51 protein-coding genes and 4 pseudogenes (2 of these 55 running past the window's edge) are annotated in these 57,164 nt (G+C 61.3%); 20 read left to right on the forward strand and 35 right to left on the reverse strand.

Annotation, left to right across the window (positions count from 1 at the left end):
* From OOT33_RS10875 to OOT33_RS10895, 5 genes are all read right to left on the reverse strand, one after another.
* On the reverse strand, positions 1–1,273 hold the 5' portion of the coding sequence (locus OOT33_RS10875) for a right-handed parallel beta-helix repeat-containing protein (protein ID WP_307750046.1). Its footprint begins 59 nt before the window's first position; only the first 1,273 of its 1,332 coding nucleotides appear in the window; it begins with the start codon at positions 1,271–1,273; its stop codon lies off the left edge, out of view.
* Between the two features lie 90 nt (positions 1,274–1,363).
* Positions 1,364–2,587, reverse strand: a complete 1,224-nt coding sequence (locus tag OOT33_RS10880) for a Coenzyme F420 hydrogenase/dehydrogenase, beta subunit C-terminal domain (protein ID WP_307750047.1) — start codon at positions 2,585–2,587, stop codon at positions 1,364–1,366.
* Positions 2,584–3,789 (reverse strand): polysaccharide pyruvyl transferase family protein, encoded by a 1,206-nt coding sequence (locus tag OOT33_RS10885; RefSeq protein WP_307750048.1) that lies wholly within the window; start codon positions 3,787–3,789, stop codon positions 2,584–2,586. Before OOT33_RS10885 ends, OOT33_RS10880 begins: the two co-directional genes overlap by 4 nt.
* Positions 3,790–3,864: 75 nt before the next feature.
* Positions 3,865–5,217: an amidohydrolase family protein gene (locus OOT33_RS10890; protein ID WP_307750049.1), complete on the reverse strand. Its 1,353-nt coding sequence runs from the start codon at positions 5,215–5,217 to the stop codon at positions 3,865–3,867.
* On the reverse strand, positions 5,214–6,083 hold the full coding sequence (locus OOT33_RS10895) for an NAD(P)-binding domain-containing protein (RefSeq protein ID WP_307750050.1): 870 nt from the start codon (positions 6,081–6,083) through the stop codon (positions 5,214–5,216). The genes OOT33_RS10890 and OOT33_RS10895 overlap by 4 nt, the downstream gene beginning before the upstream one ends.
* 82 nt (positions 6,084–6,165) lie before the next feature.
* Here OOT33_RS10895 and OOT33_RS10900 point away from each other — a divergent pair, with 82 nt between their 5' ends.
* The 5 genes and pseudogenes from OOT33_RS10900 (at position 6,166) to OOT33_RS10920 (ending at position 10,533) form a co-directional block, all read left to right on the forward strand.
* The gene (locus OOT33_RS10900) at positions 6,166–7,476 is read left to right on the forward strand and encodes a threonine ammonia-lyase (protein WP_307750051.1); all 1,311 of its coding nucleotides are present in this window, start codon (positions 6,166–6,168) and stop codon (positions 7,474–7,476) included.
* A gap of 400 nt (positions 7,477–7,876) precedes the next feature.
* Positions 7,877–8,122 (forward strand): helix-turn-helix domain-containing protein, encoded by a 246-nt coding sequence (locus tag OOT33_RS10905; protein ID WP_307750052.1) that lies wholly within the window; start codon positions 7,877–7,879, stop codon positions 8,120–8,122.
* Between the two features lie 108 nt (positions 8,123–8,230).
* Entirely contained in the window at positions 8,231–9,064 is an 834-nt protein-coding gene (locus tag OOT33_RS10910; RefSeq protein WP_307750053.1) for an arginyltransferase, read from the forward strand.
* Between the two features lie 257 nt (positions 9,065–9,321).
* A pseudogene (locus tag OOT33_RS10915) lies at positions 9,322–9,786 on the forward strand (FxDxF family PEP-CTERM protein); the annotation flags it as partial.
* A gap of 177 nt (positions 9,787–9,963) precedes the next feature.
* Positions 9,964–10,533: a hypothetical protein gene (locus OOT33_RS10920; RefSeq protein WP_307750055.1), complete on the forward strand. Its 570-nt coding sequence runs from the start codon at positions 9,964–9,966 to the stop codon at positions 10,531–10,533.
* A gap of 468 nt (positions 10,534–11,001) precedes the next feature.
* Here the strand turns inward: OOT33_RS10920 and OOT33_RS10925 are convergent, their stop codons facing one another.
* The 3 genes from OOT33_RS10925 to OOT33_RS10935 all read right to left on the reverse strand — a co-directional run bounded on the left by OOT33_RS10925 (position 11,002) and on the right by OOT33_RS10935 (position 13,536).
* Positions 11,002–11,187, reverse strand: coding sequence for a hypothetical protein (locus OOT33_RS10925; RefSeq protein ID WP_307750056.1), 186 nt, complete (start codon positions 11,185–11,187; stop codon positions 11,002–11,004).
* Positions 11,188–11,218: 31 nt separating this feature from the next.
* Complete coding sequence (locus OOT33_RS10930; protein ID WP_307750057.1) at positions 11,219–11,971, reverse strand: PEPxxWA-CTERM sorting domain-containing protein; 753 nt, start codon at positions 11,969–11,971, stop codon at positions 11,219–11,221.
* A 233-nt stretch (positions 11,972–12,204) separates the two neighbouring features.
* Positions 12,205–13,536, reverse strand: coding sequence for a C4-dicarboxylate transporter DctA (locus OOT33_RS10935; RefSeq protein ID WP_307750058.1), 1,332 nt, complete (start codon positions 13,534–13,536; stop codon positions 12,205–12,207).
* A gap of 882 nt (positions 13,537–14,418) precedes the next feature.
* Between OOT33_RS10935 and OOT33_RS10940 the strand changes: the two genes are divergently transcribed.
* The gene (locus OOT33_RS10940; protein WP_307750060.1) at positions 14,419–14,739 is read left to right on the forward strand and encodes a UrcA family protein; all 321 of its coding nucleotides are present in this window, start codon (positions 14,419–14,421) and stop codon (positions 14,737–14,739) included.
* A gap of 276 nt (positions 14,740–15,015) precedes the next feature.
* On the opposite strand, the gene OOT33_RS10945 is transcribed toward OOT33_RS10940, so the two are convergent.
* From OOT33_RS10945 to OOT33_RS10980, 8 genes are all read right to left on the reverse strand, one after another.
* A complete protein-coding gene (locus OOT33_RS10945; protein WP_307750061.1) occupies positions 15,016–18,150 on the reverse strand; it encodes an efflux RND transporter permease subunit in 3,135 nt (1,044 codons plus the stop codon).
* Positions 18,147–19,190, reverse strand: coding sequence for an efflux RND transporter periplasmic adaptor subunit (locus OOT33_RS10950; protein ID WP_307750062.1), 1,044 nt, complete (start codon positions 19,188–19,190; stop codon positions 18,147–18,149). Before OOT33_RS10950 ends, OOT33_RS10945 begins: the two co-directional genes overlap by 4 nt.
* Positions 19,191–19,219: 29 nt before the next feature.
* Entirely contained in the window at positions 19,220–19,597 is a 378-nt protein-coding gene (locus tag OOT33_RS10955; RefSeq protein ID WP_307750063.1) for a c-type cytochrome, read from the reverse strand.
* A gap of 40 nt (positions 19,598–19,637) precedes the next feature.
* Positions 19,638–21,227, reverse strand: a complete 1,590-nt coding sequence (locus tag OOT33_RS10960) for an FAD-dependent oxidoreductase (RefSeq protein WP_307750064.1) — start codon at positions 21,225–21,227, stop codon at positions 19,638–19,640.
* Positions 21,228–21,269: 42 nt separating this feature from the next.
* Complete coding sequence (locus tag OOT33_RS10965) at positions 21,270–21,710, reverse strand: c-type cytochrome (RefSeq protein ID WP_307750065.1); 441 nt, start codon at positions 21,708–21,710, stop codon at positions 21,270–21,272.
* Positions 21,707–23,296, reverse strand: a complete 1,590-nt coding sequence (locus OOT33_RS10970) for an FAD-dependent oxidoreductase (protein WP_307750066.1) — start codon at positions 23,294–23,296, stop codon at positions 21,707–21,709. The genes OOT33_RS10965 and OOT33_RS10970 overlap by 4 nt, the downstream gene beginning before the upstream one ends.
* 41 nt (positions 23,297–23,337) lie before the next feature.
* A complete protein-coding gene (locus tag OOT33_RS10975) occupies positions 23,338–23,832 on the reverse strand; it encodes a Rid family hydrolase (protein WP_307750067.1) in 495 nt (164 codons plus the stop codon).
* 79 nt (positions 23,833–23,911) lie between these two features.
* A complete protein-coding gene (locus OOT33_RS10980; protein WP_307750068.1) occupies positions 23,912–26,524 on the reverse strand; it encodes a TonB-dependent receptor domain-containing protein in 2,613 nt (870 codons plus the stop codon).
* A gap of 395 nt (positions 26,525–26,919) precedes the next feature.
* On the opposite strand from OOT33_RS10980, the gene OOT33_RS10985 reads away from it, so the two are divergent.
* Positions 26,920–27,438: a Rid family hydrolase gene (locus OOT33_RS10985; protein ID WP_307750069.1), complete on the forward strand. Its 519-nt coding sequence runs from the start codon at positions 26,920–26,922 to the stop codon at positions 27,436–27,438.
* A 39-nt stretch (positions 27,439–27,477) separates the two neighbouring features.
* Here the strand turns inward: OOT33_RS10985 and OOT33_RS10990 are convergent, their stop codons facing one another.
* The 3 genes from OOT33_RS10990 to OOT33_RS11000 all read right to left on the reverse strand — a co-directional run bounded on the left by OOT33_RS10990 (position 27,478) and on the right by OOT33_RS11000 (position 30,542).
* Positions 27,478–28,395: a DNA-binding response regulator gene (locus OOT33_RS10990; RefSeq protein WP_373690571.1), complete on the reverse strand. Its 918-nt coding sequence runs from the start codon at positions 28,393–28,395 to the stop codon at positions 27,478–27,480.
* Positions 28,379–30,115: an ATP-binding protein gene (locus tag OOT33_RS10995; protein WP_307750071.1), complete on the reverse strand. Its 1,737-nt coding sequence runs from the start codon at positions 30,113–30,115 to the stop codon at positions 28,379–28,381. Before OOT33_RS10995 ends, OOT33_RS10990 begins: the two co-directional genes overlap by 17 nt.
* A 223-nt stretch (positions 30,116–30,338) precedes the next feature.
* Entirely contained in the window at positions 30,339–30,542 is a 204-nt protein-coding gene (locus OOT33_RS11000; RefSeq protein ID WP_307750072.1) for a hypothetical protein, read from the reverse strand.
* A 168-nt stretch (positions 30,543–30,710) separates the two neighbouring features.
* On the opposite strand from OOT33_RS11000, the gene OOT33_RS11005 reads away from it, so the two are divergent.
* The 3 genes from OOT33_RS11005 to OOT33_RS11015 all read left to right on the forward strand — a co-directional run bounded on the left by OOT33_RS11005 (position 30,711) and on the right by OOT33_RS11015 (position 33,352).
* Complete coding sequence (locus tag OOT33_RS11005; protein ID WP_307750073.1) at positions 30,711–31,490, forward strand: TSUP family transporter; 780 nt, start codon at positions 30,711–30,713, stop codon at positions 31,488–31,490.
* A gap of 95 nt (positions 31,491–31,585) precedes the next feature.
* Positions 31,586–32,839 carry an FAD-dependent oxidoreductase gene (locus OOT33_RS11010; RefSeq protein WP_307750074.1) on the forward strand — a complete coding sequence of 418 codons (1,254 nt, stop codon included), beginning with the start codon at positions 31,586–31,588 and terminating at the stop codon, positions 32,837–32,839.
* 45 nt (positions 32,840–32,884) lie between these two features.
* A complete protein-coding gene (locus OOT33_RS11015; protein WP_307750075.1) occupies positions 32,885–33,352 on the forward strand; it encodes a c-type cytochrome in 468 nt (155 codons plus the stop codon).
* Positions 33,353–33,484: 132 nt separating this feature from the next.
* Here the strand turns inward: OOT33_RS11015 and OOT33_RS11020 are convergent, their stop codons facing one another.
* Both OOT33_RS11020 and OOT33_RS11025 read right to left on the reverse strand, forming a co-directional pair.
* A complete protein-coding gene (locus tag OOT33_RS11020) occupies positions 33,485–35,134 on the reverse strand; it encodes a GMC oxidoreductase (RefSeq protein WP_307750076.1) in 1,650 nt (549 codons plus the stop codon).
* Positions 35,135–35,145: 11 nt separating this feature from the next.
* Positions 35,146–35,772, reverse strand: coding sequence for a gluconate 2-dehydrogenase subunit 3 family protein (locus OOT33_RS11025; protein ID WP_307750077.1), 627 nt, complete (start codon positions 35,770–35,772; stop codon positions 35,146–35,148).
* Between the two features lie 419 nt (positions 35,773–36,191).
* Between OOT33_RS11025 and OOT33_RS11030 the strand changes: the two genes are divergently transcribed.
* From OOT33_RS11030 to OOT33_RS11045, 4 genes are all read left to right on the forward strand, one after another.
* Positions 36,192–36,941 (forward strand): autoinducer binding domain-containing protein, encoded by a 750-nt coding sequence (locus OOT33_RS11030; protein WP_307750078.1) that lies wholly within the window; start codon positions 36,192–36,194, stop codon positions 36,939–36,941.
* A 112-nt stretch (positions 36,942–37,053) separates the two neighbouring features.
* The gene (locus tag OOT33_RS11035; RefSeq protein WP_307750079.1) at positions 37,054–37,650 is read left to right on the forward strand and encodes an acyl-homoserine-lactone synthase; all 597 of its coding nucleotides are present in this window, start codon (positions 37,054–37,056) and stop codon (positions 37,648–37,650) included.
* 25 nt (positions 37,651–37,675) lie between these two features.
* Positions 37,676–38,581: a phytanoyl-CoA dioxygenase family protein gene (locus tag OOT33_RS11040; protein WP_373690549.1), complete on the forward strand. Its 906-nt coding sequence runs from the start codon at positions 37,676–37,678 to the stop codon at positions 38,579–38,581.
* Between the two features lie 67 nt (positions 38,582–38,648).
* Entirely contained in the window at positions 38,649–39,149 is a 501-nt protein-coding gene (locus tag OOT33_RS11045; RefSeq protein WP_307750080.1) for a hypothetical protein, read from the forward strand.
* Between the two features lie 283 nt (positions 39,150–39,432).
* Here OOT33_RS11045 and OOT33_RS11050 read toward each other — a convergent pair.
* Together OOT33_RS11050 and OOT33_RS11055 are read right to left on the reverse strand one after the other, a co-directional pair.
* Positions 39,433–39,770: pseudogene (locus OOT33_RS11050) on the reverse strand (IS5 family transposase); the annotation flags it as partial.
* A 346-nt stretch (positions 39,771–40,116) separates the two neighbouring features.
* Positions 40,117–41,331, reverse strand: coding sequence for an IS701 family transposase (locus OOT33_RS11055; RefSeq protein WP_307750082.1), 1,215 nt, complete (start codon positions 41,329–41,331; stop codon positions 40,117–40,119).
* Between the two features lie 9 nt (positions 41,332–41,340).
* Here OOT33_RS11055 and OOT33_RS11060 point away from each other — a divergent pair, with 9 nt between their 5' ends.
* The gene (locus OOT33_RS11060) at positions 41,341–41,835 is read left to right on the forward strand and encodes a hypothetical protein (protein ID WP_307750083.1); all 495 of its coding nucleotides are present in this window, start codon (positions 41,341–41,343) and stop codon (positions 41,833–41,835) included.
* Between the two features lie 18 nt (positions 41,836–41,853).
* Here the strand turns inward: OOT33_RS11060 and OOT33_RS17890 are convergent, their stop codons facing one another.
* The 6 genes from OOT33_RS17890 to OOT33_RS17895 form a co-directional block, all read right to left on the reverse strand.
* Complete coding sequence (locus OOT33_RS17890; protein WP_373690572.1) at positions 41,854–42,084, reverse strand: DUF6119 family protein; 231 nt, start codon at positions 42,082–42,084, stop codon at positions 41,854–41,856.
* 7 nt (positions 42,085–42,091) lie between these two features.
* Positions 42,092–42,403 (reverse strand): type II toxin-antitoxin system RelE/ParE family toxin, encoded by a 312-nt coding sequence (locus tag OOT33_RS11065; RefSeq protein ID WP_307750084.1) that lies wholly within the window; start codon positions 42,401–42,403, stop codon positions 42,092–42,094.
* Positions 42,400–42,654, reverse strand: coding sequence for an antitoxin (locus OOT33_RS11070; protein ID WP_307750085.1), 255 nt, complete (start codon positions 42,652–42,654; stop codon positions 42,400–42,402). The genes OOT33_RS11065 and OOT33_RS11070 overlap by 4 nt, the downstream gene beginning before the upstream one ends.
* Positions 42,655–42,705: 51 nt before the next feature.
* Positions 42,706–43,866: a tyrosine-type recombinase/integrase gene (locus tag OOT33_RS11075; protein WP_307750086.1), complete on the reverse strand. Its 1,161-nt coding sequence runs from the start codon at positions 43,864–43,866 to the stop codon at positions 42,706–42,708.
* 167 nt (positions 43,867–44,033) lie between these two features.
* Positions 44,034–44,432: a lysozyme inhibitor LprI family protein gene (locus OOT33_RS11080; protein ID WP_307750087.1), complete on the reverse strand. Its 399-nt coding sequence runs from the start codon at positions 44,430–44,432 to the stop codon at positions 44,034–44,036.
* A 66-nt stretch (positions 44,433–44,498) separates the two neighbouring features.
* Positions 44,499–45,668: a LysM peptidoglycan-binding domain-containing protein gene (locus OOT33_RS17895; RefSeq protein ID WP_373690550.1), complete on the reverse strand. Its 1,170-nt coding sequence runs from the start codon at positions 45,666–45,668 to the stop codon at positions 44,499–44,501.
* Between the two features lie 203 nt (positions 45,669–45,871).
* Here OOT33_RS17895 and OOT33_RS11085 point away from each other — a divergent pair.
* The 3 genes and pseudogenes from OOT33_RS11085 (at position 45,872) to OOT33_RS11095 (ending at position 47,879) form a co-directional block, all read left to right on the forward strand.
* Positions 45,872–47,068: pseudogene (locus tag OOT33_RS11085) on the forward strand (IS256 family transposase).
* Between the two features lie 297 nt (positions 47,069–47,365).
* On the forward strand, positions 47,366–47,635 hold the full coding sequence (locus tag OOT33_RS11090) for a type II toxin-antitoxin system ParD family antitoxin (RefSeq protein ID WP_307750088.1): 270 nt from the start codon (positions 47,366–47,368) through the stop codon (positions 47,633–47,635).
* A 4-nt stretch (positions 47,636–47,639) separates the two neighbouring features.
* The gene (locus tag OOT33_RS11095; protein WP_307750089.1) at positions 47,640–47,879 is read left to right on the forward strand and encodes a type II toxin-antitoxin system RelE/ParE family toxin; all 240 of its coding nucleotides are present in this window, start codon (positions 47,640–47,642) and stop codon (positions 47,877–47,879) included.
* Here OOT33_RS11095 and OOT33_RS11100 read toward each other — a convergent pair.
* The 5 genes and pseudogenes from OOT33_RS11100 to OOT33_RS11120 all read right to left on the reverse strand — a co-directional run.
* A pseudogene (locus OOT33_RS11100) lies at positions 47,836–48,549 on the reverse strand (IS256 family transposase); the annotation flags it as partial. The gene OOT33_RS11095 and the pseudogene OOT33_RS11100 sit on opposite strands and share 44 nt — an antisense overlap.
* A gap of 708 nt (positions 48,550–49,257) precedes the next feature.
* Positions 49,258–50,262, reverse strand: coding sequence for a zinc-binding dehydrogenase (locus OOT33_RS11105; protein WP_307750090.1), 1,005 nt, complete (start codon positions 50,260–50,262; stop codon positions 49,258–49,260).
* A 9-nt stretch (positions 50,263–50,271) separates the two neighbouring features.
* Positions 50,272–50,592: an NIPSNAP family protein gene (locus OOT33_RS11110; protein ID WP_307750091.1), complete on the reverse strand. Its 321-nt coding sequence runs from the start codon at positions 50,590–50,592 to the stop codon at positions 50,272–50,274.
* Complete coding sequence (locus OOT33_RS11115; RefSeq protein WP_373690573.1) at positions 50,589–52,607, reverse strand: thiamine pyrophosphate-dependent enzyme; 2,019 nt, start codon at positions 52,605–52,607, stop codon at positions 50,589–50,591. The genes OOT33_RS11110 and OOT33_RS11115 overlap by 4 nt, the downstream gene beginning before the upstream one ends.
* 104 nt (positions 52,608–52,711) lie before the next feature.
* Positions 52,712–53,485, reverse strand: coding sequence for an IclR family transcriptional regulator C-terminal domain-containing protein (locus tag OOT33_RS11120; protein ID WP_307750094.1), 774 nt, complete (start codon positions 53,483–53,485; stop codon positions 52,712–52,714).
* A 176-nt stretch (positions 53,486–53,661) separates the two neighbouring features.
* On the opposite strand from OOT33_RS11120, the gene OOT33_RS11125 reads away from it, so the two are divergent.
* Entirely contained in the window at positions 53,662–54,402 is a 741-nt protein-coding gene (locus tag OOT33_RS11125) for an SDR family oxidoreductase (RefSeq protein ID WP_307750095.1), read from the forward strand.
* A gap of 5 nt (positions 54,403–54,407) precedes the next feature.
* Positions 54,408–56,318: an AMP-binding protein gene (locus tag OOT33_RS11130; RefSeq protein WP_307750096.1), complete on the forward strand. Its 1,911-nt coding sequence runs from the start codon at positions 54,408–54,410 to the stop codon at positions 56,316–56,318.
* A 79-nt stretch (positions 56,319–56,397) separates the two neighbouring features.
* Here OOT33_RS11130 and OOT33_RS11135 read toward each other — a convergent pair whose 3' ends face one another.
* Positions 56,398–57,164, reverse strand: the 3' portion of a protein-coding gene (locus OOT33_RS11135) for a hypothetical protein (protein ID WP_307750097.1). 520 nt of this gene lie beyond the right edge of the window; the window shows 767 of its 1,287 coding nt (coding positions 521–1,287); the start codon falls outside the window, past its right edge — the gene reads right to left on this strand; its stop codon occupies positions 56,398–56,400.

The following is a 57,164-nucleotide window of genomic DNA, read 5'->3' on the forward strand; positions in this document are numbered from 1 at the left end:
CAGGCTTGGCATCCAGCCACTGGTTAACACGCTTGGCTTCGTCCCTTGGCGATGCGGCATCCATCTTGTTGTCTGAATCCGTGCCTACGGCGGGGGCGAAGATATAGCGCGATGCCCGGTTACCGCGCATGTCGATATCTCCGCAATTCTGCGCCCGGATCCAGCTATGTTTGCGATCGGGATAGTTGAGGACGACATTGTCGGTGATGCGCCCGCCCTGAACGCCGTTGATGGCGATGCCGTTATATAGGCCGCCCATGACCAGATTGCCCTCAATCACGACATTCTGAAACGGCCGCCCGTTCTTCACATCGCGCAGGAAAACGCCCTGGGTGGGATAGCCGGTGCCGCGCACCACCAGATTGTCGTGGATGTGAATATTGGTCATCATCCCGTTCTTGGGCGTGGACCAGAGCTGGATGGCATCGGGGTGATCTTTGGGTGCCGGATGAAAGTCCGTGAAGACATTGCCCGCGACCTCCAGATTGGAGACCTCGCCGCCACGCACGCCGTCGGTGCGGATGTTATGGAACTCGTTGTTGAGCACCCTCATGCCGTCCAACTCAAGCATCGCAATGCCATGTTGCAGCGCGCTGAAGCGAGAGTTGGAGATCGTGACCTTGCGGCTGGCGCGCACCATGAGCGCGGGGATCCTGTAGGCGGCGTCGAGATTGTCGGCCGGGCCATGAATATTCATGCGGTCAAAGGTGATGCGCTCGCTTTGGAGGATCATGAAAGGGAAGCGGTTGGCCGCACTCTGCCCACCTTTCCGCGCGGCGGGGGCTTCGTCCTCCTCAGGCCCGTCCTGATCGTCCTGCACCGGTTTGCGCGGGGCGCCAACCCGGTCAACGACGGCCGACGCGTCCGCCGCCAGCTCGATGTTGCGGAAGGTCAGCCCCGCACTGTTGCGGACAAGCAGGCGGCCGATAACGGCTGGCCGATCAGGGTCGGCCGATGTCACGGTGACCGTTCCCGCCTTCTTGATGTTGCCGATGCCGATCGAGGGGTAATGCCCGGCAGCAAGGGCAATGGTGCTGCCGTCAGGCGCGGTGTCGAGCGCGCGGCGCAGTTCCTCCGCCGAGGTGACGACGCGCTGCGTGCTCGCGAACGCGTGGCGGATGCCGACTGCGGATGCGAGCTTGGTGCCCACATGCCCGAGCATGCCGTGCGACCCGGCAACCAGCAGCGCACCTGCCATCACCAGGCCGGAGGCAAGCGTGCCCGCGATCAGGGCTTTTCCGGCGCGGGGGCGGGCAGGGGATCGATCGGCCATGGTTACTCCTTGCGCCATGCTAACCCAAAGCGCTTCATGCTCCAAGGACAATGCTGCGCGGCTGGCGGTTAAGCGGGCCTGAACGGCTTGTCAGCGCCGGTTGATGAGAATCCGGCGCAGCGTACCGAGGAAGTTGTGGAGCTGCTCCTTGAGCCGCGCGCGTCGGGCCGCCTTGCCGACATCCAGCCCGTCCATCTTCGGAACCGGCTGGCGCAGGACATGGCACGAGGCAGTGCGCGCCAGCACAAGGCGCTTGCGGCGTGCCTGCGCCGGCTGCATCCGATCGATCTGGTCGGCATCGAGCGGCTCAATCTCCAGGCCGCCTGCAGCAATGGCCTCACCGAGCAGCCGCTCTCCCGCAGCCGTGCGGCTGACGATCAGGCTGCGGCCCTCCTGCTCCTCAAACGAGGGATAACCGTCATCGTCGCCATACCAGGCGTCGGCGCAGGCGATGTCCGCCACGCCGCCGATGGCGTCCGGGCAGATCTTGCAGCGGAACTGCACCTCTTTCGAAAGGTGCCCGCCCCAGCTTGCAGCATAGCTCATCTCGGCGCTGCGCCCGTCGGTCGTTTCGGCGCGGGCCATGCCGGGCCAGCCATTGCCGCGATAGCGAAAGCTGGCGAGCTTCTCAGGCTCCAGACCCATGGCGCGGACGATCCGGTCCGCCCCCGCATGGCTGGGCAGGCCGCCGCAGAAGAAGGAGAGCATGAGCGGGAAGGTGGCGTTGACGCGCGCATCGACGGTGGCGAGCTGGCGCAGGGCGGACACGTCGCAGGGCTTGCCGACAAAGGCTGTGCGCTTGCCTTCATCAAGCAGGCGGCCGATGTCCTGCAGTGGCGAAGAGGCGGCGTAGCGCGACCCTGCATTGCGCACGACCTGCTCCGCCGTGGTCGAAAACGTGACGATGTTGCGCGTGGGCTTTTCAGGATCGGCGGTGACATGCAGCACCTGCTCGACCTGCCCGGTGCCGAGCGCGTGAATGAGCAGCGCTGAGATAGCCCCGCCGGAGGAGCCTGCGAAGCGCACATCCGGGTCGAGCGCAAAGCCGGTATGAATGCCGCGCCACGGGCCCCAATATTCATGGCTGTCGGGCGCGATGCCGGTCCACGGCGCAACCTTCGCGCCGGGGCAGGCGGTGGCGATGGCGCGCTCCGCATCGGCGGAAACCGGCGCGGTCTGGAGCGGGCGGCTATAGCCGGGCGCGACGGTTTCCAGCGTCACGGCATCAGGCGCGACGCCCGCGCACAGGCCGCAGCCGCTGCACAGCTGGCCGGAGAGCACGCGCTTCAGCGTCGGTGACTGGCCCTGTGTCATGCGCGTGATACCGCTTGGGCAAAAAGCTGTTTCAAGGCAGCGCGATAGACGTCCAGCAAGTCCTTGACCTTCCTGTTTGCCGCCATTTCTGCCTGCGCCAGTTCCGTGCGGCGGGCTATGCGGTCGAGCACGAAGTCCACGGCTTTTTCCACGTTGAAAGACTGCATCGGCAGGATATGGTCATAGCCGAGCAGGCCGAAGAGGCCGCTAAACTTGCGGCTGTAGGCGACCGGAACGACCGGAGTTCCGGCAGAAAGTGCGCCAATACAGGCGTGCATGCGCGCCGCAACGAGGAAATCGAGGCTCGAAATGAAGCTTTTTGCGTCAGATGGCGTCGCGAAATTCGGTACGCGGATCGCGGAGGGAAACTCCTGCGCCAGCCTGTCCGCCAGGCGGCTGTCATCGTCGGTCGGGTCGCCGTTGCTGGTCGCGTGGGTGACGAGATGAACCGCCACATCCTCCCGCGCGCACAGGGCACTGAGCAGCGCCCGCGTGAACGCCGCATAGTCGTAGCCGAGGCCAAAGCGGTTCACGCCGGTCTCTGCCTGATGGAAGAGCAGGCCGGAGGCATTGACGCCGACGCGGATCTTCGCGCCGCCGCGCGCCGCCGAGCGATCCTCGAACGGCAGGACGAACGCGACATCGACGGCGAGCTCTGCCCGCGCGCGTGGCGCCATCTCGCGGGTGACGGCGAGGGATTGTTCATCCCGCGCGAAGGTGACTGCGCTACCCCGGATCGCGGCAGCTCCGAGAGCGCGATAAACGGGCTTGGTGAACGGGCCGATCGTTTGGGGCGAGAGCACCAGCGGCACCTTGCGCGCGATGCTGAGCATCTTACTGAGCCAGAGAAAGGCGAACCGCTTTGGGCCATAGATGTCGGCGAAGCTGTCTCCCGCGCCGATATCGAGCACGCAGTCCAGCCGCCCCAGCGTCGTCCAGAAACCGGAGGGAGCAAGCATCGCGCGCGTGTCGATGCGGAAAATCTCGACATCATCGCCCAGATCGAGCGGAGCATCGCCATCGCGCATGCTGAGGATGACGAAATGTGGCTTCAGCCCCATACTCGCCGCCACCTCGCGCGCGAGCGTCATGTTGCCGACCGTGAGCGCGCCCACGCCGAGATTGCCGGAGCTGGCCGAATGCCAGAGCAGTCCGATGCGGATCGGCTGGCCCGACACAGCTGCGGAATCAGTCTTTTCCATCATAATCATCCTGTTGCGCCCTAACCGCACATCCCTTGCCAACGGTTAAAGCGCAATGGCGTTTTTGCCGCAAAGTCACGGCGCCTCGCTTTTCCACACCAATTTGCCGCCGATCCAGTGCTCGACAATGCGCGTGGCGGCGATTTCATCCGGCGTGGCCGTGGCGATGTCGCGGTCGATCAGCAGAAAGTCTGCCCACTGGCCGGGGGAAAGCGCGCCGATAGGCTGCTCGGCAAAGGCGGATTGAGCGGCACGTCTTGTCAGGGTGGCCAGCGCGTTGCCGATGGCACCCTCGCGCCGGGCGTGCTGCGCCAAGAGCGCGAACGAGGGAAGGGCTGCGTCGATTGGTTCCGTGCGCCAGCGCCGGTCGCCCGGATAGCTCTCGGCCAGCTCGCGCATCACCGTGGCCGCCTTCTGCAACGCCGGCTCGCCCTCCGGCGTCAGCGCGATCTGGAAATTGTCCATCGCCGCGCGGCTCGCCTGATTGCCGAGGCGGGTGGCGTCGGCATTGTTTTCCACCGGCAGATGCACGCCGATGAGCCGCAGCCGATCGTCATAGAGCCAGGGCGAGGGGGCAGGCCCCGCGATCGTCGCCATATGCTCGATACCTTCGGCATAGCCGATGATACGCAGGCGCAAAGCCCCCCGGTCGCCCGCGCGGCGATAGGCCTGCCAGTCAAGGATCGTCGTGCCCATGTCCGCCGCCGCCGAGATGCCGCGCTCCAAGAAGAAGCGCTGCGCCTTGTCGAGCGCGATGTCCCGGTCCTTCGGGCTCGGTGCCGGGACGACGCGCTCCATCTGGCGCTTGGCCGCGCCGGAGAGTGCGCCGGTTTCCTTCATGCCTGCCAGACGCAGCGCCGCGCTGTTGGCCCAGCCGGTGCGACCGTCGGCGCTCTCCAGCCATGCCGGGGTGTCGGCCACGGCGGCGTCGAGTTGGGCGGCGGTAGGGGCCGCAGCGCCCCAGCGCGCAGCATCCCAGCCGCTGCCCAGGATCCATTTCTTTGCAGGATTGGCGCGTGCATGGGCGGCGATCATCGCTTGCGCTTCCGCGAGCGAACGCGTGGCCGACAAGTCCAGCGTCATCAGGCGCAGGCCGGTGGCGATGACACGCGCGTGGCCATCGACGAAAGACGGGATCAATGTCCTGCCCTTCGCATCATAGCGCCAGGCAAGAGTGTCCGGTCGCTTGTCGTCGCGGGTGAGGCGGCGCTCGACGCGGCCGTCCTGACCGATCAACAGGCCAGTGAAATGCACCGTGACGCCCTGTTCGCCGACCGCGATGCCGTTGATGTTGTCGACCAGACCGGTGGTGGCCGGTGGCGGGGCGGGGGGCGCCTTTTTGCGCGCCAGGGCGGGGGTGCCGAGCAGCGCCAAGGCAAGGAATGTGGCAAAGGCCGTGCGCAAACGGGCCGTGAGGGAGGAAGTCACTGGGCGGGCAGCCTCCGCACGAGGGCGCTGGTATCCTGCCGCCCGCCGCCCATCGCCTGCACCTCGGCATAGAATTGATCGACGAGCGCCGTGACGGGGAGGGTGGAGCCATTGACCCGCGCTTCCTCAAGCGCGAGGCCAAGGTCTTTGCGCATCCAGTCGATGGCGAAGCCGAAGTCGAACTCGCCCCTGGCCATCGTCGCCCAGCGGTTGTTCATCTGCCAGCTTTGCGCCGCGCCGCCCGAGACGGCTTCGAGCACCTTGTCCATGTCCAGCCCTGCCGCCTGCGCAAAGCGCACTGCTTCGGAAAGGCCTTGCAGCACCCCGGCAATGCAGATCTGGTTGACCATCTTGGTGGTCTGCCCGGCGCCTGCCGGGCCGACATGCACGACGCGCGCGGCATAGCTCTGCATCGCGAGACGCGCGGCCGCCACCGCAGGCTCGGTGCCGCCGCACATGACTGAAAGCGTGCCGTTTTCCGCGCCCGCCTGCCCGCCGGAGACCGGCGCATCGACGCAGTGAAAGCCCCGGCCTTCGCCTTCCTCGAACAGCCGCCGCGCGATCCGGGCCGAAACGGTGGTGTGATCGATGAACAGCGCCCCGCGCTCCATCGTGCGGAACACGCCTTCGGTCCCCATCGTCACTTCGGCAAGATCGTCGTCATTGCCGACACAGCTGATGACGATCTCCGCATCCTGCGACGCCTGCGCGGGCGTAACGCCGAGCGCGCCGCCATAGGTCTCGACCCAGGCAGAGGCCTTGGCCATCGTGCGGTTGAACACTGTGAGCTGATGCCCCGCCTTTGCCAGGTGCCCGGCTATGGGTCCGCCCATGACGCCAAGGCCGATAAACGCTATCTTTGCCATGGGCGACACACATAGACATTCCGGGAGCCTGAGACTAGAGCGGTTGCGGCAAATCGGTTTTTGATACGGAGCATGGAGCCAGATGGCACAGGGTGCGAGCCTTCAGGAAATTGACACGGTGGCAGCGAACAGCCTGCCCGTGTCGATTGACGACGTGCGCGCGGCTCATGCCCGGATCGGCAGCTCGATCGTGCGGACGCCGACGCTGCTGAGCAAGACGCTCTCGAAGATCGTCGGCGCGGACGTGTATCTCAAGTTCGAGAACCTGCAGTTCACCGCCGCCTACAAGGAACGCGGGGCGCTCAATCGCCTGCTGCTGCTCGGCGACGAGGCGCGTGCGCGCGGCGTGATCGCGGCGTCGGCGGGCAATCATGCGCAGGGGCTGGCCTATCATGGCGCGCGGCTCGGGGTGCCCGTCACCATCGTGATGCCCAAATCCACGCCGACGGTGAAGGTGAGCCAGACGCAGGGCCACGGTGCGACCGTGGTGCTCTATGGCGAGAATTTCGACGAGGCCAACGCCTATAGCCGCGAGCTGGAGCAGGAGCGGGGCCTTACTTATGTGCACCCGTTCGATGATCCGGCGGTGATTGCGGGGCAGGGAACGGTCGCGCTTGAAATGCTGGCGGATGTGCCGACAATCGACACCCTGGTGATCCCGGTTGGTGGTGGCGGGCTCATCTCCGGCTGCGCCGTCGCGGCGAAGGCGATCAACCCCGGGATCCGCGTGATCGGCGTGCAGTCAAACCGCTATCCGGCGCTTTATAGCATGAAGACCGGCAAGCAGATTGACGGTGGCGGAGATACGCTCGCGGAAGGCATCGCGGTCAAGTTTCCCGGCCAGCTCAGCTCCCGCTTCGTGATGGGCGTGGTTGACGAGATGCGTATCGTCAACGAATCGATCATCGAGACGGCGATTTCGCTGTTGCTCGATATCGAGAAGACCGTGGTGGAGGGCGCGGGTGCTGCGGCACTGGCGACCTTGCTGCCGACCAAGGATGGCAACCCCAGGCCGGAGTTCGCGGGGCGGACCATCGGCGTGGTGCTGACCGGCGGCAATATCGACCCGCGCTTCCTGGCCAATGTGATCCTGCGCAACCTTGCCCGCTCCGGCAAGATCGGGCGGCTGTCTATCATCCTGCCGGACAAGGCGGGCGCGCTGATGGAAGTGGCGGGTATCTTCACCCGCTTCGATGCCAATATCATCGAGGTGGCGCACCAGCGCGTATTTGGCGTGCCTTCGGCCAAGAGTACGACGACCGAGATCGAATATGAGATCAAGGATCCCGCAGCCGCCATGGCTTTGGAGCAGGCGCTATCCGATGCGGGTTATGCCTTCGACCGCCTGACCATTTCGGGCACGCGCAAGGGACCGCGCGGCGGCCGGGGGTGAAGCAACGGGTACCGCGCAGGATTGTGTTGCGCGGCACCCGCCTCGTTTCAGCCACCGCCCCACAGCTTCAAGAAAAACCAAAGCTGGCCGATCGCCAAATCATGAAACCCGCTGAGGCGAGAGTTAGAGCGCGCTGCGTTAAATCTGACGCAAGACGCGCGCTCTATCTTTTTGTTGCGCATCGCTTTTTTGCCAAAAACCGGTTCCCACCCTTCGACAAGCTCAGGACAGGCTTTTTGGCACGATGCTCTAGGTCAGCCTTGCGTCACGGTTCGCTCTTGTTGTTTATCCTGAAGTCATTTTCGAAGGAGCCGCCTCACGGACTCGAAATTGACCAAAATAGGATAAGAAAGGACACTTACGTCCTGGATTAAATTGACGCAATAGCCATGTGCGCCGCATGGATTGGACGGCCAAAGTTGGTCTGAATATCAGGAGGTTGCGGGCAGAGCGCCTGTTGACCCAAGAGCAACTCGCCGGTGAGGCGGACATAGCGATGCGGCATCTCGGACGCATCGAGCGCGGCGAGGCAAGCCCGACGGTGGATATGGTGGCGAAACTGGCGCGCGCGCTGGGCGTTTCTCCCCGGGATCTGTTTGGCGAGTCCGAGACGCGATCGCCTGAGCCACCAGAAAACGCTCCGTAAATCTTTTTGTGGTAAAACCCCTTTTAATGGCGGCCGATGCCCGGCATTATGTGGGGAAGCGGCGCGTCATGCTGCGGGTCGCATGCTATTGATGAGGGTGACAAGAGGTTGACCGCGCCGTTCCGCTTTCCCCGTTTTTTTGTGACAAGCCCAAGCCCGTGCCCCTATCTGCCGGGGCGGAGCGAGCGTAAGGTCTTTACCGAGCTTTCGGGTGATAACGCCAGCGAACTCAACGACGCGCTGGGCCGTATCGGCTTTCGCCGCAGCCAGAATGTCGCCTATCGCCCCAGCTGTGCGGACTGCGCGGCGTGCGTTTCCGTGCGGGTGGTGACGGACGAGTTTGTGCCCAACGCCAGCCAGCGCAAGCTGATGAAGCGCAACAGCGATCTGGTTGTGAGCGTGTGCAAGCCCTGGTCGACGGAGGAGCAATACGCACTGCTCCAGCGCTATCTTCACACTCGCCACCCCGGCGGCGGCATGACGGAGATGGACGAGCTGGACTATGCCGACATGGTCGAGCACTCGCCGGTCGACAGCTATATCATCGAGTATCGCGAGCCGACGCGCGATGGCACGCCCGGCCGGCTCGTGGGGGCCTGTCTGACGGATCGGCAGGGTGACGGCCTCTCGATGATCTACAGCTTCTTCGAGCCGGATGCGGATGTGCGCCCGGGGATGGGCAACTTCATCATCATGGATCATATCGTGCGCGCCCGGAAATCCGGCCTGCCTTATGTCTATCTCGGCTATTGGGTCGAGGGATCAAAGCGGATGCAGTACAAGGTGCGCTATCAGCCGATGGAGCGGCTGGGCCCGGGGGGCTGGGTTCGATTTGATGGGGAGGCTCCTGCTGGCACCGCGCCGGTCCGTGCCGCTGTCACGGCCGATGGCGGGCCGGTGCCGATCCAACCGCGCGAGCTGGCGAATCTTTTCCGCAAATAGCGCGCCGCGCTGCGCCAGCGAATCAATTTCTTGCGCCGGTCCGCAGGCGTTCCGGTTCCGAAATAGGACGAAACGTTGAACTGACGCTGCATTGCGACGGTTGAAATGTTGCGATGCGCAAAAGTTTAGTCTATGTTAACCATATTCGGTAAGAAACGGTTGGCGGTATCGATGGCGAGCGCCATGGAGCACGTCTTTGAACAGGTGGGAGTAAACTTATGAAGATCAAGCGTAAATATGCCGGCGCTCTGGCTGGCGCTCTGGTTGCTCTGGCCGCTCCCGCCGCCGCGAGCGCCCTGACCCTGGTGATTCCCTTCGGGAACACGCCGGGCGCAGGTTCCGGCAAGTTCACCGATGTCTATACTTTCAACTTCCCGATGGCGGGTAAGGCGACGGTGGTTCTCGGTTCGACCCAGAGCGGCCCGGGAACGAATGTCAACTTCGCCACCAACTCGGTGCGCTTCAATAACGTGATCCTGTCGGTGGTTTCGTCCGGCGCCGTAGAGCTGCAGCAGCTAGTGAACCAGCCGGTCGTTGCGGGTGCGCAGACCCTTTCGGTCAAGGGATTCGCGCAGGCGCTCGGCAGCTACACCGGCACCGTGACCTTCGCCTCGGCGCCTGAGCCGGCCACCTGGGGCATGATGATCCTCGGCCTTGGCGCGGTCGGCTATGCGATGCGCCGTCGCCGGGTCTCGGTCAAGTTTGCGACTGCAGCTGCCTGAATTATCATAGGGCGGCAGCTCCGCTCTGCCCCCATATTTGCGACGAACCGCCAGAGAATGCTCTGGCGGTCGTTTTTATTAGGGTGTAATCCCGGAATATAGGTTAACATAACCTCAATAAGGCACGCATGGTCGCGATAATCATCCTAACTCCCCGTATTTGAAAGGACCACGATCATGGCACTAACTCCCGATGGACTCCAAACCTATGTTTCCAATGGCGGCGCTGGCGGGCTGATTCGCGCGACGGACGACCCGGATGGCAGCAACATGCAGGGCCTGGGCGGAGACGACAGTCTGCGCGGCGGCAAATATGACGACTCGCTGGATGGCGGCGCTGGTAACGACTCTCTGTTTGGCGGCCTTGGAAATGACATTTTCAAGATCGACATCAGCGACATCGTCGACGGCTCGGACACCGACAAGATCCTCGACCTTACCTTCACCGAGGAAGTAGGTGTTGACAACGACATTCTGGCGCTGGACGGTTTTGCCGCAGGCACTTTCGTCGACGCGCTCGGCGCCAATGCGCTTGGCGATGGCGGCCAAGTCCACATTCGTGGCTGGACCGGCCTGCACAATGCGATGATCAGCGCGATCAACGCCGGTGTATCCGTCTCGGCTTCGCAGATGGGCAGCACCAACGCGCTGCTGCTGGTGATCGACGATGGCACGGGCCATGTTCAGAATCTGGTGATCTCGAACGGCTATTCGGCGTTCATGGCGGCAGGCGGCCTGGTCGCCTGACCTGACACGCGCCCACGCCTCGAGGCGGAGCGCGCTGGAATAAAGGATAAGGCCCGTCTTCTCGACGGGCCTTTTTCTGTGGCGCGCTGCGTTAAATCTGACGCAAGACGCGCGCTCTGTCTTTGTGTTGTCGCATCGTTTTTTCCAAAAACCGGCCCCCACCCTTCGACAAGCTCAAGACAGGCCGTTTGCACGATGCCCTATGAGCAACGCTTTTGCCGATGTCAGCTCCCTAGAGCGGTTTTCGATCTGACTTGATCAGATCAACCGCTCTAGGAGCTGTGGGGATTCAGTCCATATAGGCCTGCAAGGCGCTATTTTCTGCGCTTCGGTGCTCACGTACCTTTAAGTACGCTGCGCTCCGATGCTCGAAAATCCCCCTTTTGCCCTGCGGTCGCCTGCGGCCCCGGCTCCATCTGAACTGAATCCCCACAGCCCCTAGAGCGCGCTGCGTTAAATCTGGATCGGTCAGCGCGCTGCAAGTTTTTGTTTTACCGCATCGTTTTGGCGCAAAACCGGTTCCCACTTTTGCGCACGATACTCTCTAAGATTTTGTTTTACCACGATTTCTGAATCGTCAGATGATTCCATCTGACTGGAAATCGCTCTAAACAAAAACCGGCCAGCTCCTGCGAGCTGACCGGTCGATGTCATAGCCGAGCTGTGCTGCAACCGCAGCAAACTCTTAAAAAGCGTAATGAACCCTGGCGGCCTTGGCGCGACGGCTGCGCAGCGCTACGCCAGCGGCGCCGAAACCAAGGATCATGAGCGCCCAGGTCGCCGGCTCGGGAACGGCGCTCGCCGTAACCTGGCCGATCTTGAACCCGTCGATCAGGCTGTCCGCACCGCCAGCTTCAATGATCCACGACGTGCTGCGCAGAGAGCCGGTGTTGAGCGGACGCGGGCTTGAGGAGTTGCTGGTGACATATGACGTGAACATCGTCGGGAACATCGCCAGCACAGACGCCTGCGAGGCGCCGTCACTGAACGGATTTGTCGTCCAGTTCATGCCTCCGGTGCCCACGCGAATGTTGGCATCGGAGTCGCTCTTCTGATTGAAGTTCGGGCTGCTGAACGCGTTGAAAATCGCGCTGGTCAGCGTCACCGGGGTGCTGAACTGGAGGAGGATGAAGTCGGTCGCGCCGAAGCTGTCCACTAAATGCTCGTCGGCAGCATTGTCCTTGTTGCCGAGCCCGGCCGCGTAGTTGCCAAGGTAACTGGCATTGGTTGTGCCTCCGGAGAAATTCCAGGCCGTGGCGCGCACACTCAAAGAGCTCGTGCCGTTCGACGCGGTAGCCGTCCGCGAATTACCGAGCGTGCCAAACGTGTTGCTGTTGTCATTACCCTGGAAGTTGAAGGTATAGACAGACGCATGGGCGCTGCCGAGCATTACGGTTGCCAGGGCGGCGGCGGAAGCTATTTTTAGAAGATGGCGCATAAACAATCCCGATTCCTGAGTGCTGAGGCTAAGCGTTTGATTTCAATAAATTATTGCAGATGCGAAGCGAACAGTTTGCGGTGAATGGAGCACACTTCATCGCATTGTGTCTGACACATTAAATCCCCGTCGCCCGGGAAGTTCCGCGCCAATTTGGTTAACTGCGGTCAGTTGTGATCGCATTGCCCCGCAGGGAGACAGTGCAGTGCCGGTGATCGTTCAGGATGCGGCAGTCAGGCTTCGACCTCACCTGCCGGAAGGCGCTCTACGGGCGGGAGCAGCCCCGCCAGCGCGGCATCGAACTGGGCGCGGTCGAGCCGGCCTTCCCAGCGGGACACGACGACGGCGGCGACTGCATTTCCTATGAAATTGGTGAGGCTGCGGCATTCGGACATGAAGCGGTCCACGCCCAGGATCAGCGCCATGCCTGCGACCGGTACACTCGGCACGATCGATAGCGTGGCGGCGAGGGTAATGAAGCCCGCGCCGGTCACGCCCGCCGCGCCCTTGGACGATATCATCGCCACGCCGAGCAGCATGGCCTGCTGCCCGAGCGTCAACTCAACGTTGCAGGCCTGCGCAATGAACAGCGCGGCCAGCGTCATATAGATATTCGTGCCGTCTAGGTTGAAGCTGTAGCCGGTGGGGATGACGAGGCCGACGACCGTCTTGGGGCACCCCGCGCGTTCGAGCTTTTCGACGAGAGCGGGCAGCGCGCTTTCAGATGACGAGGTGCCGAGCACCAGCAGCAGTTCCGCCTTGAGATAGGCGATCAGGCGGAAAATCGAAAAGCCCGCGATGCGCGCCGCCAACCCCAGCACTACGCACACGAAAAACAGAGACGTGACGTAGAAGGTCGCCACCAGCTGTGCGAGGCTGGCGATGCTCGCAATGCCATATTTGCCGATGGTGAACGCCATTGCCGCGAATGCGCCAACCGGCGCCGCCTTCATCACGATCGAGACAAGGCGGAAGAAAATGAGCGATACCTCTTCGAACAGTCCAAGCACCCGCGCGCCTCGCTCCCCCACAGTTGCAAGGGCGATGCCGAACAGGATCGAGACGAACAGGACCTGCAGGATGTTGCCCCCGCTCAGGGACGAGAGAAAGGTTTCGGGAATGATGGCAGTCAGAAAACCTGTGATCGTCGTTTCGTGCGCCTTGTCGGCAAAGTCGGTGACCTTCGATGCATCGAGGCTCGCGGGGTCGATGTTGAGGCCGTCGCCGGGCCGCACCGTGTTGGCTACGAGAAGACCAACGATCAGCGCCAGCGTGGAGAAAAAGAGAAAATAGGCGAAGGTCTTGGCGGCGATACGCCCGACGGATGAAAGATCGCGCAAGCCCGCAATACCGGTGACGATGGTGAGGAAGATGACCGGAGCGATGACCATCTTCACGAGTTTGATGAACGCGTCGCCCAGCGGCTTCAGCGCTTCCCCCGTTGCGGGAAAGAAATGACCGAGCGCCACGCCGCCGAGTATCGCGAGCAACACCTGAACGTAGAGATGTGCGTACCAGGCGCGCGGTGTTGGCGGTACGGCAGTTGTCAGGGTCTCCGGCAGCATCGGTCAGGGGTTTCCTCAGCTTTTGGGCGCTGTGCGCCATGCGGGTTATCGGCCGTTGTCGGTGGTTCCCCCGTCCAATAGCCGGTTGTTTCAGACATGGCCACCGCCACTCTCGCAGCCCTGGCTGGGCCGGATACGGAGTGATCGGGCTTCTATTCCCGACACAGGGGGCTGATGCCCTCAATGGGCAATAGCAGCCATCTTGTGGCGGTGAAGTGTTGCCATGATGGCTCGGCTAAAAGGCAGACGACTCAGGCTAACGTCCATGCAGTGACCATCAGGACAGCCAAAACACGACCTAAGCAGCAGAAATTCATGAAAAAAATGAGAAAAGATTTTTGCTGTTGCGAGAGCGCAGGCTCGGGACGTCTCACGCAGGGCTGCGCGACGTTCTCCCGAAAGTGCGGGGCAAACGCCGGGCTTCTGCAGGGTTCGCTCGCAATATTAGTGTTATCAGGTTCGTTCGTCAGCAGGCGTTTGCCGGCTCCCGCCTTTCTGAAGACTGGGTTCAAATGGTTGATTTTGAAGAATTCTCAGAAAAGATTGCGGAAATCCGCGTAGCCGCCGCACAGTCCGGCCGCCCTTGCGACCATGCAATTGTGTAATACTGAGGTTCAGCCGCCTCTTCACATTTTTTCGGAAATGGTTGGTAGGTCTATTCTATTCACCCGCCTCCCGATACCCGACGATAAAGCGGGTGCAGCATGAAAAAACCGCGGATTGCTGCGGCGCATCACAGGCAGATTGTTGTCCTGTTCATCATTTGTCATTAAAATGGAACCAGAGCGCGTCAGAATTGCTTTGCAGGACCAGGCACCGGAAGACCGGGCGGGACTGACAGATCACCATACAGAAAATACGATGTTTGCAAGGAGCATTATCATGAAGAAACTGAGCACCGCATTTGCGGTTATCGGTCTGCTGGCTGTCCCCCTGACGGCGTCGGCAGCCGAAGTGTCACGGGAGAAGATCGCCGCCAATGTCTCGACTGCAGGTCTTGACCTCAGCAAGCCGGAAGATGTTGCCAAGCTGCGTGACCGGATGAAGCGCGCCATCGCCAATGCCTGCGCCACGCCGGATGATCAGATCAGCCGGTCGGCCAGCCCGGACTGGCAGTGCCAGCGCGAGATGGCGGCAAATGCCGAGACCACCGTGCTGCAACTCGCCCGGTACAACGCCGCTTCACGCGTTGTCTCTAACTGAGGCCGTGTCTCCGGACGGCGGGTTTACCTGTCGATAAGGGACACTGACGACAAGCAATGCAGGGCTGGAGCGCGCTGCGTCAAATCTGACGCAAGCGCGCTCTAAGTTTCTGTTGCCGCATCGTTTTTGCGCAAAACCGGTTCCCACTTTTGCGCACGATGCTCCATCTTTTTGTTGCCGCATCGTTTTGGCGCAAAACCGGTTCCCACCCTTCGACACGCTCGGAAAGGCCTTTTTGGCAGGACTCTAGGGACGCCCCCTTTGCCCGGCATTCGTTTATTCGGCCGGGGTTGCGCTGGGAGGCATCTGCGCACTCGGTGTCTTGCTACCGGCCAGATATCCACGCAGCCGCCGCGCGACATGTTGCGGCGAGCTGGTATAGGGAGCCAGCGCGCGATAGAGCAGCGGCACGATGTAGAGCGTGACCGCCGTCGCTATCGTGACCCCGAAGACGATGACGACTCCGATCGCCCCGCGTGCGCCCGCGCCTGCGCCGGTGGCAATCGCCAGCGGCACCGCGCCCGTCACGGTAGCGAGCGATGTCATGACTATCGGCCGAAGTCGCCGCACCGAGGCCTCGTTGATCGCCTGGTCGACGCTCTGGCCCTCGTCACGCAGCTGATTGGCGTATTCCACGATCAATATGCCGTTCTTTGCGGCCAGCCCCACCAGCATCACCACCCCGATCTGGCTGAACAGGTTGATCGTGCCGCCCGTGAGGACGAGGCCGATGACCCCGCCCGCCACCGCCAGCGGCACCGCAGAGATGATGACGAGTGGGTGCACGAAACTCTCGAACTGGGCAGCAAGGAGCAGATAGATGACGAGGACCGTGATGCCGAACACCGCCCAGATCGACCCGCCCGTCTGCTTCAGCGCCTGGCTCTCGCCACGGTAGCCCACGGCCAGCACTTCTGGCGAATTGCGAGCCTCCTGCTCCAGAAACTCCAGCGCCTGGCCCAGCGTGTAACCCGGCTCGATCGCGCCCTGAAGCGTGATCGCCCGCAGCTTGTTGAAGCGCCCCAGCTCGCGCGCGGTGGCGGCCTCGCGCACGGTGACGACGTTGGAGAGCGGCACCAGCTCGCCGCTCCGCGCCCGCACATAGACGGAGTCTAGCCGCTCCTCGCTATCCCTCCCGGCGAGATCCGCCTGCACGATGACGCGATATTCCTCGCCACTCCGCACATAGGTCGACACCCTGCGCGAACCCATCAATGTCTGGAGCGCCTGGCTGACATCATCCACCGAAATGCCGAGGTCGCCTGCCCGTTGCCGGTCGACATCGATGAGGAGCTGCGGCTTGCTCTCGACATAATCGGCATCGAGATTGACGATGCCGGGATAGTCCCGCGCCGCCGCCAGGATCCGGTCTCGCGCGCGGGCCAGCTCGGCATAGCTGTTGCCGGTCAGCACGAAGTTGACCGGCTGGCCCCGCCCGCGCCCCAGTGACGAGCGGACGACGGCATTGCCGCGCATCGCGGCCAGCCCAGCCAGCTGTTTGTTGATGAGCGCCGCGACATCCTGAGACGTCGCCGATCTTTCATCCCATGGGCGCAGGAAGATGACCATGCTGGCGCCATCGAAATCCTCCACCGCACCCTGGCCCAGCGGCAGGCGCGCATTGAGGCCGCGTATGCCTTGCTCGCCGATCAGCGGCTTGAGCAGATCTTCGGCCTTGGCGACATAGGTATCGAGCTGCGCGAAGCTGGTGCCCTCCGGGGCGGTCAAGCGGACGTCGATGACTCCGACATCCTCCTGCGGCACCAGTTCATTCTCCAGCGTGGTGAAGAAATACGCGGCCACGCCGATCAGCACCAAGGTTCCCAGCGCCACGCGCCCGCCATGCCGCATCGCCGCTTCGAGCGAACGCCCATATCCGGCCGTGACCCGCTCGATCACCCTGTGCACCTTGTCATGAAATCCGCCGCGCTCGGTCTGCACCAGCAGCTTGGAGCAGAGCATGGGCGTCAGAGACAAAGCGAGGAACCCGGAGATCGCAATGGCCGCAACCATCGCGGCGGCCAGCTCGCGAAACAACAGGCCCGTCTGGCCCGCCAGGAACATCACCGGCACGAACACCGCACACACAACCAAAGTCGTCGCAATGACGGCGAACCCGACCTGGCGCGTCCCCGCGAACGCCGCGAGCAGGGGCGGCTCGCCGGACTGGATGCGATGCTCGACATTCTCCAGCACGACGATGGCGTCATCGACGACGAGGCCGATCGCGAGCACAAGGGCAAGCAGTGTCAGCAGGTTGATCGAATAGCCGAGCAGCCACAACGCGGTGAACGTGCCGAGCAGACAGATCGGCACCGTGATCGCGGGAATGATCGTCGCGCGCCAGCTTCCCAGAAACAGGAATATGACGATGGTAACGAGAATGGCTGCCTCGATCAGTGTCGTCCAGACGCCCTTGATCGCCTGTTCGATAAAGAGCGAGGAGTCGCTTCCCGTCTGGATGCTGACGCCGGGCGGCAGATCCTTGGCCAGCTCCGCCATCGTCGCCTTGGTGTCTCGGGCGACCTCCAGCGTATTGGCGCCTGACTGGCGGACCACGCCCAGGCCTATGCCTTGTTCGCCATCGAACCGAAAGCGCGAATAGGGGTTTTCCGGGCCTTCTTCCACCCGCGCAACATCACCGAGCCGGACAAGATACCCATCCGGCCCACGCCCGATCACCAGCGCGCGGAAATCCGCCGGTGTGGTGAAGGCGCGGTTGATCCTGAGGGTGACATTCTGCTGGCGGGCTTCGATCCTGCCCGCAGGCAGCTCGACATTCTGGCTACGCAGCGCATTCTCCACGTCGCGGGGGGTCAGCCCATAGGCGCTGAGCCGACCGGGATCGAGCCAGATACGCATAGAGGGACGCGCCAGGCCTGTCGCCGTCACCTGCGCAACCCCATCGAGCGCAGACAACCGATCGATGACCACCCGGTCCACATACTCACCCAGCTTTATCGGATCCCAGTTTGGAGCGCTGACGAAAAAGAAGATGATCGGCATGGCGTCTGCGTCGACCTTGCGGACCTCGGGCGGCAAGGCATCGTCGGGCCGGTCCGCAGCGCCTGCGGCAACGCGGTCCCGCACGTCGTTGGCGGCGGAATCGATGTTGCGGCCCGCCTTGAACTCGATCGTGATGTCCGACCGGCCATCCGTGGAGCGAGAGCTGATTGTCTCGATCCCCTCGACGCCCGCCAGCCGGTCTTCCAGCGGCTGGGTGATGCGGCTCTCGATCACGCTCGCGCTCGCCCCGGTATAGACGGTCTGCACGGAGATTACCGGCGGATCGGTGTCAGGACATTCGCGCACCGAGAGTTGATTGTACGCGACGATCCCGACGATCGTCATCAGCAGCGCCATCACCGCCGCAACGACGGGCCTGCGCACGCTGAGATCGGAGAGGATCATGACGCCCCCGGACCGGCCTTGGCGCCCTTGCCTCCCTTGCCGGCCAGCCGCACCGTCATGCCGTCCGATACCTTGACGACGCCGTCGCCGATCACCTTCTGGCCCGCATCCAGCCCGAAAACCTCCGTCAATCCGGTATCCCGCAGGCCCACCCGCACCGGCACGCGCTTTGCCTTGGCGTCCGGCGTAACGACGAACACATAGCGTTTGTCTCCGTCTGCCAGCACTGCGATCTCGGGCACGGCGGTGGAGGTGCGCGAACCCAGCTCCACCCTCACGTTCATCAGCATGCCGGGCTTGATGCGCGCACCAGGGTTGGGCAGCGTGGCGCGCACCAAGACCGCGCGGCTCGACGGATCGATCACCGGGTCGATGCTGCTGATGCGCCCCCGGAACGGCTGGCCGGGGAAGGCGGCGGCCAGCGCCTCGATCGGCTGGCCCACGCGCAATTGGCCGAGGCGCGTTTCGGGTACGGTAAAATCGAGCTTGATCCGCGACACGTCGCTGATCGTCACGAGCGGGACCCCGGCATTGACGATCGTGCCTGCCGAGATGGTGCGCAGCGAGGCATAGCCGGAAAAGGGCGCGCGGATCATCCGGTCGCCAATCTGCGCCCGCGCCTCGGCGGCGTCGGCGCGTGCGCGCGCCACCGCCGCGATCTGCTGATCATAGAGCGTCTGGGTGACGAAGCCGCGTGTGTTGAGCTCCTTGATCCGGTCGAGCTGAGACTGGGCCTGCCGTTCCGTCGCGAGCGCACCGTCGAGCATTGCCCGCTCCTGCCCCTGGCTCAACACCGCCAGCAACTGCCCTCGGCCGACGAACATGCCATCGTCGAACAATATCCGTTCCACCCGCTCCGTGACCGAGGCGGAGATCGTTACCTGCTCGTTGGCGCGCGCCGTGCCCACAGCCTCTATGCGATCCACGAAAACATGTGGCGTGGCCGCCGTGGCGCCGACCAGAGGTGGCGGACGCTTCTTGCCCATGTCCTCGGCGGAGCATCCCGCAAGCAGGGCGGCGGGCAAGAGTCCCGCGTACACCCACAGCGCAATGCTTCGCCCAGGTTTCGTCATTTTGAGGAGGCGACGATATAGGCGATCACGTCCGCCCGGTCCTCTGCTTTGGAGAGGCCGGCGAACGGCATGCGATTGCCGGGGATCGCCTTGGAAGGGGAGGCGAGGTAGGCATCCAGCAGGGCAGGGGTCCATTTGCCCTTCTTCTGCATCATTGCCGGCGAATATTTGAAAGTCTTGACGCTCGCTATCGGCCGATTGACGACCTTGTAGAGATTGGGGCCGAGCATCGACGCGCCGGATGAGTCCAGTTTGTGGCACGCCATGCACTTGGCATAGACCTGCTTGCCTTTAACCGGATTGCCCGGTGCTGCCTCCGCCGCAGGGGTAAGGGACACCAACGCCAGAGAAAATGCGAGAATTGTCTTGTTCATCGAAGTGTCTGCCTGTCTTGAGCTGCAACATTGGGGGGCGTCATGCCGCTTGGGCACGTTGATGCAGCCGGGTGACGGCATCAAGCGAAGACAACAGGGCGCCCTCCATCCAACAGCCGTAATAAGATGCATGTTCACCGGCAAGTATGATGCGGCCGTCCAGCGCGACGAGATTCTGATAGTGCTGCGCCCGGCTATCCTCCGTCCACGTCGCGCAGCACCCCATGATCCACGGCATGCGGCTCCACGCCACCGATGCGCCGTTCAGGAACTCCCGGCGATACTCGTCCGGGTGGAACACCGACCCTTGCGCCAGCGCCATTTCGATGCGCTGCTCGGGCGTCATTCCGGCGAGTTGATAGCCCCCGGGCCCACCCGCGAAGGCGCCCAGCAACACCGCTGGGCCGCCCTTGAAGAAATTATAGTTCGGATAGGAGATCAGGCTGATCGCCTGATCGGTGAAGCTGTGCCCGCCATAAATGGAGTATTTTTCCTCCCAGAAACGGCTGCGCATTTCGAGGCCGATCTTCACCGAATTATTATAGGGAAGAGCCTTGAGCGCCGCCTTCTTCGCGTCGCTTACCTGCAGGTCGATCTGGCTGAGGATTGTCGCGGGTATCGTGCACACGCACCAGTCCGCTTTCGTTTCTCCGCTCGCGCCGGTGGCGGTATCGGTCCAGCTCGCGGTCACGCCCGCCTCGCTCTGCGCGAGCCGGGTCACCTGAGTATTGTAGCGGATGATCTTGCCCAGCTGCCTGGCAAAGCCCTTGCCGATCATGTCCATGCCGCCCTTCGGCTGGAACATCGTCGTCTGCATTACCGTGCTGAAATAAAAGCCCATCTGCGTCCACACCTGCGAAGATAGGACGTCGGACAGGCCGTTGATCTTGGATGGCGTCGGCGCGCCGTCCACCCCGCCGCCGGGCGCCTTGTCGTAGCCGCGCTGGCTGGAGACCTTGAGGGTGGAGCCATAGGACAAGTCCTTGTCCAGCGCGCCCCAATCGCGCAATGCCTCGATCAGCTTCTGCTTGTCCTCTGCGGTCACCTTGGCATCGAGCGATCCGGCGTTGAGCGCCTTGCCCAGCAGTTCGGAGACATGGCCCTTGAAGTCGACGGCCAGTTCCTTGTAACGCTGAGGCTTGCCGCCCAAGGTGTCCGTCCGGTGGATGAAGGCATTGTGGTTCATCTGGATGAACGGCTCCAGCTCCACCCCGAACTGCTTGCAATAATGCAGCAGCGTGCGGTGGTGGTGCGGGATACGCCACGGGCCGGGGTTGAGATAGTTGCCGGGCGCATAGCCGACTGTCTGGCTCGCACCGCCAACCTCGACGATCTTGTCTCCGCCGCGCACCGAATAGTTCCGCCCGCCGGGCCGGTTCTGAAATTCCAGCACCGTGACTTTGTAGCCCGCGTTGCGCAGCTCATAGGCCGCCAGCATGCCCGCGAGCCCGGCCCCCAGCACCAGCACCGACGACCCCGGCCTCGCACCCGAAAGCTTTGGCGGGCCGGTGAACTGGGTCTCCGCCGCATGGCCCAGCGCCGTCATCGCCTGATACATGGCGAGACCTCCACCGACCTTGCCGATCATCGCCAGCAGTTCGCGCCGGGTCTGCGCATTCATGTCCATCATCGTCTTTCCCTTTGTTCGCGACCTTGCCCCTGCCGGGCAGTGTTACTGCGCGCAGTTGCAATCCGGCTTGTGCCCCGCTCCCGCGGCAAAGCGCTTCACATCCGCTTCGGTCACAGGGTCGGGGTAACTGTTGAAATGGCTGCGCACATAGGTGATGACCGCCGCCATCTGGGCGGGGGTGAGCATGTCGGTGAACCAGGGCATGCCGCCGCGCCCCTTCTGCAATATCTCGATCATGAACTCGGGCTTGGCGAGGTTGGGGTTGTTGGCGAGCGCGGGGATAGCGGCTCCCGCCCCACCGCCGCCTTTGGCATCGGCCATGTGGCAGGCCTGGCAGATCTGCTCATAAACGAGCTTGCCCTCGTCCGAGACCTGGACGTTGCTCGGCCCGCCGCCCGGCGCGTCCTGCGCCTTTACCGCCACGGCCATGCCCAGCACCGCCAACGCTGCGGCCGGCGCGGCATATCGCCAGATTCTCCTCATGCCACGTTTGCTCGCTGATGGATGCGGGTGATGGCATCCAGCCCCGACAGGAGCGATCCCTCCATCCAGCCGCCATAATAAGAGGCATGCTCACCCGCGAGCACGAAGCGGCCATCGAGCGCCACCAGATTCTGGTAATGCGCCGACCGGTTTTCCTCGGTCCAGCGCGAGGTGCAACCCAATATCCACGGGATGCGGCTCCACGCCACCGATGCGCCGTTCAGGAACTCCCTGCGATACTCCTCGGGATGAAACACCGACCCTTGCGCCAGCGCCGTTTCAATGCGCTGCTCCGGCGTCATGCCCGCCAGCATCAGCCCGCGCGCGTCTGACGCGAATGCGCCCAAAAGCACGGCCGGGCCGTCCTTGTGCATATTGTTGTTGGGATAGGATATCAGCCCGATCGTCTGGTCGGTGAAGCTATGCCCGCCGTAGATTGAGTAGTTCTCTTCCCAGAAGCGGCTGCGCATTTCGAGGCCGATCTTGCACTGGGTGCTATAGCCGACCGCCTTCATCGCCGCCTTGAGCGCAGGGCTCACCTGCAAGTCCAGCTGGTTCGCGACCGGCAGCGGGATGGTGCACACGCACCAGTCGGCCTTCGTCTCGCTCTTCTGTCCGGTGACGACGTCTTCCCAGCTCGCGGTGACGCCCGTGTCGTCCTGCGCCACCTTCGTGACCTTGGTGTTGAGCCGGATCGCCTTGCCCAGCTGCTTCGCGAAGGCCTTGCCGATCATGTCCATGCCGCCCTTGGGCTGGAACATCGTCGTCTGCATCACATAGTTGAAATAGAAGGACATCTGGTCCCACACGCGTGCGTCGAGAATGTCCGACAGGCTGTTGATCTTGGATGGCGTCGGCGCGCCGTCCACCCCGCCGCCGGGCGCCTTGTCATAGCCGCGCTGGCCGGATACGCGCAGGCTGGACGTGTAGGCCATGTCCTTGTCGAGCACGCCCCAGGAGCGCAACGCCTCCAGCAGCTTTTCCTTGTCTTCCTTGCCGACCCTGGCGTCGAGCGCGCCTGCGTTGAGCGCCTTGCCCAGCAGGTCCGAGACGTGTCCCTTGAAGTCGACGGCCAGCTCCTTGTAACGCTGAGGCTTGCCCCCGAACGCCTTGCTGTTGTGAACGAAGCTGTTGTGGTTCATCTGGATGAACGGCTCCAGCTCCACCCCGAACAGTCTGCAGTAATAGAGCAGCGAGCGATGGTGGTGCGGAATGCGCCATGGGCCGGGGTTGAGATAGTTGCCGGGTGCAAAGCCAACCGTCTGCGTTACGCCGCCCACCTCGACGATCTTGTCTCCGCCCCGCACCGAGTAATTCCGTCCACCGGGCCGGTCCTGATACTCAAGCACCGTGACCTTATAGCCTGCCCTGGAGAGTTCATAAGCGGCCACCATCCCTGCCAGCCCTGCACCCAGCACCAGAACCGAGCCGCCCTTCCGGGCCGGAGAGAGCTTTGGCGGGCCGGTAAACTGCGTTTCCGCCGCATGGCCCAGCGCCGTCATCGCCTGATACATGGCAATGGCGCCCCCCGCCTTGCCGATCAGCGAGAACAGCTCCCGCCGGGTGGGTTCGTTCATTTCCGTCATAGTCTGCTCCCCCGTCCGCGAACGGCCCCCATCCGCTGGCCTCAAGGCGCCTTGGCGGCGATGCCCTCGATCTCGACGAGGACGTAGGGCCGCCCCAGCGCCGCAACCTGCACGGTCGAGCGGGCGGGTTTGTTGGGCTGCTCGGGCGTGCCGAAGAAGGTCTTGAACACCTCGTTCATGGCCGGGCTGTCCATCTTGCCCTCGCGTTCCGGCACGCCGACGAGGAAGACGTTCATCTTGACGATGTCGCCCATGGTCATGCCCATGCCTTCCAGCGTCGCCTTCATCTTGGTGAGAATGGAAAGGGTCTGCGCCTTGGTATCGCCCAGATCCTCTGGCTTGGCGGGATCGAGCGGCGAGGCGGTTGAGCCGGAGAGATAGACGATCCTGCTGCCCGGCGGGACGGTGACGGTGCTGGAAATTACGGCAGTGGGCGAGTTTTGCGTGCGCTCGATCATGGCCTTGGGTTTGGCAGCCACGGGTGTGTTGCCTGCGGCCACCAGTGCGAGGCCGATCAGAATGGCCTTTTTCAACATCTCAATTCTCCCGTTGTGCGGTCTGGAAAAAAGGGACCCGGGGCGGTCGCGAAGGGATGCCGGCCGCCCCGGATGTGGGTCAGAACTTGAAGCTCAGGCGGGCGTAGTAATATCCGCCGTTGGTGCCGTAGGGGCCGTGGTTGAACGGCGCGTTGATCGTCGTCGTGCCGTTGATGTAGGGCGAGGTGCCGTTGGTCGGCAGGGCGGCCGCGCCCAGCGCAGAGGCGGGGATGACCGAAGGTATCTGAGGCACCTTGTCGAACAGGTTGTTCGCGCCGACCGAGAGGTTCAGGAACTGGGTGATGTCATAGCCCAGCTCCAGATCGAAAATCGGCGTCCCCTTGACCACACCTTCGAAGAAGTTGCCGGTAATCGGCGGGTTTGCGACCGTGATCGCGGGGCTGACCAGCACGGTCGCCTTGCTGTAATAGGTGGCGCGCGCATTGGCGCTGAATGGCCCGGATGTCAGCAGCGCGCTGAACACGCTCTTGAATTTGGGGCTGGCCGTCTCGATCACCGCCCGCGCCTGCGCGTTGAACAGGGTTGCCAGGCGGTTCTTCTTTACCTTGGTGTCGTTGTAGTTGATGCCCAGCGACAGATCGAGCTTGCCGAAGGAGAGATCGACCGGATAGCGGCTGGAGAACTCCAGCCCCTTGGTCTCGGTATCGATGCCGTTGGTGAAGGTCTGGATGCTCAGCGTGCCGCTTGCCGCCACCGTCGGGTCGATCTGCTTGCCGGAGGCCGCGATCGCGGCGGTGACAAGATCAACCGGCCGCTGCCCGTTGACCAGCGGCGTCGTCACGGCGACGCCATTGCGCTGGCCGGTGATCGTGCCGGAGGAAACGATGCGGTTCTTGATCTTGATGTAATATCCATCGAGCGTCACGAGCAGCCGTGGAATGGGCCGCAGCACAACGCCGGTGGACAGGTTGACGGACTTTTCCGGTTTCAAGGAGCCAAAGCCCGCGGCCCGAGCGCCAGCGGAGTTGGGCGCCAGCTGGATCGAGGCCGAGGTCGGGCCGACATTGGTGGCGGAGTAGTTGGACTCGGCCATGGTGGGCGCGCGGAAGCCGGTGCTGGCGGTGGCGCGCAGGGCGAATGCCGGGCTGAAATCATAGCGCGTGGTCAGCTTGCCGATCGTCGTGCTGCCAAAGTCGCTGAAGTCCTCGAAACGGCCTGCAACGTCGACCGTCCATTCGGATACCGGCTTGACGATGACGTTGGCATAGACAGCAACCGAGTGCCGCTTGCTCTTGCCCGCGTCGGAAAGCGCATAGCCGGGGAAGGACTGGCCGCCCTCGATATAGCGCGAGCCAATGTCGCCAGCGTAGATGGCGTAGGTTTCCTTGCGATATTCGCCACCGAACGCGAACGTGGTCGGATCGGCAAACCCCAGATCGAACTCTTTGTTGACATCCATCTGGGCGATGAACTGGGTGAATTTGAAGCCGCCGTCGTAGAAATCCTGCGGGGTGAAGCCGGCGTCAGCGGTCGAGGGCGTTAGTGCCGCCGCCTTGGACGTGTCTGACCACAGGGAAGCGTTGGCGGATTGGGTGGTATATACCAGCGCAGTGTCGCTGGCGTAGGTGGTGCTCAGATCCCAGTTCCAGCCGCTCAGCTCGCCCTTGAGGCCGCCGGTGAGCGAATATTCGTCCTGCTTCACCTCGATAAGCGGCACCATGCCTACGCCCTGAGTCGGGCCGAAGCAGGTCGCCGGATCGGTCGGGACAGCGGAACTCCCCGCCACGCACACGCGGTTGGGCGGACGATACCCCTGAAGCGCCTTGCCCGCGCGATAGGAATAGTCACCGAAGGAATAGGCCTCCACCCCGCCAAAGTCATAGCCCATGTTGTAAAAGGCTATGTTGAGCTGGGACTTGGGCTGGCCGCCGTTGAGGTCGGCTGTGCCGTTGCGGGCGTTGAGGCTGTTGTAGATCGGCTGGAACAGCACGTTTGCCCCGGTGAGCGTTACGGTGGAGCCATTGAGGTTGCGGACGCTCGTTTGCCCGTCGCCCAGCGTGGTGTATCCGTTGCGGCGGTGGAACAGCGTCAGGTTGAGATAGCCGTCGTCGCCGAGGCCGAAGCCCAGATTGCCGCTCGCGCTGTACGTGCGCCCCTCGCCATCATAATATTGGCCAACGCTGGCCTTGGCGGAGCCACCGGTGCTCTTGTTCTTGAGGATGATGTTGATGACGCCCGCGATCGCGTCGGTACCATATTGCGCCGCGGCGCCCTCCTGCAGGATTTCGATGCGCTGCACCGCATCCGGCGGGATAAGGTCGATGCTCGCCGCCGCGGAACCGCCGAACGCGCCGTTGATGACCTGGAGTATCGAGTTGCCGTGGCGGCGCTTGCCGTTGACCATCAGCAAGGTGTGATTGGGGTTGAGGCCGCGCAGACGGGCGCTGAGCGAGAAGCTCGCCATATCGGTGCCCTGAGTTTGCGCGGTGAAGGATGGCACCATCTGCGTGAGCGCCTGATTGAGGTTGGGCTGGCCTACCTTCTCGAGCGCGGTTTCGCTCAGCAGCTGGATCGGCGTGGCGCTCTCGGCGGCCTGCGTGCCCAGCGCACGCGTGCCGGTGACGATGATATCGCCGCCGTTTTGCTCCGGCGCCGCGTCGGCAGCTTCCGGCGCATCGGGCGTCGTTTGCGCCGCGACCGGCATGGCAATCAGCGTGCTGGTGGAGATCATCAGTGAAAGACAAGTTATTGAGATTCGCGACATTATGAGTCCCCCAAATGGTGTACGCATCATCTCCGCTGAACCGTTCGAACCGGAGCGGCTCTCTGTGCCGACTCGGGTTCGCGCTATGGTTTTTTCTTGCGGCGCAACATGAAAGGGCATCATTCCGGCGCGGAAGCACATACGCGCTTTTGCGTATGAGTCTTCCTGCCAACGAGCGTAAGATATCGGCGCTTTCCAGAGCAGTTTTCACCCTTGCTCCCGGGTTTTCCCAGCTTGTTCGTGCGGGATGGATACTGACAGGAGGCCCGTTTCCGGGGGTATTGCGGAATTATACTATTGCAGTGCACCATATCATTATCTGGGCTCCAAACCGGAGCAGACTCGATGAAAGGAATTCCCTGATGGCGCGACCCACCAGATTTGCCGGCCGCCTGCTCGCTGCCCTATCCGTTGCCGCTGCCCTGCTGCCGGCGAGTGCTGGCGCGCAGATCACACGGGTCAGTCGTAACCCTGCCTCACTGATCCTGGAGGGCGCGAAGGTCAGTGCAGGGACGGACCTCTATTTCGTTTCCGGCCAGCTACCCTCGCCGATCGACCCGGCCAAGCCGATGAGCGAAGTCAAGAGTCTGGAGGATTTGGGCGACACCAAGACGCAGACCATCAGCGTCCTCAACAAGATCAAGGACGTTCTAGCGGTCCAGGGCTATACCATGGCCGATATCGTCAAGCTGACGCTGTTCGTGGCGGCCGATCCGCGGACGGGCAAGATGGATTTCGCCGGCGTCAACGAGGGGTTCAAGATGTTCTTCAAGACGCCGGAAAACCCCAACACGGTCGCGCGGTCGACATTCCAGGTGGCGGGGCTGGTGGGGCCTTATTTCCTGATCGAGATCGAGGCGATCGCCGCGAAGAAGCCTTGAGAATTTCGCGTTCGAAAACGTGTCTCTGCGCTCAGCAGGCTATAGCGTTATCGCCCGAATGGCGACGGCCGCCGCCGCCGAGCGCGTCTCCACTCCCAGCTTCTCGAAGATGCGCTCCAGATGCTTGTTCACGGTGCGTGGGCTGATGGTGAGGATGTCGCTGATCACCTGGCTTGACTTGCCATAGCTCACCCACAGCAGCACCTCGGCCTCCCGGTTGGTGAGCGCAAGACGATCCCGCAACTTTATGACGTCTCCGTCTGGGTCGAGCTCGTTGCAGCGGATGAGCACTTCATTATCGCGATATTGCGCGATCAACACCAGTTCCAGCGCCGCAGGCGCCTGGCCGAGGCGAATAGACGCTCCGGGGCAGCTATCCGGAGCGAGCAGCTTTTCCAGCGGCGATCTGAACAGCGCGGGCAGGGCAGGCTCGCTCCTGCTCCAACCCGGCGCGATCCTGCCGATCGCCTTCTCCGCCATCGGCGTACACCACAGGAAGCGGCCGCTCGTGTCGGTGGCCATCATCAGCCGCCCGGTGGCATCCAGCCCGGCGAGGCTGGCATGAGCGGCCCGGGCGTTGGCCATGTGCACCCGTACCCGCGCGATCAGTTCCGCGATCTGCACAGGCTTGCGCACATAATCTACGCCGCCCACCTCGAACGCCTCGATCACATGCTCGCTCTCTGTCAGGCCGGTCATGAAGATCACGGGAACATGAGCCAGCGCGGGCTGGCGTTTGATCCGGATCGTGGTCTCGAACCCGTCGATGCCGGGCATGACGGCATCCATCAGGATGAGGTCGGGCACAATATGCGTCAGCAGATCGAGCGCCTGCTGGCCGGAGGTGGCGATCAGCACGCAGATATCGGCCGCTTCCAGGGCGTTGGTGAGAAGGCGCAGCGAATCCTGCGCGTCATCGACGATCAATACGGTGTCGCGCCTATGCGAACTCGTCATCATCGACTTCATCCAGTTGGGCTGCCAATGCGGTCAGGTCAAAGCAGTCGAGGCAGGAGAACAGGCGCTGCACGAGGGCGTCCGCCTCCGGTGCCGCCTTTGCCAGCATCTTGATCTCGGCCTCGATCGCGCGGACATGGCCGATGCGCAACATTTCGCGGATCTGCCTGATGTGCGGGAGCGCCGCGTCGGGGATGGCCGCCCGCGCCGGGGCCGCTGTGCGGCCGGGAGAGGCGACATCGGCGGCATCGCGTATCCAGCGCAGCTCCAGCGCCCGCCCGATCGCGTCCAGCAGCGCGCCGATCTCAACGGGTTTGACGAGGAACAGGTCATGCAGCGGCGCGGTGCCCTGGCCCTGACCTGCGCGCTCCCCGGCATTGGCGGAAAGCATCAGGATCCTGAGGCTGCCACCATAGCGCCCGCGCAGCGCGGAGGCGGTCTCCCAGCCAGACATTCCCGGCATCGTGATGTCCAGCAGCGCAAGATCGGGCGCCTGCTGTTCGCACAGAGCAAGCGCGCTCTCTCCGCCTGTCGCGGCCAGCACATCGAAACCAAGCGTCTCGAGCAGCCTGCGGCTCAATGCCAGCTGCGACACGTCGTCATCCACCACCAGCACCGTACGCCTGCCGCCCTCATAGCCGGTGATGCGCTGCATCGGCGCGGTTTCCTGCATCTGGCCGGCGACGCGGCCCAGCAGCATGGTGACGCGGAACGTGCTGCCCGCGCCGGGTTCGCTTTCCAGCTCCAGATCGCCACCCAGTATCTGAACGATCGCGCGGGTGATCGGCAGGCCCAGGCCAACCCCGACCTGCGAAGGGGCAGAGCCGCTGTCGGGCACGCGCTCAAACGGATGGAAGATCCGCTGCTGATCCTCGGGCGCAATGCCGGGGCCGGTATCGATCACCTCGAACCGCGCCATCTGGCCCGCATAGCCGACGCGAAAGCATACCTCGCCGCGCTGGGTATATTTGATTGCGTTGGAAAGCAGATTGATGAGCACCTGCCGCAGCCGCTTTTCGTCCACGCGCACGAACTCGGGCAGGCGGGCAGGCGGCTCGTAGCGGAAGCACAGCCCCTTGGTCACCGCCGAATGATGAAACATGCTGACGATCTGATCGAGGAAGGCCGGGAAGCGCACGATGTCCGCATTTACCCTCAGCACGCCATGCTCGATCTGGGATATGTCGAGCAACCCCTCAACGAGGTTGGTAAGATGCTCCGCGCTGCGCGCGATGACGCGAGCGGCTTCGGTGGCGGTGACGCCGTCACCCCGCTCCACCAGTTGCGCATAACCATAGATGGAATTGAGCGGCGAGCGGATTTCGTGGCTGATGCTGGCCAGATAGCGGCTCTTGGCCGCGCTGGCGGCAACAGCCGCGTCCTTTTCCTTCACCAGCTGTGCCAATGGCTGCTCAGTGTGATCGCTCATTCCAGCGCGCCCATGCGCCTCGCGCCCCAGCGCCCAGCGGGCCGCCAACGATATCAGCAGGATCACGAACAGCAACGCCGTCGCCTCGGCATGGAGGATCACGTCGCGGTCATTATGTTCTTCGGCGGCAATCACCGCGACAAGCGCCAGCGCGGCACACACTGCAAGCACCCAGGAGCTGGCGCGCAGCAGATCCTGGCTGCGCGGCCCGCCTGTCTTGGAGCGATCATAATGCAGTATCCGGCGGCGGAACCAAGGAGCTGAGGTTTCAGTCAAAGGCCGGAGCTGCATGCCTACCGTCCTCCCCCGAGCGACAGAGGAGTCGGCATGAGCGCTCGCACTATCCTTCGCCGCCCGACGCGGGTGGCGAACCCTTTTTCTGTTGTCATTTTTCTGACCCTGACACGCTGTTATATCTGCGTGCGAATCTCATTGTGCACTGCAACCGGATTCCATGCAAGCCGCTCGTGCGCAATGTGTCTTTCCGGGACAGCTCCCTGCGCTTGATGCGCCTTCAGATCAGCCTGTCGCGTTCCAGGCGCTGGATCAGACGGATCGCGACGGACTGACGAATCGCCTGTCCTTCGCGGATTTTTACCCATGTCTTCACGCCTATGCCGAAGCGATCCTGAATCACTTCCGGCTTTTGGCAGCTAAGGACAGATGACATTTTCTCGACGAGCGAACGGTCTAGCTGGATGAGACTTGGTGTTGCCATGAAGTTTCCTCGTTTTGCTGATGCACAACTTTATCGTGCTGCAGCGCGGCGAGCGACATACGTCAAATTTCCCATCGGAAGGTGTTGGAAAAAGGGTTAGGAGGGTTCGCTTGCTCCGGCTTATGGAGGCCAACTTCCCCAACCTTTTTGCATGGGCCTCGCCGGACGATGGAGCTGACCCCCGAAATACTCGTACTCCTGGCGTTCGTTGCGGCTTCTGCCGGGTTCATCGATTCGATTGCCGGGGGCGGCGGCTTGTTGACCATTCCCGCGCTGATGGCGGTTGGCTTGCCTCCTGTTCAGGCGATCGCGACGAACAAGTTTCAGGGCACCTTTGGTACAGGCGGGGCCTTCCTTGCTTATGCCCGCAAGGGCCATATCGACTTCAGGCGGTTTATGCCGCACGCGATAGCGGCGGCGCTGGGCTCGGCGGGAGGGGCGTGGGCACTCCAGATTATCGATCCACGCTTTCTGGCGGGGCTGGTGCCGGTGCTGCTGATTGCGATGATCCTATATTATCTCGCCGCGCCCAAGGTGGATGACGACGACCGGCATCCTGCGGCGTCCTGGCCTTTGCTGCTCGCGGTAACAGCCGCCATTGGTTTCTACGACGGCTTTTTCGGGCCAGGAACCGGGTCTTTCTTCACGACCATGCTGATATTGCTCGGTGGCCTCGGCCTTCTGCGCGCGATCGCACATACCAAGCTGCTCAACTTCTCCACCAATCTTTCCGCACTGGTGCTGATGATCGCTGGCGGAAAGGTGGTCTGGCCCGCGGCGCTGGTAATGGCGGCGGGGAGCATCTGCGGCAACCAGATCGGCGCGCACACGGCCATGCGCTTCAATGGGCGGGGGGTGAGGCCGATCCTGATCCTCGTTTCCGCAGCGCTGACGTGGAAATTGCTGGCCGATCCGGCCAATCCGCTCCGCCACTGGCTCGGCGTCTGACACTATCCGCGCGCCGCCCGGCGCCCAATACGCATTTTGTGCCATTGCGAGCAAAGCCCCCAGAGCGCACCCTGCCGGTGAAACGGGGGTAAGACATGCGCAACGGCCCGCTCGCCCGGCGAGATATGTTGAAAGGATCTCTGGCGGCAGGAGGCCTGCTGGGCTTGCAAGCCTGCGCATCCGCGCCAGCGGCCCGGTTGGCGAGTGCCGCCGGCAGTAGGTTGTCCAAGCCCCGGCTGGTGCCGATGCGGATAACGCCGGACCAGCTCATCGACGTGAAATGCTGCATCCGCCCCCTGCGTGCGGCGGGGCCAAATCTCGCCACGGAGATGGTGGGCGATACCCTGGTCGTTCACAATTATGGTCATGGCGGGAGCGGCTGGTCGCTCTCCTGGGGATCGGCTGAAATCGCGGTGGGCAAGGCGCTGTCGGTGCTGCCCAGCGAAATCGCGGTGATCGGCTGCGGCATCGTGGGCCTCACCGCCGCCGTGGTGGCGCAGCGGGCGGGCCTCAAGGTGACGATTTACGCGCGCGACATGCTGCCCCGCACGCGCTCCTTCCGCGCCAGTGGCTCGTTCACGCCGGACGCGCGGGTCGCGCTACTCGAACCTGCGGGGCCAAACTTCCCCGCCTTGTGGGAGCAGATGACCCGCCTTTCCTGGAAGACCTTTCGCACCTATCTGGGCGTTACCGGAAATCCGGTGGAGTTCAGCGATTCCTATCAGGTTTCCGACAAGCCGATCGAACGCCGCACCTACCCGCGCGACCCCGCGATAACGGACAGCTACGCCACCAAAGGCCTGCCTCTGCAAAGCGCGGAGTTCGCGCACCTTTCCTCCCGCATTCGGGACATCGTTCCGCAGGCGGTGCCGCTCAGCCCGGAGGAAAACCCATTCCCCACCCCCTACGCCACCCGCACATCGCAGATGCATTTCAACTTCGCGAGCTATGGCCACCTGCTGATGAGCGAATTCTTCGAGCGCGGCGGCGCGTTCGTGATGCGGGATTTTCATACGCCTGCCGAAGTGGCGACGCTGAAGGAGAAGGTGGTGATCCACTCGAGCGGCTATGCCGCGCGAGACCTGTGGAAGGACCGCACGATCATACCCGTTCGAGGCCAGACCGGGTGGCTCGTGCCCCAGCCCGAGGCCAACTATGGCGTCCGCTACAACAATGTGTCGCTGCTGTCGAAATCGGACGGGGTGGTGGTGATGAACAACAACCCCGACCTGGGCGATATGCTGGGCGTGGGCAATAGCATGGAACTGCCCGTCCGTGCGGACATCGAGGCGGGCCTTCAGATCATGGCACCGCTGTTTGCTCCGCAACCTCCTGCGAGGCCCGCCTGAGATGGCGCCTGGTCGACAGTCTCTCCCCAAAGAAGGAGGCAAATGATGCGTATCGCCCGCGCGACTTTGGGAGTGGCCGCGATGCTGGCCTGCGGGGCAATCGCCGGTGCCGTGTTCAGCGCTCCCGCGCCAGCCGCATCTGCTCCCGCAACCCGAAGCGTTACCACCGCCAGCGGGGTATATAGCGCAGCGCAGGCGGAGGAGGGATCCCGCCTCTATGCCGTGCGGTGCGCCATGTGCCACGGCCAGATGCTGGAAGGCACGATGGAAACGCCCGCGCTCAGGGGCAAGTTCGTCGCCAACTGGGCGCGCAGCCCGGTCGGCCATCTGTTCGATTATGTCAGCAAGGCGATGCCGCAGTTTGCTCCCGGCTCGCTGTCCCCTGCCGAAAACGCGGCGATCGTTGCGTTTCTGTTGCGCGAGAACGGGATGCGGGCCGGAAACAGCCCGCTCTCCTCTGATCCCGAAGTGCTGAAAACCATCACATTCATGCCGGATGGGCCGGCGCGCTGAGACTAGAGCGCGGTTCGTTAAATCTGACGCAAGATGCGCGCTCTATCTTTTTGTTTTGTCGCATCGTTTTTTTTGCCAAAAACCGGTTCCCATCCTTCGACACGCTCTGGACAGGCTTTTGCGCACGATGCTCTATATCTCGTTCGCGCGGGCGAACTTGGCGATATGGTCTGCGGCGCGGAAGGCGAGTGCCTCGATCGTCTGCGTCGGCTGCCCACGGCCAGACGTCACCATGCTTGATCCGTCGCACAGGAACAGGTTTTTCACATCGTGCGTGCGGTGATATTTGTCGATCACCGAGGTTGCGGGATCGTTGCCCATGCGGCAGGTGCCGAGCAGGTGCACACCGCCGCTCGCCTCGCCTACCTCGCTGGGGTCGATCTGCACCGCGCCCGCAGCGTCCATGATCTCGACCGCGCGCTCGACCTGCCACTTCGCATGTTTAACGTCGTCCGGGTGGTCCTTGTAGGTCACGCGGATGGCGGGCACGCCCCAGGCGTCCTTCAGCTCCGGGTCGATATCGACACGGTTCGTCTCCTGCGGCAGCGATGTGCCGTGGCCCGAGCAGTTCATCCAGTAGGTGTAGGACTCCAGATACTCCTTGTACTTCGGCCCCCAGGTCGGCGTCCCTTCGGGTACGCGCTGGCCCCAGGTGAGCGGGCCGCCGGAGCGCGCATCGAAACCGCCGCCGCCATAGAAGCCGCGCTTGGGGTCGGAGTCGTAGAAGTCGTGCATGATGCGGGTGACGTTGGCGCCCTTATACTCGTTGAGCGGATGCTCGAACCGCGCCATCGCCCCGCCGCCCTTGTTGAACATGAGGTTGCGCCCCACGACGCCGCTGGAATTGGCGAGGCCCTGCTCGAACCCGCTTGTCGCCGAGTTGAGCAGCAATTTTGGCGTTTCGGCCCCGTTGGCGCACACCACTACCGCGCGGGCGTTCTGGAACTGCTCCTTGCGGTCGCTGTCGTAATAATAGACACCCGTGGCGCGCCCGGCCTTGTTCATGCCGATGCGGAAGACATAGCTCTCGGAGCGCACCTCACAGCGGCCAGTAGCCTCCGCTTCCGGGATCACCGTCCACACCGACGACGACTTGGCCATCACCTCGCAAGCAAACCCGCCGCACAGGCCGCACTGGATGCAGGGCGGGCGGTCTTTGTAAAAGGTGGAGTTGATCGCAAGCGGCGCGGGAAAAGGGTGCAGCCCAAGCTTGCGCGCGCCACGCTCGAACAGGACGCCAGACGATTTAACGGGCAAAGGCGGCATCGGATACGGCTTGCTGCGCCACGGATCGAACGGGCTTGCGCCCGCCAGCCCCGAGACGCCGACCTCCCACTCCACCTTGGTGTAATAAGGCTCCAGCTCGGCATAGGTGATCGGCCAGTCAACCAGGTTCGCGCCCGCGATTGGCCCCCACCGGCTGCCCTCGATAAAGTCGATCTCATGCAGGCGCCAGAAATTGGCGTTGAAGTGCGCGCTGCTGCCTCCGACCACGCGCGCGTAGGTCAACGGATTGCGGCCGCTGACGCGCTCGGCCTTCTTGCTGGCATCCGATCGGAAGGTCTGCGGATTGGTGGCGGGGTTGTTGGTGATGCCCGAGAGCTGGCGGTATTTCAGCTCGTCATGCTCGAACTCGTGCGCCGCCATGCGCGGGCCCTGCTCCATCACGACGACGCTGTTGCCAGCCCGGGCCAGCTCGCGCGCCATGATCCCGCCCGATGCGCCGGAACCGACGATGACGAAGTCCACTGTCTCGCTGGCCTTGTATGTCTTGCTCGGCATGGGGCGCTCCGTCAGGCGGTGTAGGGCTTGGTGCCGGGATAGGGCTCGAACCCCGGATAATCCTTGTCGTAATAGCCGAAGGGCGGCTCCCAATAATGGTTGTCCTCCACGCCGATCAGCTTCCAGCCGAGATTGTCGTGGTTGCCGCCATATTTGGGCAGGGCGATGAGGCCGAGCACCGTGAGCCGCCGCACAGCCGTGAAGAACGGCGTCTTTTCCACCTGCTGCAACCACAGCTGTTGTTGCGCATCGGGCGCGGCGGAAAAGGGCTTGTCAGCTCCAAAGCGCGCCGCATAGCCACGGCCGAACTCGGCCAGGCCCTGGCGGAAGGCGGGAAGCTGAGCCGCAAAGAAGCTGCCCAGCGCATTGTCTATGAAATAGAGCACGCGGGCCTCGCGCGCGCCGGGTGTGGCGCCGCCGGGAACGATCTGGTTGACTATCGCGTCCACCTCCGCCGCCTCAGCGGGGCTCAACGTGGACAGTGTGGTGGGTGCGGCGTCATGCGCGCCGTGTCCGCCATGTCCGCTGTGCTCGGCGGCTGCCGCGATCTGCGGCCAGTTCAGCGTGATCCAGCCGGCGCTGGCGAGATTACCAACGGCCGCGAGAAACTGGCGGCGCGAGGGGGGCGATTGGTCCAACTGATGCTCCCTTGCTGGCTGAAGGCCATAAGGCGGCATCGCATGCGCACAGGAGGGAGCGAATACGGCTAACTGCGCATTGACGCTCTGCCGGTCAGGCTTTTCAGACGAGGACCGCCTGGGAGGATTGGAAATTGACCAGTAATCCCGCGATCGGAGCAGGCTGTGTCGATCTTGATCCTGATGATCAGTCTCGACTCGGCTCCGACACATGAAAACGCGCCGTTTATGGTACTGGTTAACGAGGGATGAGCCTTCCGGCCCGCGTTTCCGGATTCTGACCGCTAGCCGTTAGAAACTGGATTACCCTTTGAAATATAACAAAAAAGGCGGTCAGGGATCGCCCTGCCCGAGAATTGATCCATTTCGTCGCAAAGTGTATATGTCGTCTTATCCGTTTTTCGGATGGGGGAGATGACATGCCACAGCTGGCAGAGGTCAATCGTTTCATAGAGCTATCGCGCAAGGCGCGCTCTTTGGACGGGCTGAACCTCGTTCTCGACGCTGTAACGCAAGAAATGGGCTTCGATTATTACGCCCTGGTGCAGCATGTAGACATCCGCCGCAGCAATTCCCAGGATACCATCTGGCTCGAAAACTACCCCAAGAGCTGGGCCGAGGCATTCGTCGCGCATGGCCTCTATGCAAGCGACCCGATCCACGTCGCGAGCCAGAGCACGAATGTCGGCTTTTTGTGGTCCGATGTCTGCAATATCATCAAGATGACCGCCCACCACCGCCGCGTGCTGGAACAGGCGCAGCGCGAGGGGCTTGGCGACGGGTTCACGGTTCCCGCCCATTTGCCGGGGGTATCCAACGGAACCTGCAGCTTCGGTGTCAAATACGGCAGGGACGTTCCCGAAGAGAATCTCATGATGGCGCAGCTGGTCGGTGCATTCGCATTCGAAGCCGGTCGCAAGATCGCCGTGCAGAGAGCCAAGGATGAGTATGAGAAGCCGAAGCTGACGACGCGTCAGCTCGAATGCCTCACGCTGATAGCGCGGGGCAAGACCGACGGGGAGATCGCCACCATTCTTGGCGTGAAGGAAAGTACGGTCCGCGATTATGTCGAGGAGGCCTGCGCCCGCTATGATGTGAGGAGGCGGGTGCAGCTGGTGGTGAGAAGCATCCATGACGGGCAGCTGACCCTGCGTGACGCGATAGGATAGCCTCAATCCTTCCCCCCGTTTCTACGGGGAGAAACAAAAATGCGCTCAAGGCATCATCCCATCTTCCGAATAGGGAGATGGCACGATGATCAACTGCGTTTCTTCAAGGAGTATGAAGCAGCACGAAGCGGCCCTTGACGGCATGTTCAGGGACCGAAAGCGCGTCTTCGTTGACATATTGAAATGGGACATACCCGTAGATGGGCCTTACGAACGGGATCAGTTCGATGATGAATATGCCGAATATATCATCATGTGCGATCCTCGATCGGAGCGTCATCTCGGATCCCTGCGAATATTGCGGACCGACCGACCCCACATATTGGGAGATGTATTCCCGATGCTCTGCGAGGACGAAGTTCCGACCGGGCCGGAATACCGCGAACTGACGCGGCTCTGCCTGTCGCCCGATCTGCGGGCGGCGCAGCGGCTTGAGGTGCGCAACCGGCTCTTCACCACGGCGGTCGAATATGCCCTGCTGAATGATATTCAGGGCTATACCGGCGTGGCGGCCATCAGCTGGTATGCGCAGCTTCTGTCGCTTGGCTGGCGATGCACCCCATTGGGATTTCCCCTCTTGATCGACGGGGAACGGGTGGCTGCACTGCTCGCCCATATCGAGCACGACACGATCAATCTTTTCCGAGAAGCCGGAACCTACAACAGCGGGGATCTCCAGATCGCGTACGATCTGCGCCGCGCTGCCTAATTTCTCATAAAGAAAGGAATTTTCCATGGCCTATGCTGTCATGAATGATGTTGCGCGCCCTGACCTTGCCTTTCAGGCCCAGTATTGGGCGGGGCAGTTGCGGGAAAATGGATATGTGATCATTCCCGACGTTATCGACACGGATATCGTCGACGCGCTTCAGAACGACCTGATCGAGCGGTTCGACAAGACGCCGTTCTGCGACGGATTGTTCTATGGCGCCAATACCAAGCGGTTCGGGCGGTTGCTTGCGCTATCGCGGCATTCGCAGGCGTTCATCCGCCATGACCTGATACTCGCGATCGTCAACCAGATACTCCGCCCCTATTGCAGCACGATCCAGCTCAACCTCACGCAGGCGCTGGAGGTGCATCCCGGTTCGCGCGCGCAGGTTCCGCATCGCGATCAGGACATGTGGGCAGGCCCCAAGGGCGAAGTCGAGTATCTCGTCAACGTCATGTGGCCGTTCACGCCCTACACCCGCGAAAATGGCGCCACGATGCTGTGGCCCGACAGCCACCGCCAGCAGGACCAGATGCTCCTCGACCCGGAGAATAGGCTGGACGCGGAGATGGAGCCTGGGTCCGTGCTGCTGTTTCTGGGGTCGACGTTGCACAACGCCGGCGAAAACAGCAGCGACATGATACGCCGCGGCATGATCGTCAGCTACTGTCTGGGCTGGCTCAAGCCCTATGAAAACCAGTGGCTGGCCTATCCTCCGGAAGTTGCCCGCACGTTCGACCCGGAGCTGGCGGCGCTGGTCGGCTACTGCCAGCATCAGCCCAACCTCGGCAATTATGAAGGCCAGTGCCCGTCTGTCCTGCTGAAGAATGATGTGCCGGAATTTCTTCATGCGATCGACGATCTGCGGCCGGACCAGGTGCAGATGGTCGAGGATTTCTACGCCGGACGCCTGCAGGCCGCCGCCTGAGCGAGGTGACACGGGGAGCGGCTGCGGCTGCTCCCCCATCAACACAGACCGAAGCCGGGAAGTAACGATGACAACAGCAACGTCGGAAAACGCCATAGCCCTTATCGAAGGCGAGCGGCAGCAGGGAATAGCTGCGAGGGCAGGTGAGACCTATGGCACGAAGTATGGCTCCGCGCATGGCGCGCCTTGCCACCACGGGCAAGTGCGATCGAAAATCCCGCTCGGGATAAGGGAAAAAGCTCTGGAGAATGCTCAGAGGTTATGGCTGCTACGCCGCAACAGAGAGGCAATGCTTTCAGCCTCTGGATATTCCCTGTCTTTTGGAGAGCCGATTTGGGATATGCTTCTCGACCTGTATATCTCTGAGTCCATTGGCCGCAAGATCAGCGTCTCCAGCCTGTGCCTTGCTGCCCATGTCCCCCAGACTACTGCGCTTCGCTACCTTGGCGAAATGTTGGATGCAGGCCTTGCTTTGCGTGTCGACGACCCGAGGGACCTCCGCCGAAGCTTCGTCGAGCTCTCTGATGATGCCTTCGAACTTCTCACCAAATTGTTCGTTCAGGAATAGCGGCCCACCCGTGAGGAGGCCCCCTATCCAGCAGGCATCAGACATTGCTCCATTTTGGAGTATTCTGCGGGCAGGTGTTCAATGCGCCGACGGGCAGGGTGAGGCGCAGCCCAAACAAAAAGGGCGACCAAATATGGCCGCCCTGAGGTGCACCCAATAGATGAGCGTGGGGAACTGAAGCTATATTGGAAGAGCCGTGAACGGATGGTGAGCATTTGTTCCAAAACGGATCTATTTGATAATATTGGATGTTTCGGATCACGACACAGGATATCCTTTGCAGGCCTCGCGTATCGACGACGGCATGGATTTTCGTCGTAAGCCCGTCTCGGGAGGGACCGAGGCAATTATCTCGATCCCCCTTTTTGCCATCGCAGCCTGCTGGTGCGCCGGGATAGAAGTGCTGTCGATCATCTGGATATCGCCATCATAGGCCGCAGTGATGGCATCCATCATTGGATCCCACACCCCTGCCTTCCGCCATCTCACAAAGCGATTGTACCAGGTGGTGCGTGGGCCATACCGCTCGGGCAGATCGCGCCACGGCGCACCGGATCGTAGCACACAGAAGATGCCGTTCAGCACGCGGCGATCATCGACGCGCGAGACGCCCTGCGGCTTAGGAGCTGTGGGGACTCAGTCCATATAGGCCTGCAAAGCGCTATTTTCTGCGCTTCGGTGCTCACGTACCTTTAAGTACGCTGCGTTGAAACGAGTCACGTGCCTCGTTTCAAGATGCTCGAAAATCCCCCTTTTGCCCTGCGGTCGCCTGCGGCCCCGGCTCCATCTGAACTGAATCCCCACAGCCCCTAGCATTACAGTTGCATTTTTAATTTGATATGGGCGCGCCGTGCGGCAGCCTGATGCGCTCGTCTCCAGCATGACCAAGCGATGATGGTGGCGGGCTGGATACGACGCTGGGCCAGTTTGTTGGCGATCCGCCGGACTTCCTGGATCGACCAGCGGATCAGATCCTGATGGTTGGCATTCTCAGCCTTTTTGGGGGCGTCGTGTCGTTGGCGCGATACCGGATGACCGCCATCATGGCGAAGGCGAGCATCACGAGCGAGACGTGGCGATGCCAGCCATGCCATGATCGCGTTTCGTTGTGATCAAGGCCGAGTTCGTTCTTGGCGGTTTCGAAGCTGTCTTCGATCGCCCAGCGATGACCTTCGACGGAAACAAGCGTCTGGATGCCCGTCCCGGCCGGGCACCAGGTTGTGAAGAAAGCGAGATCGCCGTCGCTGATATTGCGGCGGATCAGAAGGCCCCGGGTCCAAAGCCCCGATTTCGTCTCATCATATTCATCAGCTTCGAGATCCGCGAGTTCGCAGTAAGCCCAGTCATGAAGCCGCGCGCCCTTGGTTCCCTCGCCAGCAGACAGACGCAGCCATGCATCGGGCGCAAGATCACGGGCGATTTCTTCCGCAGTGCCTGCAACCAGGGGCTTTCCTGCCCACGAGCCGAAATGGTGATCGGATTTAACCCCGAGAACATAGCCTTTGCAGGCTCGGCGCAGCGCGCCTTCAATGTCCCCAACACCGTACACCGCATCGGCCGCCACCCATGAAAAAGGCACATCCGCTGCCAGCGCGCGCCCTATCATATCGACCGCCAAAGCTGGCTTGGTGGCGAAGGCGACCGCCTCGGGAACATGCGCGGCAATCAGCCTTGCCGGGTCACCCGTCCAACTCTTGGGCAAATAGAGCGCCCGATCGATAAAGGCGTGACCCCGTGCCGACACATAGGCGGCGAACACACCAATCTGGCAGTTCGTGATCTTGCCAGCCGAACCGGTATATTGACGCGCAACACCGCAGGATGCCTTGCCTTGCTTGAGAAAACCGGTCTCATCGATGACCAGAACTGCATCTTGTGTGCCGAGGTTTTCGACAACATAATCCCGCACAATGTCGCGAAGCCCGCCCGCGTCCCAGCGCCCCCGGCCCAAAATGGCCTGCTGTCGCCAAGGACCCGGATCACCCGCCGCCTCAGCCCGCATCCAACCCGTCTTACGGCGCTCGTCGCCCAGCAAACCATCCAGAAAAAGGTTCGCTGACACTGCCACTCGTTCCTGCGTGAACAAGCCACGCATACGAGCCTTCACGTCGCGAAGCGACGATGCCCATAGCTCCAGCGTGGTCTCAATTGATGCGCCTGTCATCCACGGCCTCCTTACCATGGAGACCTATTGATTCAGAGTTTCAATCAATATGCAACTGTAATGCTAGAGCGCTTCGTACTGCGTCCGCTCAGCCACATTACGATGAATTGGGAGCTGAAATGGGACGACAATGCCCAAGCCTACCTTCCCGAAGAAGACAGTTTCGCGGCTATCCGGAACCAAACGATTCACGATCTTTCGGAAACCCGTCCACCAAGACGTTATCATGAAAATGAGGACAGCTTAGCTGACTTCGTTATCGAGCATCTACACTGGCCTATCCGCAAAAAGCGCGGCTTTTGGGTCGGCGCGGGCTATAACAGCATATTGGAGCAAGGCGGCTTCCACGACCTCGATCAGTTCGACTTGCTTCAAGCAGCCGCTGGCCGTGTTCACGCTGCGCTGGACCGTCAGAAAACACACTTTGACCATATGGAACACTCACATCAGCGTATGCTCGCGGCAGTGCTGAGCATCATTCTTTACCATCGGGGCAATGAAGTTGGCTATCAATTGGGATGATAGGCAATGGCCTGATTTCTATGCGGCCTTTGGCTTACGCTTAGCCTTGGTGATTGTTGAAGCGGGCTTGGAAATCCAAGCGAACGCAAAGTTGTAACCCAGCGCGCGGAGTTCATTCGCGGCCTGCCGGAACGTCACAAGGCTGAAGAACGGGAGCCGGTTGGTGCCTGCCGCCACCCCTGAGCAAATGACCGCGTAGACGCCTTGGCGGCGGTAATGGATACGACCCTTCGAGACCCCTTGGAGAATTGCATCGCTATTTCATCCGATCAGCGAGCCGCGTCATCAAATCCATTCGCTCATGGAAAAGGGCGACGATCAGTGCGGGAGCATCCGCACGGGGAAGGCAAAAGATATAATGATGCTCGCAGCGGGTCACACGTAGGCCGGGATGGAGCGCGGATATATCCTTAAATACGCCCTGACCGCCCGCGATGTGTTCGATCCCAGCTTTGATCTTGGCCATATATGTGCGGGTCTGGGTGTCACCCCATTGCTTGCGCGTATAGCGGACGATGTCCCGCAGATCGGCTTCCGCTGCCGACGACAGGACGTAGCTGTCGGTCAAGCGCGGCCTTCCCGCCCCAACTCCTCATCGACAATGGAGTCAAAACCCTTGGCAGAAACCGCGCCGCCCAAGCCATCCGCAATGCGTTGACCGAGCAAGGTTTTCAGTTCCTGCCAAGCCGGATCGTCGCCCTCTGGGGCAGGGAACAACCGTTCTACCGCATATTGCTTGATGGATTTACCCTGCAACGCAGCCAAGGCTTTCAGGCTCTGGTGCTGCTGATCGGTAATATCGATTGTCAAACGGCTCATAAGGGGGCACCTCTCAAACTGGAAGAACACATTATCACAAATGTGGGTTTGTTACAATGCGTCCTTCGGCTCCAGCCCTTCCAGAAAGGCGTTCCATTTCTCCAGCGCCTCGCGCTTTTCGCTGACATAGCCGTAGCGGTTATAGACAGCGGCAACGCCGGAGATGATCCCGCTCCAATGGTTGAGCACCTTTTCGACCACATGCGGGGCAACACCGACTTGCGCCATGCCCGACGCGGCAGTGCGGCGCAGATCGTGCAGATGCCAATCCTTGGTGCCCGACAGCTCCGATATGCGCGCCAGCATCTTGCTGAACCCGCTCACCGCTGTCTTGCGCGTGGTGGTGAAGACGTAATTGCAGTTCGCAAAGCGCGGCATGGTTTCGAGGATCGATAGCGCAAAGGACGTCAGCGGCACGACATTGGCGCGCTTGTTCTTGGACCGCGCGGACGGGATTTCCCATGTCGCATTGTCGAAGTTGATTTCGCTCCAATTCAACTCCGCAAGTTCGCCGCGCCGCTGTGCCGTCGCCAGAAGGAGTAGCACGAACGGCCCAAACGGATAGCTCTCATTGCGGCGGGCGGTCACGACCCGGCGCAGTTCATCCTCGGACAGAACCCGATCGCGTGCTTCTTCCTCGACCGGAGCCTTGATGCCCTGGGCCGGATTGGTCTCGACGATGCCGCGTTCCAGACACCAGTTGAACAGCTTGCGGACATTGCGCAGGATGCGGTTGGCGCGATAGCCCGCGCCGCGATCGATCGCCGCGTCCATGACCTCCAAGAAATGCGCCCGCGTAATGGTGCGAATGTCGCATTGGCCGAAGGGCGTGACCAGTTCACGCTCGAGCATGTTCTGGGTGTCTTTCCACGTCCGGTTTCGCGGTTTGGCATATTGCCTGATGAAATCCTTCACCACGGCATCCACCAGCAATCCCGGTTGTCTGCGGCGGCCTGCTGGATCGATACCCTCATCGACCTGACGCAGCGCGTCCATCGCCTTGGCCCGCGCGACCGATAGCGACGTGCGCGGATAGGTGCCGATCTTCATGCGCCGCTGCTTCGGTCCATGGCGATAGCTGACGAAGAAGCTCTTGCCGCCATTGGGCGAGACGCGGACACCGAAATTGGGGAAGTGAATATCCCGGATATCGTATCGTTTGGCCTGCGGCTTTGCCGCGCTCACTGCCTTGTCGCTCAATGCCTTGCGCATATGCCATCCCTTTCGATGGCAAGCCATTCATCACAGCATCGGCGAAATCTCAAAAGCTATTTCAGAGCGTGGAGGATAGGCAAGGATATGGTGCAGAGTGAAAGAAATTGCGAGTGTCGCTCTTTGTTTAACTCTTCTGACGATTGATTTAGTGAAAGTTGGCGCTTTCAAAAACTTCTAGATTTCAGCCAATCAATCCGCCTCTCCGTCTCGTCAATCATGCATCCATACCAAGTGACCTGTCCGTCCTGACCACCCGTTGCCAATGCTTCAGCTTTGCATTTTTGATCCCTGTGAGCGATCCATAGACGCTCTAGGATTACAAGATGCCGTTGCTGGGCAGGATTAAGCTTTTTGCGCACAACCTGATAGGTCTGGTTGAGCACGACGTTTTTGCGTGCCAATTCCTCATCGTCGCAATCGATCATGGCAGACATCACTGCCATTTTAGCATCCCCCGTATTGAGGCACTGCTCGAAAGGATCAGGGACGATCGACTGCGCGTTCTGGACATTTTCTGCACGGGTTCGTTCAGCATTTCCCGAGAAAACCAGCACAGCAGTCACGATGGCCGCGAAAAACAATAACCGAGATATCCGAATCATGGCTAACCTTATAGCATCCCAAGTACTTCATTGGGGACGTTCTACATCCAGCATACGCAAGGCATCTGCGCGCTCCCTTGGGTAGCGAATATTTATAACTCTTGTAAGATTTCGAGCATCCGCTGTTCGACCTTCGGAAACTGCCCTGTCTCTGACAGCAGTTACATATTCAGTGCGGCGGTCGTAGATATTATCGATCAACATTGCCTCATAACTCGGATCGGTCCGAGGAAGGGCTTGGTCAGTTCGACGCACAGCGTCGCCCAATATCCTTGCAGCCGCTCCATGCTGCACTGAGACTGACCATGTAGCATTTCGGACCGCGTCACTAGCATTGTCCAGATTATAACCAGTATCGCGGTCAACGCGGTTGACGACCGGGTCATAGTGCGTTCGTTGTACATAGGCATGCTGCGCTTCTCTGAAAGCATCTGGATCCCTTTCGGCAACAGCGCGCCAGCGATTCCCGAATGCTTCAGTTCCGGGTCTGAGATTATCAAACTCGCGCGCCCATGGTCGAAATTCGGGGCTAGCTACAAAAGCAGCGGCGTCACCCGTATTTGTTGCGAATTGATAAGCTCCGTAGGAGACGCCACCTGGGTCGCCGCGCCCAGAAGATATGGTCCCCACATTGCCTCGCGATTCGTAGCGCGCGGAGAGTTCACCGAGTGGATGATTCGGATTCGGCCTCCGCCCCCGCGCGGCAGCAACCTGCTCACGGGTTGCGGTCACGACTATTTCGTTAGACCGTGCAGCGTCCCTTGCTTGCGGGGAAACGCGCGTGGTCTTTGAAGTGTGCGGAGCATCAGCGCGGCGGGGCGGCGTATGTGGAGGAATGCGCAACGTCTGCCCCGCTCGTATATGATCGGGGTTCTTGATATTGTTAGCCCTTGCCAATGCATCAGACCTTACGCCGTGCCTACGCGCAATATGGGAAAGCGTGTCACCTTTGCGAACGGTGTATGTTCTTAATTTGCCTGACGAATGACTGCTGCCATGTCCCGATCTAGGAGTTGAGCCTGTCCGTGCTCCACCCGGCGCGAAGGTGAACTGGCCGTTGCGCGGGTCATGATAAGGGTTGAATTTTAATTCTACGTCCTGATCCTCTATGAAACTTTCATCTGACAGGCGCTGACCAGTTCGTAAATAATGAGAGAAGGCCTTTTGACTTGGCGATTTGTAAGAAATCGAACTCATAACTGACACCTCTTGTTTGCGTGCAGCGTATGAGAAAGATGGTGCTGTAGGACAGCAAAATCTATGTCGTCCTTTGGGGCATCGATGGGGTAAACAGACGGTCGTGTCCCAGGTGGTGGTGTAGGGAGGTTTCCCTGAAGGGGTGGCCACCGTCGATCTTCTGGTAGGGTTCGGATGCGAACTTGAACCTGGAGAAGAAGACGATGACCGACGACAGAATGGCCCTTGTTGAGCTGATTGAGCAAGGGGCGGATAGTGATTTGGTGCGCGAGATGCTGGCGTTTGCGGCCGAGCGCATGATGGATATGGAGATTGAGGCGAGAACGGGTGCGCCCGCCGGCAGTCGCAGCCCGGCGCGAATGAACCACCGCAACGGCTACCGGGAACGGGGCTGGGACACGCGCGCCGGGCGGATCGACCTGGCGATCCCGAAGCTGCGCAAAGGCAGCTACTTTCCGAGCTTTCTTGAGCCGCGCCGCACGGCCGAGAAGGCGCTGGCGGCGGTGATTCAGGAGGCCTATGTCCATGGCGTCTCGACCCGTTCGGTCGACGATTTGGTCAAGGCGATGGGCGCCAGCGGTGTGTCGAAGAGCCAGGTGAGCCGTCTGGTCGCCGAGATCGATGAGCGGGTGAACGCCTTCCTGATGCGGCCGATTGAGGGCGAGTGGCCCTAGCTGTGGATCGACGCTACCTACCTCAAGGTCCGCGAGGGCGGGCGGATCGTCTCGACGGCGGCGATAATCGCTGTCGGGGTCAACACCGATGGCCGCCGCGAAGTGCTGGGCGTTGCCACCGGCCCTTCGGAGGCGGAGCCCTTCTGGAAAGCTTTCCTGCGCTCGCTGGCGGATCGCGGCCTGCGCGGAGTGAAGCTGGTCATCGCCGACGATCACAAGGGGCTGCGCGCCGCCGCCAGCAAGGTGTTCGCCGCGAGCCAGCAACGCTGCCGTGTACACTGGATGCGCAATGCGCTGGCACACGCTGCACCCAAACAGCGACCTGCCGTCATCGCCATGATCAAGACGATCTTCGCGCAGGAGACGACTGAAGCGGCGCACCAGCAGTGGGGGCAGGTTGCCGATGCCCTGCGCGAGAAGTTCCCGAAGCTGGCCGACATGATGGACGCATCGCGCGAGGACGTGCTCGCCTACATGGCGTTCCCGAAGGACCATTGGGCGCAGATCGCCTCCACCAACCCGCTGGAACGGGTGAACAAGGAGATCAAGCGGCGAGCCGACGTCATCGGCATCTTCCCCAACGATGCCGCCGTGATCCGCCTCGTCGGCGCGCTGATGCTGGAGCAAAATGACGAGTGGGCCGTATCGCGCCGCTACATGACGCTGGAAACAATCGGCTCGGTGAGCCATAACCCCGTTGTCAGCCTGCCAGCACTGGCCACCTGACACATACCTGATCCTGCCGTGGATCGACGGTTCCTACACCACCACCTGGGACACGACCAGATCTCGCGGCCGCCAATGAAACGGTCTGCAAAGATTGAATGGAAGTGCCGTTGTTGGGAATATGCGGCTATCCCGCCCCGCGATCTGATGCTCCCCATTGGTACCCCGCTCATCTTTTGTTTCTGGATCCGCTCATATTTGTACCACGACGAGCGCGGCCATCCTCCACCTCGCGTGGTTGCATTTTCCATCAATAGGATTAAATCATACTGACCGACATCTCTGAAGGTGACTATCATGCGATCGACACAACAACTCAGCGTGACGTTAACCCTCGACATGGCAGCACAGGTAAAGGCGCGCGTTGCGTCGGGAGAGTATGCGAGCGAGAGCGAGGTGATCCGCGACGGGCTGCGCGCGCTTCAGGCGCGGGAGAAGGCCATCGATAGTTGGCTGCGCGAGGATATTGCACAGGTTTACGATGCAATGCAGGCCGATCCAAGCCGCGCCCGTTCCGTTGCGGACGTGAAGGCCGCACTCGCCGCGGAACGCAACACACATCCATAATGCGATGAGCCATGCTGTTTCGTTCGCGCCGGAAGCCGAGGCGCAATTGCTTGCGCTGTTCCGGTATATAGCGAGCGAAGCCTCCACCGATATTGCCGATAGGTATGTTGGCGCCATCATCGAGCAGTGTGAGAAGCTGGAGAGCTTTCCGCTTCGCGGTACTCCGCGCGATGATATCCGCCCCGGCCTACGCACCCTTGCCTTTCGGCGGCGGCGCGCAGCCCCTTGTGATCGTCGGCGATGACCAGCTTCACTCCGCGCAGGCCGCGATCCGCCAGCGAGCGCAGGAAAGCTTTCCAGAAGGGCTCCGCCTCCGAAGGACCGGTGGCAACGCCCAGCACTTCGCGGCGGCCATCGGTGTTGACCCCCACAGCGATTATCGCCGCCGTCGAGACGATCCGCCCGCCCTCGCGGACCTTGAGGTAGGTAGCGTCGATCCACAGGTAGGGCCACTCGCCCTCAATCGGCCGCATCAGGAAGGCGTTCACCCGCTCGTCGATCTCGGCGACCAGACGGCTCACCTGGCTCTTCGACACACCGCTGGCGCCCATCGCCTTGACCAAATCGTCGACCGAACGGGTCGAGACGCCATGGACATAGGCCTCCTGAATCACCGCCGCCAGCGCCTTCTCGGCCGTGCGGCGCGGCTCAAGAAAGCTCGGAAAGTAGCTGCCTTTGCGCAGCTTCGGGATCGCCAGGTCGATCCGCCCGGCGCGCGTGTCCCAGCCCCGTTCCCGGTAGCCGTTGCGGTGGTTCATTCGCGCCGGGCTGCGACTGCCGGCGGGCGCACCCGTTCTCGCCTCAATCTCCATATCCATCATGCGCTCGGCCGCAAACGCCAGCATCTCGCGCACCAAATCACTATCCGCCCCTTGCTCAATCAGCTCAACAAGGGCCATTCTGTCGTCGGTCATCGTCTTCTTCTCCAGGTTCAAGTTCGCATCCGAACCCTACCAGAAGATCGACGGTGGCCACCCCTTCAGGGAAACCTCCCTACACCACCACCTGGGACACGACCTCAGAATTGGGGTCGATTTGACAGCAAGGGGCTTTGCGGAACATATGCCATTGCCAGAGCAGCCGCAACTTTCGTATCGATAGCGACGTACGCCGGAAGGCAGGCGGCCGGGTAAACCCCATAATGGCTTGGGTCTCCCCGGGTTCCGCTCCAAAGCAAGGTGATGCTACCTCCGCAGCTGTTATATCAAACGCATCGCGACTGAATAACGCAACGGTTCCCCGGACCGGATGCGTCGCCAGCTGTTGTCGCTGGTTCCGGACAACTCCATGATCGATATTTTGTCGCCGCCCACCCGAAGGGACCTCATTTCCTCTACAATGCTTGCCGGTACATACATGAACTCCTTCCTGTAGCCGTTGGATGCATGTTTGGTGACGAGGCAGGCAGTTTCATTTCCGCTGCCTCAGCAGCCTCGCTGATATAATCACTGTTCTAGGGGCTGTGGGGATTCAGTTCAGATGGAGCCGAAAAGGGGGATTTTCGAGCATCGGAGCGCAGCGTACTTAAAGGTACGTGAGCACCGAAGCGCAGAAAATAGCGCTTTGTAGGCCTATATGGACTGAATCCCCACAGCCCCTAGCCGGCAGTGGTCGGATCGCGCTCAGCGCCGGCTTACTTCCACCACGACTTTGCCGATAGCTGACCGGCTGGCCAGATGCGCGATCGCATTGCCGCCTTCAGTCAGAGGGTAGATGCGGTCAATGCGAGGCGTGATCCTGCCATCTTCCCACCACGTGATCAATTGGCGGACGTGCGCTGCGTGGCGGTCTGGCTCACGCTCTGCGAACGCCCCCCAATATACTCCGCGAATGTCGCATCCCTTAAGCAGGGTGAGATTGAGCGGCGGCTTGGGGATGCTGGCGGCAAATCCAACGACGAGGTGGCGCCCGTTCCACGCGATCGCGCGCAGTGCTGCCTCAGTATAGTCTCCGCCGACCGGATCATATGTGACATGCGCGCCGTCAGGCCCGACCGCCTCCTTCAACTGCTTCGCAAGCGCCCTGCACCCTGCATCGTCAAACGGCCCAGATCCATAAACGACAACTCTATCGGCTCCCGCCTCCGTGGCAATGGCGGCCTTTTCCTCGCTCGAAACTGCGGCCACTACGGTCGCCCCCAATATCTTTCCGATTTCGATCGCGGCTAGTCCGACACCACCCGCTGCACCAAGCACGAGCAAGGTTTCCCCCTGCTTCAATTCGCCGCGATCGAGCAGCGCGTAGATGGTCGTTGCGTATGTCAGGAGCAGCCCTGCTGCCTCGCGAGGATCTTTTCCCCCCGGTACGGGGAGGGCGGATCCCGCAGGAATGACCAGCTTCTCGGTAAGTCCGCCGTAGCCAACGATTGAGATCAGTTCGTCGCCGACAGTCCAGCCGGTCACTTCATCGCCAAGCGCTTCAACGACACCCGAAATTTCCGTGCCCGGAGCAAAGGGGCGGGGCGGTTTGACCTGATATTTGTCTTCAATGATCAGAACATCGGGATAATTGATCGCGCAGGCGAGGACACGGACCAGAATTTCGCCCGGCCCCGGCCGTGGATCCGGCACTTCGGAAAGTATCAGGGCATCGGGACCGCCAGGTGAAACGGACAGCAGCGCTTTCATTATTCACCCTTAAGCGGGCATGCCAGGAGAGAAACGTGTCGGCTTCAACAGCCGACTTTCCTGAGATGCTACGAGCGGAAGCGCCGCATCGAGAAATGCGGTCCAGCGCGCGTCCTGATACAAGCTGCTCCTGCGGCGCTCGCGGTCCTCGACGCTCTCATAGGCCCACAAGTGAATTACCTGATTGAGCGTGCCGCTTTCCGAGATGTAATAGCCGACCAGTTTTCCGCAATACTCAAGGTAGAGGGGCAACCCCTCACGCTCGAAAAGCTCCAGAAACGGCTGAACAGCGCCGGGCCGGAGTGTGTATATGCGGTGATCGACGATCATTGGGCGGGTTCCAGAGCTGGCACGACCGATGCTCCGGTCAAATCGGCGGCTGCGGCCACTATCTTGTCAACATTTGGCAAGAGTGCCGCCTGAAGCGAGGGTGCCGCAGGTATGCGTGTGTCAGGCGCTGTAACCCGCCGAATCGAAAGCGGCATTTCGTCGCCAAGCAGCTCATGCAGCTTGGCCACGATTTCCGCTCCGAAGCCCCCGGTTTTCACGGCTTCATGAACCACAAGAACCCGCCCGCCCGCAGTCCGAACGACATCCAGCAGCGCCTTCTCGTCCAACGGGGATAGCCAGCGCAGGTCTAGCACGGCGGCGTCACAGCCGGAGGCTGCCAGCCGCTCGGCGGCTTCAATGGATGCCCCCACCATGGTGCCCCAGGTCACGATGGCGACGTCCTTGCCCTCGCGATGCACCCGCGCCTTGCCCGCAGGTTCAGGCGCGGCGGCGATCTCGACCTGGCCCTTTGTAGGGTACAGGCCACGCGCTTCGATCACCACACAGGGATCGGGATCTGCTGCGGCCGCGCGCAGCAGCGTGTAGGAGTCATGCGGTGTCGCGGCGAGTGCAACCTTGATCCCAGGCATATGGGCGAGGAAGGCTTCGATCGACTGCGAATGTTGAGCGCAGGAGCCTGGGGTTGCGCCCTGCTGCGTCCGTACAACAAGCGGCACACTGGATTTGCCACCCGTGATATAGCGGATGTTAGCGGCTTGATTGATCAATTGGTCGAGCGCGACGAAGATAAAATCCGCCCACATGATCTCGACAATCGGTTTCGCGCCAGCGAGTGCGGCCCCGACCGCAGACCCTAGAATCGCGTTTTCGGCGATGGGCGTGTCGAACACCCGCTCCCCGCCGAAGTCGCGATGAAGGTAGCGGGCCGCCGCGAAAATTCCGCCGCTTTTCCCGACATCTTCACCGTACAGGATGGTGCGCTCGTCTTCAGCCAGCTCAGCGCGCAAGGCAGCGTTGACCGCTTCGATATAGGACATTTCCCGGATTTTCGGAATGCGTGTGCTCCCTTGCGGAGCGGCATTCAGCACGACCGGCTGACGCGCGTCGTCAGGACTGGGCGTCGGCGACGCCATCACACGGGCTGCCATAGCACGTGCAGCCTCTTCCTGCTCCAGACGGGAGGCGGCGACCTCCTCTTCGCTCAGAATACCATCGCTGACCAGCTTTTCGGCCACGAGCTTCAGAGGATCGCGCGCGGCTGCGTCGGCGCGATCGGCTTTTGGGCGATAATGCTCGATGTCGCGATTGTAATGGCCCCATAAGCGGGGAACCTTGCACTCCAGCAGCGAAGGGCCTTTGCCTTCCCGCGCGTGAGCCGCAGCCATCGCGAAGCTGTCACGCACCACGATGGGGTCGATGCCGGAAATCGTCGCCGATGGGATGCCATAGGCGTTCCCCCGGACCGCAAGCCGGTCGGCATGGAACATATCAGACGTGGGCGTCAGTTCGGACCATCCGTTGTTTTCTATCACGAAAATTACAGGAAGTTTGCGGACCGATGCAAATACCATCGCCTCATGGACCGAACCCTGATTCATTGCGCCATCGCCGATGGTCACGACGACAACAGTGTCCCGGCCCTGCAGGCGATGAGCCATCGCAACGCCACACGCTATCGTCGTGCCCGCGCCGACAATGGAGTTTTCGCCGATAAAGCGGGAATCGGGTGCCATCATATAGGCCGAGCCGGCCCGCCCGCCATTTATGCCTGTGGATCGCTGGCATATCTCGGCCATTACGGCTTCCGGATCCAGACCAGCCGCCAGCGCCCATCCATGGCCGCGATACGTGCAGACCACCGGATCATCCTCCCGCAAAGCTGTCAACGCGGCCATGGGGACAACCTCTTGACCGGCGCATAGATGCATCGACCCAGCGACTAACGGAGGATTGACCTGGGTAAGGTTCCACACCTCCTGTTCAAAGGCCCGCAAAAAGCTGATTTTTGCAAATATACTGGTCAGGAACTCACTATTCTCGAATTCCCGCGTCAATTGCGATGAAGCCTTCGTCACCCGCATTTCTCCCGCCGTTGCAGGGCAAATACAGTGTAGTTTCAAGAAGTGTCAAATAATGTAAGAAACATCAAATAATGATGTTATAGATTTGCAGCTTTCTGCAGTTTGAGTCGGTTGGCCTCGAAATTTCGTTCGAATCGCTCGATAGGTGCCGAGATGCCCAGAACAAGCCGCGTAGGCGGACGGCCTATCGGTACCGCCATACAGGCTAGACCGGCCGCATATTCCTCCCGTTCCACGGCAATCCAATCCTGTCTGATACGTCCGAACTCTTGCACAATAGTCGTTCTACTCGTCAAAGTGTTCCGAGTGCGGGCGCTCAGAGGCGAGCGAGCAAGATAGTTCTCCGCCTCCTCCTGCGTACTCATGGCCAGCAGAAGCTTGCCGCTCGCGCGCGCATGAGCGTCCCCAGCCGTCCCGGGCGGTGGCTCTGCGGCATGGATTGCGGAGCTGCTACGTGCGGTAGCAAGCACGACAATCTCGGTATCGACCCACCCAACGACATAGGCAGTTTCGCCTGTTTCAGCGGCGGCGCGCTCAGCGTAGCGGGTAAGATAATCCGGAGCACCGCTTTGTCGCTTATAACCGTGGGCTATGTTGGCGACGCCCAAACCTAAAACATAGCTTTTGCCCCCGGCTTGGCGAAGCATGTTCGTCGAAACTAGTGTGTGGATCAGATGATAAACGACCTGCCGAGGCAGTCCGAGCTGAATACTCAGTTCCTTGGCGGAAATCCCGCTACTGCTCGCACGCGCTACCGCCAGAAGTACATCGATGGTACGAACCGCCGTCTGAATTCTCGGCTTTGTGGCGTTCTGTTCCGGCGAAGCGGCGCCCGCGATAGTTTCATTCATTCCCACCAAATCGGCTCCAGAAGTTGTTAACACCAAAACATCATTATATGATGTAAGTATCGCATCATTGACGAATTCATGCAAGGCCGGTTATGTGCGAGGGCATCTGCTTTCGCCCTCAAGCCGAAAAGCGGGTTCAGCGCAGCTGGCATGCCCGCTGATCGCAGGGAGTTACTATGTTTGATTTCAATGGTATGACGTCGATTATCACCGGTGCGGGTGGTGGTATCGGTGGCGAAACTGCGCGCTATTTCCATGCCTGCGGCGCATCTGTCGTACTAGCTGACATTAACGGAGCTGCGGTAGAAGCAGCGGCAAGTGCCCTTAACACGGGGGACGCTCGGGCGATCGCGGTTCAATATGATGCTTCGGTGCCGGGTGATGCTGGAATGCTTGTCGAGCGCGCCATGGAAGCTTTTGGACGGCTTGACCATGTCGTGGCCAATGCTGGGATCTACACGAATGAACGCGCCGCAAACATGAGCGATGAGGTCTGGCGCCGCACGATGCAAATCAACCTCGATGGCGTTTTCTATCTCTGCCGTGAGGCTAATCGCGTTATGGCAGCTGGCGGGGCGATCGTAGCCTCTGCGTCGGCCTCCGCGCATGCCGGCGGCAGTCTTGGGCATGCTCATTATGGCGCATCTAAAGGGGGCGTTCTTGCCCTGGTGCGCGGGTTGGCGCGTGAATTCGGGCCGCGGCTGCGTGTCAACGCGGTCTCCCCCGGGACGATCGAGACACCGATGATTGCAGACAATGCCGCGCTTCGGAATTCCGACCTCGTATCCTCTTTTGCCCTTGGAAGAATGGGCAGGCCCGAAGAGGTCGCATCGGTCATCGCCTTCTTGTGCAGTGACGCCGCCAGTTATGTCACGGGGGAAACCATTCTGGTGTGCGGCGGCAGCTATATAGGCTGATAGACGTGCGGCGCGACATGGCCGGACCTATCGAGCCTACACGCGACGTAGATATTGGCACAATTACTAAATTCTCGATGAGCGACTACCAAGATCTAGAATTCAAAGGGTTAAGCCGCATTTTGAGCCGGGGAGGAACGATGCCGATGGCAGACACTACAGCGTTGGAAGGGTCTTCCCGTACCACGGAGGCTGTTTCGCGGTGGCCTTTTGCTTCACTTAAGGATGTCGAAAATGAGCTCTGCGCTAGGGGCGAACGCTTTGAGATGGAGAAGGTCGTCATCAACGGCCACGAAATGCGCTGCTGGAAGAATCAGCATCTCAACCTGGTGGAGCTGGCGCGCCATGCTCGCAAAAACCATCATGACCGAGACTTCGTCGTTTTTGAAGGCGATCGCATCTCCTATCGCGACTGGTACAACGCAACAGCCCATCTGTCGGCGGCACTGATTGCGAGCGGTATCCAGAAAGGAGACCGGGTTGCGCTGGCCATGCGGAATTTGCCGGAATGGCCGGTGGCCTTCTTCGCTGCCAGTGCAACAGGCGCAATCGTCGTTCCGCTGAATGCGTGGTGGACCGGGCGTGAGTTGCGACATGGCCTGGAACAATCGGGCGCACGCATAGTGATCTGCGATGGCGAGCGATGGGATCGTATTCATCCGGAATTCGACGGTTTGCCGAATCTGGAAAAGGCATTCGTCTGCCGGACCGACGAACCGCCGCGGGCCCACCATGCTGTGCGGATGGAAGATGTCTTGGGAGTTCCGAGCCGTTACAGAGATCTTCCTGACGCCGATCTGCCTGATATAGCGATACGCCCCGATGACGACGCGACGATACTCTATACGAGCGGAACCACCGGGCTGCCGAAAGGTGCGCTGGCAACGCATCGCAGCAATCTGATGCATATTTTCGGATCTGGCTATGCAGCCGCTCGCACGGCACTCAGGCGAGGTGAACAACCTGCTCCGCCTCCGGTCCCAACACTGTTGAGCGCCGTGCCGCTGTTCCACGTTACCGGCCTCAACGCATGCCTCATGCCCGTTATCGATGCAGGCGGGACGTTTGTCATGATGCGGAAATGGGATGCAGGACGGGCTTTGGAACTGATCGAGGAAAACAGAGTCACCACAGTCGGCGGCGTGCCAACGATTGCGCTCGACCTCGTCAACCATCCTGATCGGGACAAGCACGACCTGGCATCGTTGGCGACCGTCTTCTATGGAGGCGCCGCGCCACCGTCGGAACTCGCAACGCGCATTGCGTCGGACCTGAGGGCATTTCCCTCAAACGGCTGGGGAATGACGGAAGTGTGCGCTGTCGGGACGACACACAGCGCCGAGGATTATCTGAACCGGCCAGCGAGCTGCGGCCCAACCTATCCCATATCCGATTTACGTATAGTCGATACGGAAACGGGTGCCGTATTGCCTGTAGGCGCGGTGGGCGAGCTGCAAATTCGTGGCCCCCAGATTATCAAAGGCTATTGGAATAATCCTGAGGCCACCGCTGCGACCATCCAGGACGGCTGGTTGAGGACAGGAGACCTAGCGCGACTGGACGAAGAAGGATTCTGCTTTCTTGTCGGGCGTGCCAAGGAGGTCATAATCCGCGGCGGGGAGAATATTTACCCGCTGGAAATCGAGAATGTCCTTCATCAGCATCCGGATATAGAAGATGCTGCCGTGGTGGGTGTCTCCCATCCTACTCTCGGTGAAGAACCTGCTGCGGCCGTGCGTGCCCTAGCAAATACTCATGTTACGGAGGCAGAGCTCAGAACCTGGCTTGGGACACAGATCGCTGCCTACAAGATTCCTGTAAAAATTCGATTCTACAATGAAGCACTGCCTAGAAACGCGAGCGGAAAACTCTTGAAAGCAGATATTCGCGCATCTCTGGAAGGCATGGGGCATTAGCATGCGACCGGCTGCACCATCACGCGTCTGGCGAGGCGATTGAACAATGAGTGCTATCGTATTACCTTTTACAGCACTTCTATTGCTGACGCTGGATCGCCCAGTGCCTGCCGTCGACAAGCCCATGGAGGTCGTAAGCGAATTCATTGTGCACTTTTGACAAGGCATTTGTTTTCCCGCCCGTAACAATAATCCGGATCAACTTGCCGGTGAAAAGTGCTGCCATGAACCATGCATCGAACGGAGTCGCAGACGGATTGAGGCTGGTCATAATGGGCGACCAGCCATGCCACTGTTCTGCATTGATCGCCCACAGCCCCGGTCGAAGTCTCGGGTCACGCGACGACTGGATATAGACCGGATAGGCCGCCAAGCTGAGGTCGCGATGCTCCGTAACCTCTCGGAGGAAAACTTTGGTAGTCATATCGATTGTCTGGTCGACATCGATTGAGTCATAGTCGACATCGCCCCGCACTGTGCGATAGCGGAATTTCGCTTCAATGAAGAGTCGCATCTGGGCAGCATTAAGAAGGTCTGAGACGGTAGAAAAATGATAGGTCAGAGCGGGCACAGTCAACCCGGACTGCTCCGCTACCTTTCTGAATGTTAGCGGTTCGTTCTCTCCAGACGTCAAAAGGGCGACGGCGCATCTAAGGATGCGTTCTCGCGTTTCTTCCGCTTTCTTCCCGAATTTTCTTAATTCTCCCGGATGGGTGGTGTCATCGCCAAAACTCGGTGTGAAATCAGTAACGTCGCTCGACAAAAGCGTTCGCAGACTGTCTTCGGACAAGCCGAGCGGCACCAATAGAAAAATGAAGCCGACCACGGTGTCGATTGCGGACGTAG

Source organism: Sphingobium sp. DEHP117 (assembly GCF_030867385.1).
In the GTDB taxonomy this organism is placed as follows: domain Bacteria; phylum Pseudomonadota; class Alphaproteobacteria; order Sphingomonadales; family Sphingomonadaceae; genus Sphingobium.

Bases quoted from the DNA above. Each gene is read 5' to 3' on its own strand.
- OOT33_RS10880 (WP_307750047.1), bottom strand. From the start codon at position 2,587: ATGACACAGGGCCAGTCACCGACGCTGAAGCGCGTGCTCTCCGGCCAG.
- OOT33_RS10885 (WP_307750048.1), bottom strand. From the start codon at position 3,789: ATGGAAAAGACTGATTCCGCAGCTGTGTCGGGCCAGCCGATCCGCATC.
- OOT33_RS10895 (WP_307750050.1), bottom strand. From the start codon at position 6,083: ATGGCAAAGATAGCGTTTATCGGCCTTGGCGTCATGGGCGGACCCATA.
- OOT33_RS10900 (WP_307750051.1), top strand. From the start codon at position 6,166: ATGGCACAGGGTGCGAGCCTTCAGGAAATTGACACGGTGGCAGCGAAC.
- OOT33_RS10905 (WP_307750052.1), top strand. From the start codon at position 7,877: ATGGATTGGACGGCCAAAGTTGGTCTGAATATCAGGAGGTTGCGGGCA.
- OOT33_RS10920 (WP_307750055.1), top strand. From the start codon at position 9,964: ATGGCACTAACTCCCGATGGACTCCAAACCTATGTTTCCAATGGCGGC.
- OOT33_RS10925 (WP_307750056.1), bottom strand. From the start codon at position 11,187: ATGACATCGACCGGTCAGCTCGCAGGAGCTGGCCGGTTTTTGTTTAGA.
- OOT33_RS10930 (WP_307750057.1), bottom strand. From the start codon at position 11,971: ATGCGCCATCTTCTAAAAATAGCTTCCGCCGCCGCCCTGGCAACCGTA.
- OOT33_RS10935 (WP_307750058.1), bottom strand. From the start codon at position 13,536: ATGCTGCCGGAGACCCTGACAACTGCCGTACCGCCAACACCGCGCGCC.
- OOT33_RS10940 (WP_307750060.1), top strand. From the start codon at position 14,419: ATGAAGAAACTGAGCACCGCATTTGCGGTTATCGGTCTGCTGGCTGTC.
- OOT33_RS10945 (WP_307750061.1), bottom strand. From the start codon at position 18,150: ATGATCCTCTCCGATCTCAGCGTGCGCAGGCCCGTCGTTGCGGCGGTG.
- OOT33_RS10955 (WP_307750063.1), bottom strand. From the start codon at position 19,597: ATGAACAAGACAATTCTCGCATTTTCTCTGGCGTTGGTGTCCCTTACC.
- OOT33_RS10960 (WP_307750064.1), bottom strand. From the start codon at position 21,227: ATGATGGACATGAATGCGCAGACCCGGCGCGAACTGCTGGCGATGATC.
- OOT33_RS10965 (WP_307750065.1), bottom strand. From the start codon at position 21,710: ATGAGGAGAATCTGGCGATATGCCGCGCCGGCCGCAGCGTTGGCGGTG.
- OOT33_RS10970 (WP_307750066.1), bottom strand. From the start codon at position 23,296: ATGACGGAAATGAACGAACCCACCCGGCGGGAGCTGTTCTCGCTGATC.
- OOT33_RS10975 (WP_307750067.1), bottom strand. From the start codon at position 23,832: ATGTTGAAAAAGGCCATTCTGATCGGCCTCGCACTGGTGGCCGCAGGC.
- OOT33_RS10980 (WP_307750068.1), bottom strand. From the start codon at position 26,524: ATGATCTCCACCAGCACGCTGATTGCCATGCCGGTCGCGGCGCAAACG.
- OOT33_RS10985 (WP_307750069.1), top strand. From the start codon at position 26,920: ATGGCGCGACCCACCAGATTTGCCGGCCGCCTGCTCGCTGCCCTATCC.
- OOT33_RS10990 (WP_373690571.1), bottom strand. From the start codon at position 28,395: ATGACGAGTTCGCATAGGCGCGACACCGTATTGATCGTCGATGACGCG.
- OOT33_RS10995 (WP_307750071.1), bottom strand. From the start codon at position 30,115: ATGCAGCTCCGGCCTTTGACTGAAACCTCAGCTCCTTGGTTCCGCCGC.
- OOT33_RS11000 (WP_307750072.1), bottom strand. From the start codon at position 30,542: ATGGCAACACCAAGTCTCATCCAGCTAGACCGTTCGCTCGTCGAGAAA.
- OOT33_RS11005 (WP_307750073.1), top strand. From the start codon at position 30,711: ATGGAGCTGACCCCCGAAATACTCGTACTCCTGGCGTTCGTTGCGGCT.
- OOT33_RS11010 (WP_307750074.1), top strand. From the start codon at position 31,586: ATGCGCAACGGCCCGCTCGCCCGGCGAGATATGTTGAAAGGATCTCTG.
- OOT33_RS11015 (WP_307750075.1), top strand. From the start codon at position 32,885: ATGCGTATCGCCCGCGCGACTTTGGGAGTGGCCGCGATGCTGGCCTGC.
- OOT33_RS11020 (WP_307750076.1), bottom strand. From the start codon at position 35,134: ATGCCGAGCAAGACATACAAGGCCAGCGAGACAGTGGACTTCGTCATC.
- OOT33_RS11030 (WP_307750078.1), top strand. From the start codon at position 36,192: ATGCCACAGCTGGCAGAGGTCAATCGTTTCATAGAGCTATCGCGCAAG.
- OOT33_RS11035 (WP_307750079.1), top strand. From the start codon at position 37,054: ATGAAGCAGCACGAAGCGGCCCTTGACGGCATGTTCAGGGACCGAAAG.
- OOT33_RS11040 (WP_373690549.1), top strand. From the start codon at position 37,676: ATGGCCTATGCTGTCATGAATGATGTTGCGCGCCCTGACCTTGCCTTT.
- OOT33_RS11045 (WP_307750080.1), top strand. From the start codon at position 38,649: ATGACAACAGCAACGTCGGAAAACGCCATAGCCCTTATCGAAGGCGAG.
- OOT33_RS11055 (WP_307750082.1), bottom strand. From the start codon at position 41,331: ATGGTAAGGAGGCCGTGGATGACAGGCGCATCAATTGAGACCACGCTG.
- OOT33_RS11070 (WP_307750085.1), bottom strand. From the start codon at position 42,654: ATGAGCCGTTTGACAATCGATATTACCGATCAGCAGCACCAGAGCCTG.
- OOT33_RS11075 (WP_307750086.1), bottom strand. From the start codon at position 43,866: ATGCGCAAGGCATTGAGCGACAAGGCAGTGAGCGCGGCAAAGCCGCAG.
- OOT33_RS17895 (WP_373690550.1), bottom strand. From the start codon at position 45,668: ATGAGTTCGATTTCTTACAAATCGCCAAGTCAAAAGGCCTTCTCTCAT.
- OOT33_RS11090 (WP_307750088.1), top strand. From the start codon at position 47,366: ATGCGATCGACACAACAACTCAGCGTGACGTTAACCCTCGACATGGCA.
- OOT33_RS11095 (WP_307750089.1), top strand. From the start codon at position 47,640: ATGAGCCATGCTGTTTCGTTCGCGCCGGAAGCCGAGGCGCAATTGCTT.
- OOT33_RS11105 (WP_307750090.1), bottom strand. From the start codon at position 50,262: ATGAAAGCGCTGCTGTCCGTTTCACCTGGCGGTCCCGATGCCCTGATA.
- OOT33_RS11110 (WP_307750091.1), bottom strand. From the start codon at position 50,592: ATGATCGTCGATCACCGCATATACACACTCCGGCCCGGCGCTGTTCAG.
- OOT33_RS11120 (WP_307750094.1), bottom strand. From the start codon at position 53,485: ATGAATGAAACTATCGCGGGCGCCGCTTCGCCGGAACAGAACGCCACA.
- OOT33_RS11125 (WP_307750095.1), top strand. From the start codon at position 53,662: ATGTTTGATTTCAATGGTATGACGTCGATTATCACCGGTGCGGGTGGT.